Here is a 57,671-nt window from a genome sequence, read left to right on the forward strand (position 1 = left end):
CATTGATTTTCTCCACTTGAACACAGTTTACCGCTGCCGTGCCATTATCCCAGCCAGCAACGCCAAAGAGGACATCACCTAATATAATCATCCTGCTTTGTCAAGCTTTTTCTGCTCTTTCTACCGACAAAAAGATAGGCTGATAACGGGTTGTCGGAAACGCGTTCATCTCTCTGCAACCGGGGGAAACAAATCACGAAAGCTGGCAAAAACAGCAAGAATTTCATCAATTCTCGACCAACTCAGATCACGGGTTATGGTAACCCGCAGGCGCGACTTGCCTGCCTCCACGGTTGGCGGTCGAATTCCCTGGATAAAGATGCCGGCCGCCAGAAATTTTTCACTGAGCTCCATGGTCCTCCCGGCATCACCGACAATAATGGGAATAATCGGTGTCGGATCATCGGGCACCGTAAAACCAAGGTCACGAAGTCTGCTTCGCGTATAGAGTATTTTTTTCCGTAGTTCGGCAACCAGCCCCGGCTCATTCTGCAGCACTCGGACCGCAGCCAGGGACGCACCCAGCACCGCCGGCGGCAGGGCTGTGGTATAGATGAAAGGACGGGACTTATTGGTCAGATAATCAAGATACTCCTGGCGGCCGGCCACAAAAGCTCCGTAGCTGCCCAAAGCTTTGCCCAATGTCCCCATCAGCAGATCGATCGCCGATGCCGGCAGGGAAAAGTGGGAGCCCGACCCACGCCCGTGATCACCCAGGACCCCTGTAGCATGGGCGTCATCAACCAGCAGCAAGGCATCATATTTCTGCGCCAGCGCGACAATCTCCGGCAACGGCGCCAGATCACCGTCCATGCTGAAAACACTGTCGGTGACAATCAGGCGGCGGCGATATGCTGACCCGGCAGCCAACAGATCGGCCAGATGCTGAACATCGCCGTGGCGATAAATATTCACTACAGCCCGGCTCAGCCGGCAACCGTCAACGATGCTGGCATGATTCAGGGCGTCACTGTAAACAGCATCGCCATCGCCGACCACGGTGGCCAGCACCCCCAGATTGGCCATGTAGCCACAATTATAAACCAGCGCCCCTTCCGTTCCCTTGAAAGCCGCCAGTTCCTTTTCCAGTTGGCGATGGAGGCTCATGGTGCCGGAAATCAACCGTGAAGCCCCGGAAGAACAACCATATTCCCGAATCGCCTCAACAGCCAACGCCTGCAGTCGCAGATCATCCGCCAACCCCAGGTAGTTATTGGAACATAAGATGGTCGTCGGCTGACTATCCAAGGTCGTTTCACTTCGCTGTGGCCCGGTGACCGTTCTCAAACGACGGCGTAAACCCTGGGCAGACAGGGAGTCAAGCTCACTCCTGATCTGCTGCAAGGCACTTTTGTTTTCAGCCATCACCACCATTCCCCCATTCGCTCAGCAACCGGTCATCATCCGCCCATTGGCGGCCGGCGGTGGTCAGGTAGTTGCCGACCATCACCCCATTGGCACCGGCGGCAAAAAGCATGGCCTGGGCATCAGGAAAAGTTCGCGCACGGCCGCCGCAGACCCTGATGTCACGGGTGGGGCAGACCAGACGGAACATGGCAATGGTCAACAAACCGGCAAACGCCCCCACACCCGGCTGGTTGCCGAGGGGGGTTCCGGGAACCGGATGCAAAAAATTGAGCGGGATGGAATCAACCTCCAGGTCACGCAAGGTGAGAGCCAGTTCCACCCGCTGCTCCCAGCTTTCTCCCATACCGATTATCCCGCCGCTGCAGACATATAAACCAGCACCCTTGGCCGCGGCAACCGTTTCCACCGCCCGATCATAGGTATGGGTGGTACAGATGTTGGGGAAATAGCTCCTGGCCGTTTCGAGATTATGATGATAATGCCGCAGCCCCGCTTCCTTATATGTGTGTGCAGCCGCCTCATCAAGAAAACCCAGGGAAGCGCACGGGGCCATGCCCAAACCGGCAATACCGACAATCATCTCCCTGACCCTGGCCATCTCATCCCGGCCGGTGACCGCACTGCCGCTGGTAACGATGGAAAAGTGTGCTGCCCCTTGTTTACGGGCTTGGGAAGCCTGCTGCAACAGGAGATCGACGGTTAACAGGGGAAAACTTTCGACCGCCGTTTGGTAGTGAACTGACTGGGCACAGAAGGCGCAGTTTTCCGGACATTTGCCGGATTTGGCATTGGCAATGGCACAGCGGGAAATGGCAGTTCCGCAGAAATGGCGACGCAGGCTGTCGGTCAACGGCAATAACACAAACAGGTCATCGGGGGAAAGGGAACCTAAGGCAACCGCCACCTCCCGGCTGATGCCCTTGCCGGAAATCATTATCTCGGCAAGACCTTCATGAATCAGGGCTATACTCTTTTTCATTTTTTTCACGACAACTCAATGAAAGGTTAATGAACTGGCAACAACTCCTGAAAAGATCGGCACGGTACAAGCTTCAGCTTCGAGACCCGCACAACCTCAGGAACGGGCTGTAGCAATGACCAAAGCTGACGCATAATACAGAAGATGGTCATCAAAAATTACCAGGACAAAATACTAAGGAGCAGCGTTGCTGCTCCAGCCGGAATCAGTGGGAAATGGGGTTTTTACAAAACATGGGCATCAACTGCCCATAAGGTCATCACCCAAGTTTTCATGCAACTACAGCCTGGAGAGTCGTGCCTCGGTGGGCCTCTTAAAGAACTGCCCCCTTGCTCAACACCCCAGCCGGCAGGGCTTTTAAGCCCGGCAGCACGATCAATGATCTATGGCCTGGATACTCCACAGCCGGTCAACCCAAAGATCGCATGGCAGCTCATTTTCTCCTTGTTTTTAGTACCATGCATGGTATTTTGGTGTCAAACTGATAATCGGTCTGCCTGTGCTGCCGTGCTGTTTCGGATTGCAGATGTTTAAACCAGAGAGGGATAGAGTATGGCATTTGAACGAAAAGATGGTTTCTACCGCAAGGCAAAACGGGAGGGGCTGCGCTCCCGGGCGGCTTTTAAAATTGAGCAGCTGCATCAGCGCTATCAACTCTTTAAAAAAAGCGACAGCATCCTCGAGCTTGGGGCCGCTCCAGGGGGCTGGATGCAGATCATTGCCCGGCTGGTTGGCGCTAAAGGATTGGTTCTGGGCATCGATCTGCTGCCCATTGCCGGCTTGCCTTCCCCCCCCTGCCAGACAATCCAGGAAGATATTTTCACCGACACCGTCGGCAAACAGATACAAACCTTCACCAATCAGCTCTTTGACGGGGTCATTTCGGACATCGCCCCCAACCTTTCAGGCATCAAAGCCGCCGATCAGCTGCGTGCTCATGAGCTCAATCGCCGGGCCATGGAGCTGGCATGCACCTTCCTGAAACCGGGGGGATTTTTCCTCTGCAAGGTTTTTCAGCATGAAGGATTGCATGAATTGCGGCTGGAAGCTGGACAATACTTTGAAAAAGTAACGGTCACCAAACCGGAGGCCAGCCGAAAAAGCTCCGCCGAATTGTACCTGGTGGCCTTGAAATACCGCGGTCAAAAGGCGAAAGGTCCTGACACTCCTGGTCTTTAAACCAGCGTTCGCACCCGGCAAACGCCGTCTTGCCATGTCAGCGTCGTTTTACCCTGCCCGTCGCAACCTGCCCCAAGACAGGTTCAAGACCCAGCCATCCAGCCAAAATACCAGCTGATCAATGGCTCTCCCCAAAAAAGGTACACGGCGGCACCAAAAGCCAGGAAGGGACCAAAGGGCACGGCATACTGACTGTTCCTGTGGCTGCGAACCATCAGCATAATACCAATGAGAGAGCCGGCAAGAGAACTTACCAGAATGACCAGCAATAATGATTTGACCCCCAGGAAGGCACCGATCATCGCCAGCAGCTTAACATCTCCGCCACCCATACCTTCCCGCCCGGTAAACCGATAATATCCTTCGGCAATAATCCATAACGTCCCGCCACCAACAACGATCCCCAGCCCGGATTGCTGCCAGCTGACGCCGGAACAACAGAAACTGCTGAGGAAGCCCAACACAATGCCTCCAAGGCTGAACCGATCGGGAATAATCTGATAATCCAGATCGATGAACGTTATGGGAATCAACAGGGCGATGAAAAACAGCTGAGAAATAGTTGCCAGCCGCCAGCCGCCATGAAGAAAGACCGCTAAAAAAAGGCAACCGGTCAGCAGTTCCACCAGCACATATCTGGGAGAGATGGCCTGCTTACAGGAAAAACAACGGCCACGGAGTAGAAGATAACTGAATACCGGGATATTCTGCCACCAGGAAATCGTCTGCCCGCAGGATGGACAATGGGAAGGAGGAGAGACAACCGATTCTTCACGCGGAATCCGGCAGATGCAGACATTAAAAAAGCTGCCGAGAGCCAATCCGAACAAAAAGAGCAGCACAGCGATACATGTTTCCGGTACTTCCAACGGCATATTACCTTGATATCCTCCTAATTTTTATCCGGTTCCGCGGACATCGCCTGAAACAACGGTCAAAACAACCAGCAAGTAAGGCGCCCGCTACCCCCACCATTTCTTTTCTTCCCTGGGGAACAACGGGTTTTCTGGCAGAAAAGTGGAATCATACCAAGGATTAGCGGTTGACTTTTTAACCTGATTTATGATATCAGTGGGAGTTGATTTTTATTAGCTTGGCACCTTCTCCATCAAGCTGCTGACGCAATGGCGGTCAAGCATGCCGACTAGCGTTGGCATTATCATGCCAGACGGCATTTTGCCACCAAAAAAAATCTTGGTTGCATAATTAGTTGCGTATCTGGCAGGGCAGAAGGATTGCAGCTATCGTTGTTCGTTAAATTTGACAGAGGGGGATACATGTTCAAAATCGGTGACAAGGCAGTATATCCCGGTCACGGTGTAGGTGAAATAAAGGCAATCGAAAAAAAGGATATTATGGGCAGCAATCAGGAGTTCTACATCTTCCTGACGAGGGAGAGCGGCATGACCATTATGATCCCCCGGGCAAACACCAAGACTGTCGGCTTGCGAAAGCTGGTCAATGCCGATGAAATCCCCCGAGTTTTTGAAATTTTAAAGAAAAAAAAGATTAAAGTCGTCAACCAGACATGGAATAAACGATACAAGCTGTTTCATGATAAGATTAAAGGCGGTTCGATTTTTGAAATTGCCGAGGTACTGCGGGACCTGATTCTCATCAGCAGCAACAAAGACCTCTCTTTCGGCGAACGGAAGATGATGGATACCGCCAAGAACCTGCTCGTCAACGAACTTGCCTTGGCAACAGCAAAAAAAGAGCAGTCCGTCGAGGAAAAAATCGAAAATATTTTCGTTTAAGCGTAGCGAGCAATTTCAGGGAAATACTGGGCGTCACCATCATTCCTGCCCCCCACCAGGCTTCCTTTCTGCGGAGAACCTCTTTTCAGCAGCCCATGCACCATGGAGGAATAATTGACTTTTTTTCGTTTACTGGTAGTCTTGGTCGGCTCCCTGCTCTCCTACCAGATTATCTATACCCATACCTATCGGGTAGATTTTTCGGTCATCGGTTTTTTTACCTCGCTGTTGCTGGTCTTTTACCTTTTCTACCTTGTCTCGCAGCTGAAGAAGATCCCCCTGAGAACCATTCTCGGGGGGTTAATCGGCCTGCTGGTGGGCTTATTCATCGCCAACCTGCTGTTCCATGGCATCCTTTTCAACCTTTTTGACGATCCTAAAATAAATTTTATTTTCTACATTTTTATCTATTCCCTGTTTGCCTACGGCTCGCTGGAAATCGGCCTGAAAAAAGGCGATGAATTCGATCTCATGCGCTCCCTGGCACTCAAAGGGGTCAAGGGGAGCGAAAAAATTATTGACACATCAGTCATTATCGATGGCCGCATTGCCGACCTGTCGGAAACCGGTTTTCTCGAAGGCGTCCTGGTCGTTCCCCAATTTGTGCTGCAGGAACTGCAGTCAATTGCTGACTCCCCCGACCCACTCCGTCGAACCCGCGGCCGCCGCGGCTTGGATATCCTCAAGCGCATGCAGAATCAGGCCTTTATCGAGATCAAGATTATCGACGAGGATTTCCCCCGCATCAAGGAGGTCGATGCCAAACTGGTTGCCCTGGCGAAAAAAAAGCAGGCAAAAATCATCACCAACGATTTCAACCTCAACAAGGTAGCCGATCTGCAAGGCGTTGCGGTCCTCAACATTAATCAGTTGGCAAATGCCCTAAAACCGGTTGTCCTGCCGGGCGAAACACTCCATATTCTGATTATGAAAGAGGGAAAAGAGCCGTTGCAGGGAATTGGCTATCTTGATGACGGAACCATGGTCGTTGTTGATCATGCCAAAGATCTGGTGGGCGAGACACTGACCGTGGTGGTAACCAGTGTACTGCAGACCACTGCCGGCCGCATGATCTTCGCCAAGAAGGAGCACTGATAGCAGCCTTGGCTCCGCGAATCTTTACCATTATTGTCGCCGCCGGCTCCGGTCAGCGTTGTCCCGGCCAGCAACGGAAACAGCTTACCCCCCTACTGGGGAAACCGCTTTTTCTCTGGTGCCTGGAAACATTTCACCGCATTGATCAAATCACCGACATTATCCTCGTAGGACCGGCAGACAGCGATGATCTGCTGCAAAAAATGGGATCCATAGTCAAACCATTTACTAAAGTCCGCCAGGTTGTTCCCGGAGGAAACAATCGCCAAAAATCTGTACTCGCCGGCCTGACCGCCATACATCCCACCGCTCAACCCGAAGATCTGATTCTTATCCATGATGGCGTACGCCCGCTGGTCAGTACGCAACTGATCACGCAGGTCATTGACCGCTCTGCTCCCGGCACAGTTATTGCACCGGTTATAACGCCGGCAGAAACGGTAAAATCATTGGGGGAGGGGACAACAGTCATCGGCACTTTGCCGAGAAACCGCATAGGTCTAGCCCAGACTCCGCAGGGGGCACCATTTGCCCTTTTGTGGTCCAGTTATCAGTCGCTGAAGAAAACTCTTTCCCCGACAATAACCGATGACGCCCATTTGGTGGAACTGGCCTGCCCGGGAACTCCCATTGACTGGATTGAAGGAGAGCAGCGCAACGTGAAAATCACCTACCCGGAAGACCTGGCACTGGCGGAATACTACCTCCGGGGTTCCGTCAAGGAGTACAGCATGGTGCAAACACGCGTCACCACTGGTCTAGGCTACGATGTCCACCGCCTCGTAACGGGACGTCCACTGATTCTAGGGGGAGTATCTATCCCTCACCAACGTGGTCTGGAAGGTCATTCCGATGCAGATGTGGTTATCCACGCCCTGGTGGATGCCGTTCTGGGTGCGGTTGCCGGCGGAGACATCGGCCAGCACTTTCCCGACTCGGACCAGCGGCATCGCGATGCTGACAGCCGGTATTTTCTCCAGTATGCCGTCAAGCTGGCCACTGACAAGCAGTTTACTCTGCAGGCAGTTGATGTTACCATTGTCGCCCAACAACCAAAACTTGCGCCCTACCTACCTCAGATGTACCAAAGAATAGGGGAGATTCTGGGCCCCACGTGTCAGGTTAATATTAAAGCAACCACCACTGAGGGTCTGGGGTTTACCGGTTCTGGGGAAGGGATTGCAGCCTATGCGGTTGCCACAGCGCACCGGCTCGGGCTGCCATAATCTCGTGTTCCGCTTTCTTCGACTGAATCCGAATGTGATGTGCATGCTGCAGTTTTTTCGGGGCGATCCGATGCGCTCCTTTATACTGCTCTCGGCTGTCGTACACCTGTTGCTGTTGATCGGTTGGCCAGCCCCCCGGCGGCCATTCATCCAGGATGCCGGTCACCTGGCTATCGTCCTGCTGGAGCCTGAAGAACAAGAGCATAAGCCATCGGCACAAAAAACGATTCCCCATAAAAAAGCGACCATCAGTAAGAAGAAGATTCCTCCACCGACAAAAAAAACGGTTACCAAGGAAGCCATTGCCAAAGCAAAACCGCACCCAGCTCCAGACCCGAATGCCCTGGCTCGCATCAAGGAACGCCTGGCTCAAGCTCAACGAGCTGAGGAGCTCAAAGCAATCAGGGAGAAATTAATCCAGCGGCAAACCGGATCAACGACCCCCTCGGTACTGGGACAGCAGCAATATTACGCTGACCAGCTGCGCGCCCGGATAACCAGCCACTGGCATCTACCGGAGCATCTGGCCCGGGAAAAACTTTCAGCGACGGTATCCCTGACCATCAGCGACACCGGGACACTGATTGCCAGCACAACTCAGCAGCTGTCCGGCAACCAGCTGTTTGATGATTCCATTCTCCGGGCTATCAACCAGGCAGCTCCCTTCCCGCCGTTTCCAGCAGCGCTGGAGCAACGCCAGGAAGAGTTCATCATAACCTTTGAACCAAGCGATCTTTATAACTGAGGATATCCAGATGCGGCGTCTTATCATGAGACTTTCCACCTTTTCAACCACGACGGCAACCATGTTTTTGCTGCTGGTCTGCAGCCAACTGTTGCTGGCGAACAGCTGCCATAGCAAAGTTTACCTTGAAATCAACCAGCCAAACATCCGCAAAATTCCGCTGGCGATTGCCCCGCTGCAACCCATGGGTGGCCAGGATAAGATGATAGAGATTGCTGCGCCTTTCCGGGACGTTATGGTGAGTGATCTGGATTTCTCGACTTTTTTTGAAGTCATCGCAGACCCTTCGACGTACCTGGAAGACTCCCAGAAAGCCGGCATATCACTGGGCACCTTCGATTTCAGGGACTGGTCGCTGACCGGGGCCGAACTGCTGATAAAAGGCGGCTATTACCGCACCGCGGAACAACTGGTCTTGGAGTTGCGGCTCTTTAATGTTTTTTCCCAAAATATGATCTTTGGCAAACGCTACCGGGGGCGACCGGAGGATCATCGCCTCATTGCCCATAAATTCTGCAACGAGGTTGTCCAAACCATTACCGGCCTGCCGGGAGAATTTTCTTCAAAGATCGCCTTTGTTGCCACAAAGACGGAACACGGCATAAAGGAAATCTACACCATGGATTACGACGGCAACGGGTTGCAGCAGGTCACCAGCAACGGCGGCATCAACCTGTCACCCACCTGGTCCCACGATGTTACCAAACTGGCCTACACCTCTTACAAGCGCAACAACCCAGATCTCTACATTCTTGATTTCAGCCGGGGCAGAGAGAAGCTGATTGCGGATAAGAAGGGACTGAATACTGCGGCTGAATGGTCGCAGACCAACCAGCAGTTCGTTCTCATGCAAAGCTTTGAAGACAATGCTGAGATTGCCATCATATCCACCACCACCGGCCAGCTGATCAGACGGCTGACCAATAATTGGGCCAGCGATGCATCCCCCTGCTGGGCGCCATCCGGCAAGGAGATTGCCTTTGTTTCAGACCGGGCCGGGAGCCCGCAGATTTATATCATGGACCATAGAGGAAAGGATTTGCGGCGGATTACCCATACAGGGAACTATAATGCCCACCCTGACTGGTCATCCCACACCAATAAAATTGTTTTCTCCTCAATCATTGACAATGCTTTCCAGATTTGTTCAATCGATCCTGATGGCCGCAACCTGCTGCAGCTGAGCTTCCTCAAGGGTGACAATGAAGACCCCTGCTGGTCCCCCAACGGCAGGCATATCGTCTTTACTTCTTCGGCATCAGGGGTAAAACAGCTTATGATTATGGACCTTCATGGCCATAATTTAAAGGAGATAACAAACGGTGTCATGGAAAAACAAAGTCCATCATGGTCTAACAATCAATAAAACATGATTTTCCCAGCTGTGGGAAAATTCACTTTAATGACTTGATTTTTTCTTCAAAAAGCGTTATTGCAGATAAAATTTTCGCCCTAAGCGGAACTGAATCCGTTAGCCTCACAGAAAGGAGCACCATCATCATGAAACACACAAAAATTGCAGCTTTGTGGCTTCTCCTTGCAATCGTAACCATGATGTTTGCCGCCTGCAGCACCTGCAAGACGACATCATTACAGGAAGAAACGGTAGCCCCGCCGGCAGCCATAACCCAGCCCGCCCCAAAACCTGCACCCAAGACCATGGTTAAAGAGGCCGCCCTGCCTGCTGAAAAGATCCTTGGCATTGGGGACAAGCTGGAACCGATATTTTTTGATTTTGACAAGCATGACCTCAAAGACCTGCCCCGTGAAACCCTAGCCAAACATGCCCAGTGGTTGAAAAACAACCCGGGAGCGGTGGTCCGCATTGAAGGAAATTGTGATGAACGGGGTGCCAATGAATACAATCTTGCCCTGGGTGAACGGCGGGCTGCCAGTGCGAAGAAATATCTTATCTACCTGGGCATTTCACCCAAACAGCTGGAAACCATCAGCTATGGTGAGGAGAAACCGGTGTGCAGTGCCCATTATGAGGGTTGCTGGTGGAAAAATCGCCGGGACGATTTTGTCGTTGTCGCCAAGTAGCATTCAACAAGCAGCAGTTTAGATTGCTCCTTTCCAGAGATTCATTATCTTCTGCTGTCAGAGCCGGTCATACCATGCGGATCAACGGTTATCACAAGATTAAAATGCTCCTGCTTATCCTGCTGTTCGGGCTGATAGCAGTGGGTTGTGTCAATGATCAGTATTACGTCCAATTGGATGACTCCGTACGGACATTGCAGCATCGGGTCGATGCTATGGAAACCAAGCAGGCCGAAACCTCCAGGAAAACAGCTGCGGAACTGCAGAAATTAACGGCCGATACCAACGTCAAACTTGACAGTCTTGAGACCGAACTGCAGATCATCGGCGCCAATGTTGAAGAAACCAGGCTTGGCCCGCGGGAACTCCAGGCAGTTGAAACCAAGGAACTGCAGCTTCTTTATGATCGGATCGATAATCGCCTGAAAAAACTGGAAACCGATATTGCCGCTTTACAGCAGCAGGCTGGAACCGGGCCTGCTGCTGTTTCCCCTTCTCCCGCCGCCGACAGTGGCACTGCTGCTCAACCTGCACCGGCACCGCCTGAACAGCCCACCAGTGCCCGGGAAAAAGCTTTTTATGATGATGCCTATGGAGTCTTCAAGCATGGAGACTTCGCCACCGCCAGGAAAAAATTTCAGAAATTCCTGACTGTCTTTCCTGAAAGTCAGTTCAAAGTTAACGCCATGTTCTGGATTGCGGAATGCTCTTACAAACAAAAGCAGTATGAGGAAGCAATCATCAAGTACGATGAAATTATTACGAAAAACCCGCGGCATCAGAAGGTTCCCAGTGCTTTGCTGAAGCAGGGGTTTTCCTTCCTCATGCTTGGCGACCAGACTGATGGCAAAATCATTCTTGAAAAAGTCATCCAGGATTTTCCCGATACCGACCAAGCAGAAATTGCCAAAAGAAAATTAGAACTCCTTGATAATTAGATAGCTTTACCATCTCCTCCATCGTTGTTGCCATAACCAGATAGCACCGGACACACCCGTTCATACATATTTGTACTCAGGATACATAATCCTCCCCCACTGCCCCCTGCAGCACCTGATGTTTTGTCGATTCCCCCCAATCTCCCAAAACCGGAAACGTCTCATTCCGCGCAGGGCTCCCTGGTTGCCATGAGATTGATTTCGGAGGTTGACCTGGCCCATAAGAACATTCAACCTATTGAAAACACTTGATTTTTCAGCAACCATCCAAATGATGACCTTTAACGACATTCCCGATTGCCATCATCGTATCAGCAGTTTATACTATGGACGGACGTGATAAAACATCCCCTTGGTTAACGAGTTGCGTTAGGCCTGCATTGTGCATCAATGAACAGTCGGCAGCAGCATCCATGGCATTTTTTTTGCTAACCAGATAAAAAAATTAAAAAAACTCCTAAAATTGTTGACAAAACCGCCGACAGGTATAATAACTCCAGCAGAACAATAAAACATCTTTTGGCTGGCCGGAAAGAAAATATGAGCGATTACAGGAGCTTTTCAACCCCTTACACGTTTTCAAGGATACCATTGGAGGGCCATGTTTTTCCAACAGTCTAAGACCTTTCTCGGCCTCGATATCGGCTCAAGCTACATCAAAATTGTCGAGCTGAAAGAATCGGGATCCCGCTATACTTTACAAAATTTTGGCATCGCCATTCTCCCAACAGATACCATTGTGGATGGTACCATCATGGACTCAATGGCGATTGTCAACACGATTAAAAATCTCATCGAAAACCTGAAGAGCAGAAAAAAGCAGATCTGCACTTCCATTTCCGGGCATTCGGTTATTATCAAGAAAATTCTCCTGCCGGTCATGGATGAGGCAACGGTGGAAAACACCATTTATGAGGAAGCTGCCCATCACATTCCCTATGACATTTATGATGTCAACCTGGATTTCCAGATTCTGGGACCCAGTTCTGAGGCTGATGATAAGATGGATGTTCTGCTGGTGGCCGTGAAAAAAGATATCATCAGTGATTACCTTGGAGTTATTGAGGAAGCTGGGCTGGTTCCCGTTATCGTTGACGTGGACAATTTTGCCCTGGAAAATATGTATGAGTATAATTACGAGGACGCCGGTGAAGAGGTTGTCGCTCTTGTTGATATCGGTTCCAACATCACCAACATCAACATTATCAAACAGGGAGTCTCAAATTTCACCCGCGACATCACCGTAGGCAGCCGGATGATCACCGAACAGCTGCAAAAACAACTCAACCTTAACTATCAAACAGCCGAACAGTTGAAAATCGGGGTGCCGGTCGAAGGTATAAACCGTAGCGATCTCGAAAAGATAATCGCCGACGCCGCTTTTTCTTTTATTAATGAAATCAACAAAACAATCGACTTTTATCACACGTCGGCCTCCGGCAGCCGGATTGAAAAGATCTACCTTGGCGGTGGAGGTGCCAAACTGGCAGGCATCGTCTCCATGGTTCACGAGATAACCACCATAGAAACTGAAATCATTAATTCTTTCCGCAACCTGATTGTTCCGGAGAAAAAGTTTGACAGTAACTATATCCAGGACATGGCACCTTTGGCTGCTGTTGCTGTAGGTCTGGCACTCAGGAAGGATACTATTAAATGATCAGAATAAATCTACTCCCGGTTCGTGCTGAACGAAAAAAGCAAACCCTGCGGAACCAGATGGCCATCGGTATTGGCATCATTCTCCTGACCCTGGTCGTCTGCGGGGTAGCTCAGGTCATGATCAGCAGCAAAGTCAAGAGCGTCAAAGCTGGTCTGCAGCGGACGCAGAAGCAGATAGCGGCACTACAGCCGGTCATTGATAAAATCGATCAATACAAAAAACAAAAAGAGGAAATCAGTCGGAAAATAGAAGTCATCAACAATCTTGATTCATCCAGGTTGCTGCCGGTTAAAACTCTGCATGATATCAACCAGTATAAACCGGACAAACTATGGCTTACTTCGCTCAGCAGAAAAAATACCCTGCTGGAGATAAAGGGAATAGCCATCGACAATGAAACCATTGTCGAGTTTTTGAACAATGTAAAACAATCTGAGCAGTTGCAGCAATCAGAACTTGTGTATCTGAAATCAAAAGCGCTGCAGGATCTTGAACTTAAGGAGTTCATGATCAAAACCTTACTGCCGTCAACAAAAACAACCACTCCTGAGGAACCCGCCACCAAGCAGGCAAAATCCAAGGGGAAGGGGAAGAGGAAGGGAAAATAGCATGGCCGATCTGAACCTTGACTTTCTCCAAAGACTCTCCAATCCAAAGAAAATCCTGCTGGTGGCAGTTATTGCTATTGGCATTGGCGGACTCTATTATTACTTTCTCTTTGGTCCGCAGCTGAAACAGCTGACAAAACTCAACAAACAATACCAACAGGCACAACTGAAGCTCAGCCAGACCAAGCAGATAGCCAATCAACTGGAAAAATTTGAAAAAGAGATTGCCGGCCTGCAGATGGATTTCAAAATGACCGCCCAGAAGCTTCCCAACTCCAAGGAAATCCCCAGGCTGCTGATGCAGATAACCAAACTCGGGAAAGAGGCCGGGCTTGATTTTGAGCTTTTCCAACCCCAATCGGCAAAACCAGTGGGCTTTTATGCCGAAGTTCCCATCGACATTGCCGTCACTGGCAACTATCATGCCCTGGGGACCTTCTTCACCAACATCTGTACCATGTCCAGGATTGTCAGCATCGACGATTACCAGATGAGTGATTATAAAGTCATCAATGGTCAGGATACCCTCAGCACAAAGTTCAAAGCCATTACCTATACCTTTATTGAACAACCGAAAGGCGGGGAAAACCATGGTAGCTAAGCCACAACAGCTGTCATTGCGATCTGCAGGCCGAATCCTGCTCAGCTGCGCCCTGCTGGCCGTCCTAGTAGCACCCGGCTGGTCAGCAGAGGAACCGGTAAAGGAAAAAGCGGCCACCATCCAGGAACTTCAGAGCCCGACATTTGTCTATGATTCCCTGGGAAAGCGAGATCCTTTCCGGCCCTTCATCAATTTCAGTCAGATTGAACGGCCCATTCCGACCAAGGAACCGAGCACACCTTTGGAAAAATATTCCCTTAACCAATTCAAACTGGTGGGCATTCTCCTAAGCGGCAACCATTACGCCATGGTTGAAGACCCGGAGCATATCAGTTACACGATTTCCGAAGGCGACCATTTAGGCAATCTCAGCGGTATTATAGAAGAGATTAAAGAGAATGAGGTCATCATTGCTGAACCATATCTGGATATCTATGATCAGCAGCAAATTCGAAAAGTTACCCTGAAACTCCATGTAGAAGAAATCAAGGGGGGAGCATTGCAATGAAAGTGAGAACGATAACCTGTTCACTGATGATCATGGTTTTGACTGGCTGGCTGCTCAGCATGCCGATGGCGTCGCCGGCAGCTGCGCGGCAAACGGTCACCGCCAGCAGCAGCACAGCAAAAAATGCGGTACAGGTGGTTTTCACCGGTGAGTTGGAAATGCAGCAACATACAACATTCCACCTGTTTCACGTCGACAACCCCCCCAGGCTCGGCATTGATTTTCCCGATGCCACCTTTAAAGCCAATAATATCGCCGAACACCTACCACAGACCCTCTTTGAAGGGTGCCGCTACCAGACCTATCCTGACAAAACTAGGCTGGTCTTTGACACCAACGAAGCTCAGCTGCCCAACTATACCTTCAGCGCATCAGGAAAGGAGCTGCAGCTTAGTTTTCCAGTTGCGAATAATACGGCGGCAAAGAAGCCGGCAGCAAAACCAGTGGTAAAAACCAGCAGCCGACGGCAGTACCGGCCATCGGCAGGCAAGAATCTGATCACCGCTGATTTCAAAGATGCCGACCTGCAGAATGTTTTTCGTTTTCTGGCTGACATCAAGCACATGAACCTGATCATGGGCGAGGACGTCCAGGGAACGGTAACCATCAAACTGAAAGAAGTACCTTGGCAGCAGGCCTTTAATATCCTCCTGAAAACCAACAAACTGGGGATGGAACGGGATGGCAATGTCATCCGCATCGCCCCGCTCTCCCGCTTCAAGGAGGAAAAGGAAGCCCTGGCGCAAAACAAAAAAGCCAATGAAACCCTTGCAGAAACCGAACTGGCCATTGTCAAGGTTAATTTTGCCCAGGCTGCCGATATCGCTCCCAGACTGACGGCAATACTCAGCGACCGGGGTTCCATCGACACCGATCAACGGACCAACACGTTGATCATCAAGGATCTGCCCCGCTATATTGAGGGCGCAAAAAACCTGTTGCAGCAGCTTGACATGCCCATTAAACAGGTCTTGATCGAGGCTAAGATCGTCAAAATTGAAACTGACGCCGTCAAAGATATCGGCATCCAGTGGGGCGGTGTCTGGGGCGACCGGGACAGTGACCACTACTATGGCGTCACCGGCAATAACGGCACCACCGGCCTACCCAGCATCACCCCTGAACCATCCATTGCCAGCAACTATGTTGTCAATCTGCCGGCATCCGGGGCAACCAGCGGTTTGGGGATGATTTTTGGCAAGGTGGGGGTTTTCAATCTCAATCTGCGCCTAACGGCGTTGAAGAACAACCATTTGGCCAACATCCTCTCAACACCTAAGGTCCTTGCCCTTGACAATCATAAAGCCCGCATCGGGCAGGGAGTGGAGATCCCCTATCAGACGACCTCCCAGGATGGCACGACAACGGAATTCAAAAAAGCCGAGCTGAGCCTTGAGGTTGTCCCCCACATCACCAATAATGATAATGTCTCCATGGAAGTGAAGATCAATAAGGACTCGATCGGGGTACAGACTTCCGATGGCCCGGCAATCAATACCCAGGCCATCGAAACCACTCTGTTGCTTTTCAACGGCGAAACGGCGGTGGTCGGCGGCATCATCGAGAAAGACAAGACCAGCGACGAAAATGAAGTCCCCGGTTTTTCTGAGGTTCCCCTGTTGGGTGACCTGCTGTTCAAGCAAAAGTATAATAAAAATTCGCAAACAGAGCTGCTGATCTTCATTACCCCAACCGTCATTCCCCTCCAGACCAGCAGCAATTTCTGATCAGCAGATCTGAACGGTAGGGAAAAGGCTGATGAATCTGATAATTCATCAGCCTTTTTTATTGCGGTCAGCACTCTATTGCGGTAGATATGGCCTGGATGGTCATTCTATGGTCTATCAGGTGTCATGCAACGAACCGCTCTAGCGCTTATGTTTCTCTCCTTGACGGCAAAAAAAGCTCTTTTTGAGGAGTAACCCTTTATGTTGACCTGCTTGACGGCCGGGGAATCCCACGGCCCCCAACTGACAGCTATCCTCTCCGGCATCCCCGCCGGTGTGCCCGTTTCTGCAGAAAAGATCAATTATGATCTGGCCCGTCGCCAGCAGGGGTACGGCCGGGGAGGTCGGATGGCCATTGAAGCGGATCAGGTAACCTTGCTCTCCGGTGTCCGTTTCGGGACAACGACGGGCAACCCCATCACCATGGCGATCACCAATAAAGACTGGAAAAACTGGCAGCAGCAGATGTCTCCGGCAAAGGCTGATGAAGGGTTTGCCAAAGCGGTGACCAGACCACGGCCCGGGCATGTCGATCTTCCCGGCTGCCTTAAATACAACCAGCGGGATGCCCGCAATATACTTGAACGGGCCAGCGCCCGGGAAACTGCCATCAGGGTGGCGGTGGGAGCCCTTTGCAAAGCATTGCTGGAACAATGTACCATCCAGATTTTTTCCTATGTCACCGCTATTGGCACGGAAAGGGTAGATCAGGAAACCCTGCAGCAGGATGATGCTCAGTTGGCCATGGCTGCGGAACAATCATCGCTCCGTCTGCCGGACCCGACCCTGGAAGAACAACTGAAAAAGGTTATCGATCTGGCAAAAAAGCAAGGGGATACCCTGGGAGGCATTTTCCGAGTGATTATCAGGGGCTTGCCACCGGGGATCGGCAGTCATATCCAGTATGACAGCAAACTGGATGGCCGCCTGGCCCAGGCGATCATGAGTATTCAGGCAGTTAAAGGAGTGGAAATCGGCCTCGGTTTTCAGGCTGCAGAACTTCGCGGTTCACTGGTGCATGATGAAATTGCCCATAACCATAACCGGGGGTTTTACCATCTGAGCAACAATGCCGGTGGTATCGAAGGAGGAATCAGCAATGGCGAAGATATTATCATAACTGCCGCCATGAAACCCATTCCCACCCTCTATCAACCATTGAAATCGGTGGACATGATCACTAAACAGCCTTTTGAGGCTTCTGTTGAACGCTCAGACACCTGTGCGGTCCCGGCGGCTGCAGTGGTCGGCGAAGCGGCGGCAGCCTTTGAAATCACCCGACTCCTACTGGAAAAGTTCGGCGGTGATCACCTGGATGAATTCAGCCGCAATTATCATGGTTATTGTGACTACCTCACATCGTTCTGATGACTTACCCGCATCCTGCGGCGTCCCGCCAGGGCATCTTATCCTCACCGGTTTCATGGGCGCAGGGAAATCATCGGTGGGCAAAAAGCTCAGCGCTATGCTGCAACGACCCTTTATCGATCTGGACGAGTTCATTGAAAAGCGTGAGCAAAAAAGCATTGTGTTGATCTTCCAGGACGAAGGAGAAGCCTATTTTCGGCGGGTGGAGGAGCAAGCTCTGGCAGATATTTTAAACTGTCCCCCCTTGGTCCTGGCCACCGGCGGCGGTACGGTACTCAGCCCGCAGAATCGTGCCCTCATGCAGACAAAAGGAACCGTCATTTTCCTGGATGCAAGTCTGGAAACTATTGCGGCGCGTACCGCCGGTTGCCAGTCACGACCACTGCTGCAAAACAGCGGCACATTCAGGATAGAAAAAATAAAGGGCCTTCTGCAAAACAGAAAGCCCTTATATGAAACAGCTGCACTAAAAATAAAAACCGACAATCTGTCACTCGAGCAGATCGCCCGGCTGATTGTGAAAAAAATCTCCCCCACCAACAGGTAACGTCATTAATATCGGTACAGCTTTATTTCGGCGTATTTTCCGGCTGTTCAACCCCGGCAGGTTGAGCCGCCGGCGACGGCGCGGCATTTTGCTGCTCGCCCGCCTGGGAAGTTACGGGCTGGACCTGTTCGCTCTGGACCGGTTGGGCGGCATCAAAACCCTCCATTACCGTCCCTTTGACCCGATGGGCGGAAACCACCGTCAGGGAAAGGGAGGTCAGCATAAAAACCGCTGCCGCGACAGCAGTCAAGCGGGTAAAAAACTTGCTGGAGCCACTACTGCCAAACAGGGTCTGGCTGCTGCCGGCACCAAAAGCAGCCCCCATCCCGGCACCTGTACCCGCCTGCAGCAGAATAATAAAAATAAGTGCCAATGACACGACGACATGCAAAACAATAATAAAGGTGGTCAAGGTCAAACTCCTCCCCGAAAAGACATTAAAGGCTTGATTTCCTACCAGCAAACGGCAGGAAAGTCAAGCCCAAAGCAATTTCTGCGTACCATCAACACAAGAGCGTCGTCGATCAGCGGGCACCTGCCGCGGCAACTATCCGAGCGAAGTCAGCAGCAACCAGGGATGCACCGCCCACCAGTACCCCATCAACATCCGGCTGACTCATGAGCTGGGCGGCATTGTCCGGCTTTACGCTGCCTCCATAAAGAATCGGGATTCGGCCGGAACCCTCAAAGCAGGAATCCAGCACCCGGCGGATAAAAGAGTGCATCTCCTGGGCATCGCCAACAGTGGCTGTCTTGCCGGTGCCGATGGCCCAGACCGGCTCATAGGCCACCAAAAGCCGATGACCGGCAAGGCCGGCAAGGCCGCACTGCAATTGCCGCTCAACAACCGCCTGATGCTGCTGTTCCTGGCGCTCAGCCAAGGTTTCACCAACACAGAAGATCGGCACCAGGCCGGCTTCCATCACCGTCTGCACCTTGCGATGCAGCAGAGCATCATCTTCAGCAAACAGGGCACGGCGCTCTGAATGGCCCACCAGGACATGGGTCACACCGATGGCAGTCAGCATCCCCACTGATGTTTCACCGGTAAAAGCACCTGCTGTCTCGGTATGGCAATTTTGGGCCGCCAGACCGATGCCGACATCCTGGCAGCGGCTGGCAAACGCTGACAGCAGGGTAAAATTCGGCGCCAGGATAATGGCAGCGTCTCCTTCACCACAACCCCCGATCAAGGGCAGAAACTCATCAAGAAAAGACTGCCCTTCGACAAGGGTCTTATGCATCTTCCAGTTGCCGGCAATAATTTTTGGTTCACCAGTCATAGATTTGCCATCCTGCCCACTACGTTTCGCCCCTTGCGGTGACCACCCCTAATGTACGACTTGTTTGGCAAGAATCAGGAGCCACAGGACTGCTCCAAAGCGGCAATTGCCGGCAGTTTTTTCCCCTCCAGCAGTTCCAAAAACGCACCGCCGCCGGTGGAAATATAGGAAATCCGATCAACCTCACCGGCTTTATGTACCGCCACATCCGTATCGCCGCCGCCGACAATGGTCAAGGCATAGGTATTGGCGACGTTATGTACCATCGCCAGGGTTCCACGACTGAAGGCATCCAGCTCAAAAGCACCCATGGGGCCATTCCAGATAATCGTCTTGGCATCCTGGATAACCTCGTTGAACAGGGTGGTGGTTGCCGGTCCGATGTCCAGTCCCATCCATTTTTTCGGGATCTCCTGCACCGGCAGAACCCGGGTATCGGCATCAGGCGCCATCCGGTCGCCGGCAACACAATCCACCGGCAGGTAGAACCGCACCCCCTTGGCAATCGCTTTTTTAAAAATCTCGCGGGCCTGATCAACCATGTCGGCCTCGACCAATGATTCACCCAGACCAAAGCCCATGGACTTCAGAAAGGTGAAGGCCATGGCACCACCGACAATCACTTTATCCACCCGGTTGATGAGGTTTTCCAGGGCGCCCAGCTTACTGGAGACCTTGGCGCCGCCAATGATTGCCACCACCGGCCGCATGGGGTTTTCCAACGCCCGATGAAAATAGTTAAGCTCCTCCTTCATGAGAAAGCCGGCATAACAACGAGGGACATGGGCGACAATGCCGACCACCGACGCATGGGAACGGTGCGCGGTGGCAAAAGCATCGTTCACATAGATATCAATCCCCCTGGCAAGTGCTTTGGCAAAATCCGGATCATTACTCGACTCTCCCGGATAAAAGCGCAGGTTCTCCAGCAGGATAACCGTGCCGGGGAGTGCTTCCGCCAATGTCTGTGCCACAATAGATCCAACACAGTCCGACAGAAAAACAACATCTTTTTTCAGCAGTCGGCCAAGCCGTTTGGCAACCGGAGCCAGAGAAAATTTCGGCACCACCGTCCCTTTCGGCCGGCCCATATGGGAAGCAAGAACCACCACCATCCCCTCATCGAGAAGCTTATTGATCGTCGGCAGAACCCGGCGAATGCGAGTATCGTCGGTTATATTACCGCTATCATCCAGGGGGACGTTGAAGTCAACTCTGACAAACGCTTTTTTTCCCCTCACTGAACCATTTTCCAACTGATCAATATACTGTACCATGGTTGAGTTCTCCTCCAACAACGCTATCATGCCCATGCTGCCGGCCGCTGTTTCTCTGGTTGCCGTTTCAGGCCTTTTCTCCTGCTCTGCTGTTCAATCTTACATCAGGTCGGCCAGTTTGGCCACATAGGCGGTCAAATCATTGAGCCGACAGGCGTAACCCCATTCATTGTCATACCAACTCATCACCTTCAGCAACGTCCCGTCCATAACATTAGTCAATTCAGCATCAACGATGGATGAATGGGGATTATGGTTGTAATCGACGGAAACCAGGGGCTCATCAGAAACCATCAGAATCCCTTTCAGCTCCTTGTCAGCCGCCTGGCGGAAACAGTCATTGACTACATCAGCCGACGTCTCCTTCTCCACTTCCACCACCAAGTCAACAAGGGAAACATTTGGGGTCGGCACCCTGATCGCCAGACCATCAAGTTTCCCTTTCAGCTGGGGAAGAACCAAACCGACCGCGGCCGCCGCGCCAGTGGTGGTGGGAATCATCGACATGGCTGCGGCCCGCGCCCGGCGCAGATCCTTATGTCGGGAATCGAGAATCTGCTGATCTCGGGTATAGGAGTGTACGGTGGTCATCATCCCCCGCTTAATACCGAAATTTTCCAACAGCACTTTGGCAACCGGAGCCAGGCAGTTGGTGGTACAGGAAGCATTGGAAATAACAAAATCGCGATCAACCGTAAAATCATCCTGGTTGACCCCCATAACAATGGTGGCATCAGCTTTCTTCACCGGTGCCGAAACCACTACTCGCTGAACCCCGGCATCAAGGAAAACCGCCGCCTTATCCCGGTCCCGGTAAAGCCCGGAACACTCCATAACGATATCAACCCCCAGGTCCTGCCAGGGAACGCTTTTGGGATCTTTGCCGGCAATCAGCTGAATCTGCTTGCCATTCATGGTCAGCGATTTATCCCCTGGAATGATTTCCGCATCGAGGGTTCCGGAAACAGAATCATATTTCAGCAAATGAGCCATGGTTTTCGCATCATCGATAGTACTGACAATAGCTCGAAAATCAAAACGATCATCATTTACAGCGGCTCTCAGGCAATCTCTGCCAATCCGCCCAAACCCGTTTACTGCCACGCGTACTGCTGCCATGTTTCCCTCCCTTTATGCAATGAGTGCGTTGAACACACCTATTATAATTTTTTTCACAGACGCCTAAAGTATACCCAAAAAAAACCCAGAGTCAACATTTTATCCACTGCATAGAGGATATTTTCGACTCTGGGTCAGGAAAACTGAACAACAAATCACCGTCGAGGTGATAATTCAACCAGCACCATAACTGTGCAACCCTGAAAGGAGCAAATTAACGCCAAGATAGGTAAACAATACCGCGACAAAACCAACGATGGACAACATTGCAGCCTTGACTCCACGCCATCCGCGGGTAAACCGGGCATGGAGAAAAGCGGCATAGATAAACCACGTAATCAGGGACCAGGTCTCCTTGGGATCCCAACTCCAATAGGTTCCCCAGGCATAGTTGGCCCAGGCGGCCCCGGTGACAATCCCGATGGTCAGCAGGGGAAAACCGATGGCAATCGTCTTGTAGACCAGATCATCAAGAATCAGCGATGAAGGGAAACTGGCCAGCAACCCAGTTTTTCCAGCACCCTCTTCATGACGCTTTTTCATGATGTAGGTAATGCTCACCCCGCAGGAGACGGCAAAAGCTGCGTAACCGAGGAAGCAGGTCACCACGTGGGAGATCAGCCAGTTGCTCTGCAGTGCCGGCACCAGCGGCTGGATGGTTTCATTTACGTTTGGGGAGATGGATGCATAGGCCATCCCCATGGCGGCAAAGGGGGTCACAAAGGCTCCCAGCAGGTAGAGATGATATTTATATTCGATCACCAGATAGATAAGAATAATCGTCCAGGAAAAGAAAACCAGCGATTCATAGAGGTTGGACATGGGCGCATGACCGATCCCCAGCTGGTAGGACTCATACCAGCGCAGACCAAGGGCAAACGTCTGCACCAGCCAACCGCCCAGGGTAATCGCCGTGGCCGCCCGTCTCACCCATGGATTTCTGAATGCCAGGTAACCGATATAGACCACCATGCCGGCCAGATAGATAAAGGTCACGATCGTAAAAATATAGGTATTCATTTTTTCCCCTTCAACTGCTGCTCAAGCTCACTGGTGAGCCGGTTAAACTCCGCATCAAAACCCGGCTGGTTTTTGTTGGCGCTGCCGCCAACCGCCAGCTGATAGCGACCCGGCTTTTCAGGATCGGGACGCAGGCGCACCCAGAGTCGCCGGTGAGCCATAAAAAAAGCGATGAACAAACCGCCGATCATCATGGAACATCCCAACCAGACAACCCAGACTCCCGGATCCTTGGCCACCTGCAGGCCGGTATAATTGCGCTGGTTCACCTCCTGCACGACAAATGAACGTTCGCTTTTACGGTTCTGCTTATCAAAACCGGGAAACTTCTTAAAAACCCAGAACTGGATCATCTTGCCGTCGGCTGTGGGCATCACCAGCCGAACCGAAGGCCCGAGATTCATGTAGTTGGGTTCATACTGGGCCGCCTGCACCCAGCCGTCGCCAGTGGGCAGTTGTACCCTACTCCCCAGGGCAACGGTCAACGGGTAGGTCTTGCCGGTCTGGTCGTCATGCATCTCCAGTTTCACTGCCCCGCCGGCAGAGCCATAACTGGACTGATAAAAGGTATAACCGCCATAACTGAGGGGATGGTTCACCTCAATGCGCTTGGCAAGCTTTTCTTCGCCATTTTCATAGATCACCAGGTCACTGGTGTACTCCTTGGGGGCGCCGCTGTCATACAACTCAACTGTAAAAGAGCGGCACTCCACCGCAAAATCAAGCTCCACCGGCGTCTTATCATCATTCCAGGTATAGACAATCGACGTTTTATCGCCTTCGGGTATATTGACAAAAGCTTTCAGGCCGAAAACCGAGCCGATGATCCCGCCGATAAAGATAATGATGATGCTCACATGAACCAGATAGACTCCCATCCGGGACCAAAGGCTCCGCTGGGCAAAAAAGTGCAGTTCTTCACCATGCTCTCCGGCTACGGTGGTCCGCTGCCAGTTTCCCGCCCAGAAGGAATGCAGGCTGGCAGCCACCGATTCCCCCACCGTTTCCAGGGAATTTTTACCGCCGAGCCCGGTCCGCCAGTCATTACCCACGGTAGCCAGAAAGCTATCGGACAACTGGGTAACCGGGCTTTTGAAAAATTTCCAGGTTCGGGGGAAATTTTTCAGCGAACAGGCAACCAGGTTGATGGTAAACAACAGCAGGATGCCGGTAAACCACCAGGAATGGTACATGTCGAGAAAACCCACCATCTTCAAGATGCCGTAGGTGGACTCCTCATACATCCGCAGATACTGCTCCTGGAACTGGTTCTGGGGAATAACCGTACCGATAATTGACACCAGCGCCAGGGTAATGAGCAGAAAGATCGTCAGTTTCAGGGAACAAAAGAAGGCAGTAACAGCGGAGGTACCGGCTTTTTGTTTATTCTTCACTTTCCACACCTTTTTAATCATGTTTGTTATCCCCCTACCATTTGCCCCTTTCCCTTGTCAAGGAAAAAGGGGGAGTTGGCAACGGTGGCATAGCAATATAAAATATACCAAAAAAAGGACGCCTGAAAAGGCGTCCTTTCTGGAAAGATCTGAAACAGGCACTGCTATTTTTTGTGGCAGCCGGTACAAGGCGTCGGACCCGTCTTCTCGCCGGCTTTTTTCATATCCCGATGGCAACCGCAGCAGGTCTGGTGGGCAGCTTCCTTGATATCCAGCTTTTTGCCGTCTTTGGCATCCTTATGGCAGGCAGTACACTTCTGGATGGCGCCCTCACCTTTGTAAGTGTGGTGGCACTTAGTGCAATCATAGGCGGCATGTTTGGCATGCTCAAAGGGAACCGGTGGTTTTTTCATCGTATCCGCTTTGATCACCAGAACATCGGTCGGTGCTTTACAGTCAGCGGCAACGGCAAAACCAGCCACCATCAGAAACGCAACAGCAATCACTAACGCTACAACCTTTTTCATCTCTACACCTCCTTAAATCAAGTTAAAAACCCGATGGTAAACCTGCACTCATATAGTAAAAAAGCATTTTCTTGTCAAGCGCAATATCTAACAAGATCGCGATTTCAATCGATCCATGCCCCTCATCACCTTAGACGGCGGCAGGCGACAAACAGTTTACCCTCAACCGAAAAAAAATATCTTCACCCTTGTGACGGCATGGGGCGCTGCAAGGATTCAGGTTTTAAGCGCCTGCCAGCCTCACCACCTCATTAACCAGCTTTTCAATCCCCACGGCCACCTCCTTGATCCCGGGACCAAGCATGTATGCCGGCGTGGTGACGATCTTATGCAGCCTATCAACATGGATCATGTCCACCGAACAAATCTGATGTTTCCCCCCCATGGCTTCAATGGCCGCTGCGGTGCCCATATCGGAGCCAATGGTCACCTCCGGCTGTTGGTCGGCAAGCGCTTTGGTCAGGGTAGCCGGGGCAATGCAGATGGCCCCTATCGGCTTGCCGGCAGCAAGCATTTCCCGGAGCAAACGCTCAACCTCCGGGTGCACCGTGGCATTCGCCCCCTGTAAGGCAAAATCACTTAAATTTTTGGCCGCCCCGAATCCGCCAGGCATAATCAACCCGTCAAGATCACCGGCACCTATATTCTTGATATCGCGAATATTCCCACGGGCAATCCGTGCCGATTCCACCAGGACATTACGGCTTTCGCCGGTCACCGCACCGGTCTGATGATTGACCACTTCCCGCTGGTCCATATTCGGAGCCAGGCACTGGACAGCAACCCCGGCCCGGTCGAGAGCCAGCAGGGTCAGTACTGCTTCGTGAATTTCACTACCGTCATAAACGCCACAACCGGAAAGCAGAACGCCAATGTTTGTCATCTGTTCCTCCTTTGACCAACTCACCTGCAAAAGATTTAGGGTTCAATCACCTACCAGCTGTTTGACTGCGTCGCGGTGCTCCGCCGTATCGGTCAACAAAGCCAATTGGGAGGAAAGGTAGTCAAGGTGGCTGCGCAGATCGCACTTTTCCCCCTGGGCCACCGCCCGTTTGATGGCCCTGATCGAGCTCAGCGGCCATTGGGCAATGTCACGGGCATAGCTTGTTGCCACCGCCATCAGCTGGTCAGGGGGAACCACCCGGTCCACCAACCCGAGGGACAACGCCTCCTCCATCCTGACCACCCTGCCGGTCAGCAGGATATCAAGGGCTTTACCGCGACCAACCAGCCGGGGCAGAAAATATGCCCCGCCGTTACCAGGCGCCAGCCCGATTCTGACAAACGTCGAACAAAAGGTTGCCTGGTCGCTGGCAAAACGAAAATCACACGCCAAAGCAAGGTCAAAACCGCCGCCGTAGGCCGGCCCGTCAATCACCGCCAGCACCGGCTTGTCGACCTCAGCCAACCCCTGAGGCACCCGCTGCACATGATCCCACAAATAGTTTTTCATCTCCCATAAACGGAGATCTCCAGCAGCCATATCCTTGACATTGCCGCCAGCTGAAAAGGCATTGCCTTCACCGGTCAGGAGGATTACTTTTATCTGGGGATCAGCTGTTGCCAACCGCAATGCCCGGCAGATACTGTCCAGCATCGGCAGCGTAAAGGCATTTTTCATCTCAGGCCTGTTCAGCGAAAGAACCGCCAGCGGGCCGTCGGTCCGGTAAAGGAGATCGGTAAATTCCATGGTCACATCCTCGTTATAATTTCGCCATTTTTTCGCAAGCATCACTCCTGCACCAGGGAAAACGGCCGGGTTTCCGCCAGGGTCAGGGTTTTTCAGCCAGATAGACGGTAACGATGCCAAAGGTGAGGGAATGATAGCGGCACCGGCTGAAACCGGCCTCTTTCAGCATCAGCGAGAACTCATTCCGACCAGGAAAATTGACCACTGATTCAGGAAGATACTGGTAAGCGCTTTTGCGGGCGAACAGACCACCGATCAACGGCAACACTTTGAGGAAGTACCATTGGTACAACCTGTTGAGCACTGCCTGCTCAGGCATGGAAAATTCCAGCACCACAACCATCGTTCCGGACTTCAGAACCCGGTAAAACTCCATGAGGGCTTTATGCCGATCAATCACGTTCCTGATGCCAAAGGCAATACTCAGGGCATCAAAGGAGTTATCAGGAAAAGGCAGATCTTCAGCAGAAGCGGCCAACAGCGTTATCCGGTCACCCATGGCCAGCCGTTCAACCTTCTGCTGACCCAGCACCAGCATCTGCTCACTGAAATCCAAACCAACAACCTCAGCTCCGGGATTTGCCTGCTGGATAGCAAGGCTTAAATCCGCCGTCCCGCAAGCTACATCCAGCACCCGGGGACAGTTCAAGTGTGCCAGCCGTCGGCCGACAAACCGCCGCCACTGCTGGTCTATCCCCAGACTGAGGAGGCGGTTTAAAAAATCATAGCGGGGGGCAATGGCGGTGAACATCTCCTGGACAGCCTGTGCCTGCTGCTGCTGCCGACCATCAGACATCATCGTCTCCCGAATCCTGCTCATCACCGGCAACAACATCAATAATCCGCGGCTGGTCGTCAGCAGCAGAAGGTGCTTCTGTCGGTTGTTCATCCGGTTCTGACTGCGGTTCCGAAGAACTGCCTTCGGCCAGGGTAGCCACAGCCACCAGTTTTTCCTGGCTGGGATCAATGCGGAACAGCGTCACCCCCTGGGTGTTGCGGCCAATAACTGAAATCTCCGCCACCCGGGTGCGGGTAATCTTGCCGGCGTCGGTGATCATCATGATTTGATCAGCATCCACCACTTTCATAACACCCACCACCTTGCCATTGCGCTCAGTGGTTTTGATGGTGATCACCCCCTTGCCGCCCCGGGAGCGGAGGGGATAGTCTTCAATACTGGTCCGTTTGCCAAAACCATTTTCGGTCACGGTCAGCACGCTGCCGCCGTTATGACCAAACACTTCCATGGAAACGACAAAATCATCTTCATTCATGCGGCAGCCAATCACCCCGCGGGCCAGGCGGCCCATGCTGCGCACCTGGGAAGCGGCAAATCGGATCGCCTGGCCGTGGTTCGTACCGACGAAAATCTCTTCATCGGCCTTGCAGACCTTGGCGGCAATCATTGAGTCACCTTCCTCCAGGGTAATACAGCGGATACCGTTGCTGCGGATATGGTCCAAGGCGCTCATTTCCAGCTTTTTCACATAACCGCTCCGGGTGGCCATCATGACATGGCAGTCTTCCTGGAATTCCCGCGTTGAAAGGACGGTGGTAACCTGCTCTTCCTTCTCCAGTTTCAGCAGATTGACCAGCGCCTTGCCCCGGGCCGCCGGGCCGCTTTCCGGAATTTCATAGGTTTTCAGCCTGAATGCCCGCCCCTGATTGGTAAAAAAGAGCATCTGATCATGGGTTGAAGAAACAAACATCTGGTTGACAAAGTCACCCTCCTTGGTCTCCATCCCGAGGCGTCCACCAGCCCCCCGATGATAACTGCGGTAGATGGAAATGGGGGTTCGCTTAACATAGCCATGACGGGAAATGGTAATCACCATATCCTCTTCAACAATCAGATCTTCCACATTCAGGTCACCAATCTGATCAACAATCTCACTGCGGCGTTCATCACCATAGGATTTTCTGATTTCCAGCAGCTCATCAACAATAATATCCAGTACCAGCTGCTCACTGGCAAGAATCGCTTCCAAGCGTTCAATGAGAGCCACGGTTTCGGCGTATTCATCGAGAATTTTCTGCCGTTCCAGCCCCGTAAGACGCTGCAGTTTCATGTCAAGAATCGCCTGGGCCTGGCGGCTGGAAAACTGGAATTGCTCAATCAATTGCTCACGGGCCTCGACGGGAGCTTTTGCTTTGCGGATCAGGGCAATAATCTCGTCCAGATGTTCAAGGGCGATCTTCAGGCCGGCGAGAATATGCTGCCGTTCCTGGGCTTTTTTGAGTTCAAAACTGGTCCGCCGCCGAATGACCTCCTTCCGGTGATCAACAAAGTGAGCCAGCATGGTTTTCAAGGTCAGGGTTATCGGCTGTCGATTAACAATCGCCAGCAGGATGATGCCAAAAGAAACCTGCATCTGGGTATGCTTATACAGCTGATTGAGGACAACCTGAGCCTGGGCATCGCGTTTCAGCTCAAAGACCACCCGCATTCCCTGGCGATCTGACTCGTCGCGGATATCACTGATCCCCTCGAACTTTTTCTGGCGGATCAACTGGGCCACTTTTTCCAGCAGACGGGCCTTGTTCACCTGGTAGGGAATCTCGGTGACAATAATGCTTTCCCGATTGTTTTTCTTCTGGGTCTCCACATGCGCCCGGGCCCGGAGGCGAATAATTCCTCGACCGGTTTTATAGGCCGAAATAATTCCTTCCCGACCATTGATGGTTCCACCAGTGGGGAAATCGGGTCCAGGAATATGGACCATCAACTGATCCACGGTCATCCCCGGGTTGCGGATGAAAGCCACCAGGCCGTCAACCACTTCACGGAGGTTATGGGGCGGGATGTTGGTTGCCATACCCACCGCAATCCCTGATGAACCGTTGATCATCAGATTGGGAAAACGGGCTGGCAGCACCACCGGTTCCCTTAATGACTCGTCATAGTTGGCAACAAAATCGACCGTATCTTTATCAATGTCAGCGAGGATCTCTGAGGACAGCTTTGCCATCCGCACCTCGGTATAACGCATGGCTGCCGGCGCGTCGCCATCAACAGAACCAAAGTTACCCTGGCCATCCACCAGGGGATAACGGAGGGAAAAATCCTGCGCCAGGCGAACGATGGTATCATAGACTGCTGTATCACCATGGGGATGATATTTACCGATTACATCACCAACCACCCTGGCAGACTTTTTATAGGATTTATTCCAGGCATTGCCAAGATCATGCATGGCGAACAGGACCCGACGATGAACCGGTTTAAGTCCATCTCTCACATCAGGCAGCGCCCGACCGATGATGACACTCATGGCATAATCGAGGTACGATTTTTTCATCTCGTCCTCGATATTGATCGGTACCGGCAGCTGCCGGAAAAACTCCATCTGCTCCATAATGATTCTATCCTCAGCCGGCCGCCGGGCGGGGAAACTGTCTCGCCACGTTCAGCCTGCAGTTAAAATTATTTCTCCCGTGTCGAGACACCATACCAACACGTCCCGGTTAAACCCGGGAAATGGACTCTTAGTCCTTCAACCCCAGGACATCCTGCATATCATAAAGCCCCGGCGCCTGACTGCTTACCCACAGAGCCGCCCTTACGGCACCACGGGCAAAGGTATCCCGTGAATGAGCCCGATGAACAATTTCCAGCCGTTCACCCAAACCACCAAAAAGCACCAGGTGATCGCCGACAATATCCCCGGCTCTAAGCGTCTGCATACCGATCTCTTCCCTGGTGCGCTCGCCGGTAAATCCCAGGCGCTCATACACCGCCACTTTTTCAATATCACGTCCTAATGATTCAGCAACAATTTCTCCCAACCGCACGGCCGTCCCACTGGGAGCATCCTTTTTCAACCGGTGGTGGGCCTCAAGAATTTCCACATCGAAATCATCCCCAAGAATGCGGGCTACGTCGGCAACCACCTTAAAGAGGACATTAACCCCAACGCTCATATTGGGAGCCACAACCAGGGGAACCTGCCGGGCAAACGCCGCAATCTGCTGCCGTTCGGCTGCTGTGATGCCGGTGGTCCCGATAACCATCGGCACCCCATAGCCGGCGGCCAGCTCCAGGTGAGCCAAGGTAGCCTCGGGAGAGGTAAATTCGATCAGCACGTCAGCATCGGCAAACGGCAGTTTTTCCACCTCCCCGACAATTGCTACTCCCAATGCGCCAACCCCCGCCACCTCCCCGGCATCACGACCGACAAGGGGGTTGCCGGCAAATTCCAATGCCCCGGCAAGGGTTGCCTGCTCATGTTCGTCTATCACTGAAATAATCCGACGGCCCATGCGGCCCGTCGCTCCGGAAACCATAATCTTTGTCATTCCATCTCCTTTATCGGGAAAACGGCAAAGCCGCTGCAAACTTCTGAAAAACCCAATAGTTATAACGAAAAAAGCACCTTTTAGTCAATCAAAAAAGGGGGACAACGCCAACCGCCGGCAACTTCTTTTCCCATTGACAGACAGATTCCCGCACCGTATGATAACTGGATTATCATGGATCAGCAGCCAAGGAGCAACCCATGCTGGAAACCAGACATCTGCAAGTTTTTCTGGCAATCTGCAAACTGCATAGTTTCAGCCGGGCGGCAGAAGAGGTGAACCTGACCCAGCCAACGGTGAGCGGCCATATCCGAACCCTGGAAACCCTGCTTGGCACCCAGCTTTTCAACCGGGCAGGCCGGGAGATCACCCCCACCAAGGCCGGGAAACTGCTCCTTCCCTACGCCCGTAAAATACTCAATCTGCAGGAACAGGCAGAATGGGAAATGGAACTGTATGTCGGCAAGAAAAAAGGAACCCTGGAAATTGGCGGCAGCAACATCCCCGGAGAGTACATTCTGCCGCTGGCCATCGGCATCTTCAAGCATGATCGACCGATCATTCGGATCACTCTGAAAATCGGCAGTACAGCGGAAATCATTGAGGCAGTTGGCGACGGCCGGCTGGAACTTGGCATGGTTGGCGCCGTTCTGGATCAGCCAGACATTATCTACCAGCCATGCCTTGTTGACGAACTGGTACTGGTGGCGCCCCCCGACAGCCCACTAACCAGCGATCAACAACTGGATGTCAGCCAGTTGACCAAGTATCCTTTCGTCATGCGTGAACCGGGTTCCGGCACCAGGGATACTATTGAAGAAGCGCTGCTCCGCGCTGCCGGTCCTCAGTACAGTGACTTGCCGGTTATCGCGGAAATGGGCAGCACCGAAGCTATCCGGCAGGCAGTAAAAGCCGGGGTGGGATATTCGATCATTTCCAGACGGGCCGTCAGCGACGATATCGCCCAGGGACTCATCCAGGCACCTGAACTGACCGGCATTAATCTCAAACGGCAGTTCTACCTGATTTTCTATACACTCTCACCCTTGGCTGCCGATTTTCATCAATTCCTCAAACGGCATTTCATCCCCCCGGTCGGTTCTGATCAATAAAAGGAGTGGCAGATCTCGCACATCGAGCTATCAGTACAACACTTCCGGCAACCCCAACATATCCAGCATATCATACACCCCGGGGGGCCGGTTGATAATCCAGCGGAGGGCCTTAACCGCTCCCCGGGCATAGCTTTCAAGGGAATGGGCCCGATGGGCGATTTCAAGCCGCTCACCAAGACCGGCAAACATGATGGAGTGCTCACTGAAGATATCACCGCCACGAATACACTGGATACCAATTTCCTGTTCCTGCCGCCCGCCGATCATCCCCCAGCGGCTATGGCGGACAGCCTCGGGAAATGGCCAATGCCGTTTTTCAGCAACGATCTGGGCTAATTTCAGGGCGGTGTCGCTGGGGGCATTCCGTTTCCCTCGATGGTGTCCCTCGCTAATCTCCACATCCACATTGTAATCGGCCAACACCAACGTCGCATTGCCAACCATGCGAAACATAACATTCATCATCAGGCTCATGTTGGGACTGACCAAGCATGGAACCCCCGCCAGCACATCAGCCAGTTCATCAAGCTGGGCCGTGCTGAAGCCGGTGGTTCCCATGACCATGGGGATCCTCCTTTCCCCGGCAAAACGGGCATAATCCATGGCCGCCTCGGGAACCGAAAAATCGAGAATAACATCAATGGTCCCCGGAACAGACTGGGTAAAAGATTCAGCCACAGAAACACCGGCCAACGACTGCTGACTATCCTCATCACCTGCACCTTCCCGCAACCGATGAGAAACAGCCAAGACCAGCTCAAAGTCAGGCTGGGTTTTTAAATGCTGGCGCATCACCGAACCCATCCGGCCCAAAGCACCGGTTATCGCAACCTTAATCATGAAAAAAAACCTTCCTTTTTATTCTGCCAACAACCTCACAGGGTCATCGTCCCCCGGAAGGAGCTGATATTTTTTATCAAGCGTTCCAGGGGACAGCAGACGACACGTATTCAACCTTGATTTCCCCTAGAGTAAAGCAGCTACAGTCACATGATTAAGAAACTTCCGGTTTCGGTTCCCGGGCCAGAAGTTCGGCAACCGCCGCCTGCGGGTCTTTCTGCTCATAGAGGATATTATACATCTGCTCGATGATCGGCACCTCAACGCCATGTTTTGCCGCTAGCTGATAGGCCGAAAGCGTTGTTTTCACCCCCTCGGCAACCATCTTCATGCCCGCCAGAATTTCATCCAGGGTTTTTCCCTGCCCCAAAGCCATGCCTACCGAACGATTGCGGGAAAGATCTCCGGTACAGGTAAGCACCAGATCCCCCATGCCGGCCAGACCGGCAAACGTTGTCGCCTCAGCTCCCAGCGCCATCCCCAGGCGGGTCATTTCCGCCAATCCGCGGGTTATCAAAGCCGCCCGGGTATTATAACCAAAGCCCAGGCCATCCGATACCCCGGCAGCCAAAGCCATGACATTTTTCAGGGCGCCGCACAACTCCACGCCGAGAACATCGTTGTTGCTGTAGACACGAAAAGTTGCGGTAGAAAATGCCTGCTGCACCCCAACGGCCACCTCGTGATCGGCAGCAGCGGCAACAACCGCAGTCGGCATGCCCGCAGCCACCTCTTTGGCAAAGGACGGACCTGAAAGTACGGCCAGGTGACTGTGGCAGGCAGCCGGCAGTACTTCCCGCAAAACCTGTGACATGGTCAGCAACGTATTGTTTTCAATCCCTTTGGCAGCCGAAACGATAATAGTATCAGAAGGGATACCACCACGGATCTGCTGCACCACTGAGCGCATCACCTGTGATGGTGAAACCAACAACAGGAGATCCTTATCCACCACCACAGCCCTAAGATCAGTGGTAAATTCCAAGGTCGGCGACAAAAAAAACCCCGGCAGAAAAAGATCGTTCTCCCCGGTTGTCCGCATACGCTCAACCAGATCCGGCTCATACGCCCAGAGGGTAACCGCATGGACCCCCTGGCTGGCAAGCAGATTGGCCAGCGCGGTTCCCCAACTACCAGCCCCGATCACGCCAATATTCATCATTCATTCCTCCGACACCGTCTGTTCACCGTTCGTTGAAATGTGCTCTCATCCGAAAGCTTTCCAGCTTGGCAGCCACACATAATGCTCTTAACCATACGAAACAGGATCAGGGTCCGCAGAATGCGCGGCACCTGACACCCATTGTAGCGGGTTCTCGGCAGGCACTCTGGAACCGACCGGACATGGCCGCCAAAAGGAACCCCTGAATGACCATAGCGGCAGGCAGATGAAAGAAATCGCCGCGCCGGGAAACAATAAATACGGGTATCATGTTTCCCCGCAGATGGCAAGAAAACGGTCGAAAGCAACGCCGCAGAGCCGAAATCAGGACACCAGCCACACTCCTCACTTATTGAACATAAAAAAGCTGCCGCAGCAGCTTTTTTAGAGGGAATCCTTTCAACGTATCCTTGCTCAAAAACAGCCATCTGAGCAGCTGATTTCAGGAAAGCAAACCATATTCCTCCAGAACTGTCCGCAACGTCTTCCGGTTGGCATCACCCAAGGGGCAGAGCGGCAGCCGCAAGCCAGCCTGAACCTTGCCCATCATCACCAGGGACTCTTTGACCGGCACGGGATTGGTTTCAATGAACATGGTTTTGATCAGTTTCTGCAGTCGATAGTGGAGGTCACGGGCGGCAACGATATCACCACCGACAAAGCTATCATACAATGATGCCATGAGGTCGGGAACAATATTAGCGGTTACGGAGATCACCCCCTTGCCACCGACGCACAGGAGTGGGAAAAAGGTCCCATCATCACCGGAAATAAGGAAAAAGTCAGGGCCGCAGGAAGCGATGATGTCGCTGGCTCGACTCATACAGCCGGTGGCTTCTTTGATACCGACAATATGGGGAATCTTCGCCAGGCGGGCCACCGTTTCCGGCAGCATATCGGTGCTCGTTCGGCTGGGAACATTATAGAGAACCATGGGAATCTCCACCTTGCTGGCAACGGTGGAAAAATGCTGATAAAGACCTTCCTGGGTCGGCTTATTGTAGTAGGGGGTGATCAACAGTGCCCCGTCAGCCCCGGCATCCTTCGCATGACGGGTTAAACGAACAGCCTCACTGGTGTTGTTGGAACCGGCTCCGGCAATAACCGGCACCCGACCGTTAACCGCCTCGACCACCAGCTCCACCACCATGTCATGTTCGGCATGGGAAAGGGTGGCTGACTCGCCGGTGGTTCCACAGGGAACAATGGCATCCGTCCCATGCTGCAGATGAAATTCCACCAGTCCCCTGAGGGCCTCCTTATCAACCGTCCCATCAACAAACGGGGTCACAATAGCAACCATCGAACCAGCAAACATAGTCACACCCTCCTCTATCCCTGGCTTTTTACTTTATCAGGAAACTTTCAATGCCAGCGTTGGCAATCGACTCTCGGGGATCACACCCCGCCACCTAGGTGAGCCGCCATTATTTTTCTTGCATGTTGATAGCGGCACCGGCTCTTTGCCGAAAGCAATACCGGACAAGCGCTAACCTATTGTAAAAACTCCCTGATTATCGATCCTTCATATACTATTTTAGCATCCCCTTCAAGAAAAACTTCTGTGAAGCCGGCACGTTCCCGCTGATAATAGACGGTCAGCACCTCTCCGGACCGGGTGACAACCCGGGTTGGTGGAACAACCAGCCCGCGGGCACTGGCAGCAAGGGAGGCAGCAACCGACCCAGTGCCGCAGGCCAAGGTTTCATCCTCAACCCCCCGTTCATAGGTTCGAATGCTCAGTTCATGGGGAGTGACAACCGAGATGAAGTTGACGTTGGTACCGGCCGGCTGAAACTCATCATGGAAACGAATCCGGCGGCCCTTTTCCCTGACCTCACAGAGAGACAGGTCATCCACCGGTATTACCACGTGGGGAACACCGGTATTAATAAAATCAACGACAACCTCTTCATCACCAATCAAGAGGCAAATATCCTGGCGAATATCACCCGGCGAAGACAGCTGGAGCTTGACCTGCGACCCATGAATTTCCGCTTTAATAAGACCGGCAAGGGTGCGAAATACCATCCGTTCAGGGGCAATGCCATGGAGAAAAGCAAATCTGGCAGCACAACGGCCGCCATTGCCACACATTTCCGCTTCGGAACCATCAGCGTTATAAAATCGCCAGCTGAAGTCAACCTGGGAGTCGTCTTCCAACAGGATCAGACCATCACTGCCGACACCGGTTTGCCGCTGACAGAGGCGGCGGATCAGCAGGGGACGATCATCTTCAGGGAAAATCTGCGACCGATTATCGACAATAATGAAATCATTGCCACTACCATTCATTTTCCAAAAAGAGAGTACTGCCTCCACTCTTTGCGCTTCCGTAACCACAACAATTTCCTCCTCAGATCACCGAAAAAACTGACATAATCAGCACTGGCATAATCAGGGTAGGTCCAGGCCAGCGCCTGATAACTGCCGTGCTGATAGATAAGGGTCAAATCGGCATAAATGCCTGCACCAAGGTAGGGCCGATGATAGGAACTCTTGGTCGTTGCCAGCACCAGATGCTCAATGGCAAGATAGCCAGGATCGATATTAACCCGGCGCCGGCCCGCGCCATCGGCAAACTCTTTTTCCAGCTCATTCGTCATGTTTTTTATTGCCGGTAGCCGCTGACGATGAAACGGCCCGGCAAACACCACTAAGCGACGCCACAGCGGACTACCCATTTCCCGTTCATAATAGGAACTGAAATCAAAAGGCAGGGGCGCTGTCAGGCAATCCATCGGTCCACAGAGGACCACGAGACGGGAAAGTGCTGCCCGGATCAGTTGCTCATCAGCAGCGAGAACACTGGCCAACAGCAAAACAGGTTCAGGAAGGGTTTTGCTGCTCATACCTGCATCGTGTGGTTGCAACACATAAAGTTCTATACATTCAGGAGTGCCAAACAGTTCAGGCAGTCCACAAACCACCCGCATGATGGTTTGTGACTGCTGCAATACCTGCCCAGCAATGATCTACAAAGACCGACAGCAATCTGTCCTCTGTCAGCCTGCACAACAATATCGCTCGCCGGCTATCATCATCTCACTGGAGAACCTTCTGGAAATAAGCAAAAATTTCCGGTGGGGTTACCTGAGCGGTACCCACTTTGCCGACCACAACGCCGGCGGCCAGATTGGCGACCGCAGCGGCTTCTCCCAGGGTTACTCCGGGAACCAGGGCACCCAAAGTCATCAGCGCAATAACTGTATCACCGGCACCGGTAACATCAAACACTTCCTTGGCCATGGTGGGCAGCCGCAGGACATCCCCATGCTCAGGAAAGACAGCCATACCTTCCTCGCCACGGGTAATAATGACCGACCTGCTGTGAAATCGCTGTTTAATAAACATCCCCGCCCTTTCAACCGCCACCGGTGAATCAAGGGCAAATCCACAGGCCTGCGAAGCCTCGAAAGTATTGGGGGTAATCAGATCAATATGATGATAGAGGGGGAAGTTTTTCACTTTGGGGTCGACAGCCAGATAAACTCCTGCCTGACGGCAGCCGACAACCAGATCATCAAACAGCAGCGGGTTGATCACTCCCTTGCCATAATCTGAAACAATCACCCCCTCCACCTCAGCAAGCAGTTGTGTTACATGCTTCTGCAGCTGGCCGGCCGTCCCCGAATTCAGGGGATTAAGCGTCTCACGGTCAAAGCGGACCACCTGTTGATGGTGAGCGACCACCCTGGTTTTCACCGATGTCTGCCGCTGATCATCCCTGACAATATATGCCCCGGAGCAGCCAATCCCGGCAAGCAGAGAAAGCAGGAGATCTCCATTGCTGTCTGCGCCCACCACTGAAACAATCTCCGGCTTAGCCCCCATGGCCAACAGATTGCGCACCACATTGGCGGCGCCGCCCGGCAGGCTCTGTTCGCGTTGCACCTGCACCACTGGCACCGGAGCCTCGGGAGAAATACGGCCGACCGTCCCCGTGATAAACTGATCAACCATTACATCACCAATAACCATCACCCGCTTGCCGGCCATACCGGCAACAATATCGCTCAGCCGTTTGCGGGAAAACATTATGCTTGTCATGGCATCAGTCATGGCAACTCCGTTAACGGTAGCCAAATCGCTTGAGAGCGGCGGGATTGCTGGTCCATTTTTTTTCCACCGCAACCCGCAGTTCCAGAAAAACGGGAATCCCCACCAACGATTCAACCTCCCGGCGGGCGGCTGTCCCAATCGCCTTCACCATCTGCCCCTGCCGGCCGACAATAATCCCTTTCTGGGATGAATGCTCAACATAAATCGTCGCACCGATGACCAGGCGGCTTTCCTTATCATGGAAATAATCAATCAGCGCCGTGGCCCCGTAGGGCACTTCCTGACGGGTTAATTGAAAAATTTTCTCCCGGATAATCTCCTGGACCCAGAAGCGTTCGGACATATCGGTATGCACATCGGGAGGAAAAAAGGCCGGCGACTCAGGTAGTTTCTGGACTACCGCCTGCAACACTCCCCCGATGCCGGTTCCCTTCAACGCCGAAATACCCAGCATTGGCACCTGCTTATCAGGAAGATACTCAGCAAGCAATCCATAAAGCGGCAATTCCCTCTGCCGGCGATCAACCAGATCGATTTTATTAAAAACCGGCAAAAAGGAACGCTTCTCACTGACCAGCAAGGCCAGCAGATCTTCCTCTCCCGGTGTCAGTGAGCTGGCATCCGCAGCGAAAAAAAAGAGGCTGACATCAACATCTCTGAGGACTGCCAGGGTACAGTCAACCAGTGCCTGGTTCAAGGCACCACGGGGACGGTGAATCCCTGGAGTATCAATCAGGATCAATTGGGCATCGGTCAGATTTTTGATGCCGACAATACGATTTCTCGTGGTCTGGGGTTTATCGGTAACGATGGCAACTTTCTCACCCAGCACCTGATTGAGAAAGGTTGATTTGCCGACATTAGGCCGACCGAAAATGCCGATATAGCCACATCGAAAAGCGGTCATTGATCACCTAGCGCCGTCATCAGGTACCCATCTCCCAGGAATTGAGATATTTTTCCTGCTCCGGAGTCAGGACATCAATAGTAACTCCCATGGCCTTCAGTTTTAACGCTGCAATCTCCATATCGAGATCGGCCGGCACCGGGTAGACCCGGGTTTCCAGCGCCTTGGCTTGTTTGACCATATACTCAGCTGCCAACGCCTGGTTGGCAAAGCTCATATCCATCACACTGGCCGGATGCCCTTCAGCCGCCGCCAGATTGATGAGCCGCCCTTCGCCAAGCACATTAATCCGCCGGCCATCGTCAAGGGTAAACTCCTCGACAAATTCCCGGATATAGCGTCTGTTCACCGCCATGTCGGCCAGGCACTCAAGATTGATTTCCACATCAAAATGACCAGAATTGGAAACGATGGCTCCATCTTTCATCACGGCAAAATGGTCCCGGTCGATGACATGCATATTACCGGTAACTGTGCAGAAGAAATCCCCCACTGTGGCCGCCTCCACCAGCGGCATCACCCGGAAGCCGTCCATCACCGCCTCAAGCGCCGCCAGGGGATCAACCTCGGTGACCACCACCTTGGCTCCCATACCTTTGGCCCGCATGGCCAAGCCCTTGCCGCACCAGCCATAACCACAGACTACAAAGGTGGTCCCGGCCAACAGCCGGTTGGTGGCCCTGATGATGCCATCAAGGGTACTCTGCCCCGTACCATAGCGGTTGTCAAAGAAATGTTTGGTGCTGGCATCATTGACCGCAATAACGGGAAAACGCAAAACCCCGTCCCGCTCCATGCTTTTCAGCCGGATGACCCCGGTTGTGGTTTCCTCGGTTCCGCCAACCACACCGGCAACCAGCTGCTGCCTTTGGTCGGCACTGAGCTGTTCAGCCCATCTTCTGACCACCGGATTAACCTCAACCATCTTATCCAGCGCAATAAAGTGGAGTGATGAAACCAGGTCTGCACCGTCATCCATGGTAATTGCCGGAAAGTGCTGCAGGGCCGCCCGGATATGCTCGTAGTAGGTATGGTTGTCTTCACCTTTAATGGCATAGACCGGGATAGCATGATCTTCCACCAGTGCAGCGGCCACATCATCCTGGGTGCTCAAAGGATTGGAAGCGCACAACACCACATCAGCACCGCCATCTTTCAGGGTGATCACCAGATTGGCGGTTTCCGTCGTCACATGAAGACAGGCGGAAAGACGAACTCCGGCCAACGGCTGTTCCTTTTTAAACCGTTCCTTGATCAGCTCCAGGACCGGCATATTCTGGGCGGCCCACTCAATCCGCAATCGTCCTTCAGCCGCCAATCCCACGTCTTTAATGTCATAGTTCTGGATATCTGCCATCGGTATCACTGCCTTTCTTTTGTTGTTTTTTCGTCACCCGTAAAAGTTGAAAAAATTGCTGCAGCAGAGTTCGCGACTGATCGGCCAGCACGCCGCTGCAAACGAGAATCTGATGATTAAGTCGCCGGTCATTGGCCAGGGTATAGAGCGACTCAATGGCCCCTGCTTTCGGATCGGCACAGCCATACACCAAGCGCTGCAGCCGGGCCTGCAGCATGGCGCCGGCACACATGATGCAGGGTTCCAAGGTAACATAGAGGCTGACATCCGACAAGCGCCAGTCGCCGACTTTCCCGCTGGCCAACGTCAAGACCTCCATTTCCGCATGGGAGAGAGCAATCCCCTTTTCCTCTTTGCGATTCGCCCCCCGGGCAATAACCCGGCCCCGGTGGACAGCCACTGCGCCAACCGGCGTTTCGCCAGCCACAAAAGCCCGGCGGGCCTCATCGAGAGCCAGCGACATATAAAATCTATCCAGCAAAATCTGATTCATGTAGCAAATCAACTATCCACTGTCAAGCAACACCGACTACAATTGAGCTATTCCTGGAGGATCTGCCGGGGGCGGACGCCAACCTGTTCTCGCCGGTCACACCTCGGTTAGGGGAAAACCCCAAGCTACGCCCTGATGGCGCAAAAAACATGGCCGCTGTTCTCAGCGGCCTGATCACCATGAAGATGGCCGATACAATCTCCCAGACGGCACCAGCCGACACCGGCTTCTTGCCCCCCCCCCCTCAAACCATCAGGCCTTAACCAGATAAACACTGCAGGGGGCATGGTTCAAGACTTCGGAAGAAACACTGCCGAGCAGGGTTCTGGCCACCATCCCTTTGCCGGTACTGCCAATCACAATCACATCAACATCCAAATCCTTGGCCACCTTGACAATGCTGGTTGCCGGATCACCGAACATCACTTTGGTTTCCAGCAGGACATTATTTTCACTGGCCAGCTTTTTGGCAACCAGAAAAATCTGTTCCACAACCTCCTGCCAGCGATCGTCATTTTCGGCAATCACTGGATTGCTGCCAGTTGGCAATTTATCAAAGTAGTCGGTGGCGTAGGCTACCTTGGTAAAGACGGCAACCACTCTATTGGGAAAAGCTCCCTGACCGCAACCGGCCATCCACACCGCTTCATAGACAGCCTTATCTGAAACCGCCGAGCCATCGACCGCCACCAAAATTTTTTTCCGGTAATTCAGCATCTTCAGCACCTCCAGGCGTCATGAACTCTACCACCAACATCCCCGACCGGAGAGATCAGGCCAGGGGAACTATGCTTACGATTCCCGCTCCTGATGATCAGACAACCAGACATAAAGAAAGATTACCATGATGGAGCAAAACCAGCCGACCATCAGACAGAGATAAAATGCCGGATAGCCAAGCACCTGAAAATCTTTATTAAAAATATGAATGATCGGGTAATTAATCATGAAGAAACCGAGGATAAAAAATATTACCCACCACTCCTTCTTATACATAACCCGCTGGACGCTTTTCATTCTTCGACCGTATCAAAGTAGGCAAAGTCATCAGCGCCGTCCACTTCACTGGCCATCACATCATCAAAACGCTGATCCATATTTTTAAAGGCGGTAAATTCATGGAAAAACCGCATTTTGACCGTACCGACCGGTCCATTACGCTGTTTGCCGACAATAATTTCCGCAACGCCCTTGTTCTCGGTATTATCCTTATCATAGACTTCATCGCGATAGACAAAAAGAATAACGTCCGCATCCTGCTCAATCGCCCCGGACTCACGTAAATCGGAAAGCTGCGGTCGCTTATCCTGGCGGCTTTCCAGGCTTCTGTTGAGCTGCGAAAGAGCAATCACCGGCACATCAAGTTCTTTCGCCAGCGCCTTGAGGGAACGGGATATCTCTGAAATTTCCCGCTCACGGCTCTCCGATCCCTTGTGCCCTCGCATGAGCTGCAGGTAGTCAACGATAACCAGCCCCAGATTGTGCTCTGCTTTCAGTCGCCGGGATTTGGCCCTCATCTCCAGAACCGAGATTGCCGGCGAGTCATCAATGAAAATCGGTGCTTCGGACAATGACCCCGCCGCCCTGGTGAGTTTAGGCCAGTCACTACGAGCCAGAAAGCCACTCCTCAGCTTATGGGCATCAACTTCAGCCTCGGAGCAGAGCATCCTGACCACCAATTGTTCTTTCGCCATCTCCAGCGAAAAAACGGCAACCGGCAAACCCGCAATGACGGCAGCATTCTGGGCAATATTGAGGGCAAAGGCCGTTTTGCCCATGCTTGGGCGGCCGGCAATGATAATCAAATCGGAACGCTGGAACCCGGAGGTCAGCTTGTCAAGATCGGTAAATCCCGAAGGTGTGCCGGCAATCAGGTCAGGACTGTCATACAGCCGCTCAATTGCCCTGAAACTGTCCTTAACAATCGCTTCAATGGGGGAAAAAGCGGGGTTAACTTTTTTCTCCGCCACGTTAAAAATAATTGTTTCCGCCTGGTCAACCAGTTCTTCCACATCAGCAACCTCACCATAGCAGGAACCGACTATGGTGGTGGCAGCACCAATCATCTGGCGCAAAATTGATTTTTCCTTGATTATTTTCGCATAGGACAGGATATTGGCCGCCGTCGGAATGCTGTCCACCAGCATAGACAGATAGGTCACACCGCCCACCTGTTCCAGCATCTTTTTAGCCTTCAAGCGCTCGGTAACGGTTACCAGATCTATGGCTTCACCTTTGAGCGACAGATCAATCATCACCTGGTAAATCTTTCGATTGCTCTCCCGATAAAAATCAGCCGGTTCGATGAGATCCATAATTTTGTTGATTGCCAGGTTATCCAGCATGACGCCACCAAGCACCGCCTGCTCAGCCATCATATTCTGGGGCGGAACCCGGGGAGTGAAATCATTTTTTCCAGTATCGTCAACCATCACGCACACATAGATCCATTATCAAAAAAAGCTTGCACAATCCGCCTCACAACAGAAGAACATGCTCAAACCGACAGGCCAGAGCATTTCCGGAAAGGTGAAAAAGGCACTGAAAAGACAGCCGTCGACCAACACAATTCCTGATTGAGAGCGTAACATAACCGGGTGGGGTTGTCAAAAAGATAGGAGGTAAAACAGGCCGGGAAACCTTTGACAGAGGTTTCCCGGCCGACATGGAAAGAATTCCGCACACAATGGCTGCACCCTTGCGGTGCAAGGAGTTATGGCGCGACAATCACCGACACAATGTCAGCCCTGCAACAGCCGGCTCACTCGGCTGGAGTTTCTGCCGCAGGCTCTTCGGCCACTACCGGATCCTGAACCTGCACATCCTCCTCCGACTCACCCACCACGCTAAAGGATATTTCAGCGGCAATCCCCGGCTGCAGGGCAACAATCGCAGTAAAAGTCCCTGCACCCTTTACCGTTTCCGGCAGGTCGATTTTCCGGCGGTCAAGCTCAATGCCCCGGGCCGCCAGTTCATCCGCAACATCCTTGCCGGTCACCGAGCCGAAAAGCTTCCCTTTTTCACCAATTTTACGTTCAAACTTGAGGGACAACGCTTCAAGACGTGCTTTCAGCTCCTCCCCTTTGGCCTGCAACCGGGCCCGTTTCTTATCCAGCACCCGCCGGTGATGCCCCAGATATTTGACATTACCTTCGTTAGCTTCAATCGCCAGGCCGGTGGGGATCAGGTAGTTCCTGCCATAGCCGTTGGCGACCGTTACAATATCTCCAACATTTCCCAGCCGGTCAACCGGCTCCTGCAAAATAACCTTCATCGTTTTATTCCTCCAACTATAAAAAGCTGTACTGTTTTCTCTTCAATCCAGATCACCATCCCATGGTGGGGGTCACTTCACAATCAGCAAACGACCATGACCGGACAAACCGTCTATTGAAAGAGCGACGAATTCTTCAGGCAGCAAGCCTGTAGAGATGCCGCGCTGAGATGAGCCGCCCACCCGACAACCTCTCCTTGCGGGGCAACAACTAGCAATGTCCCTGATCAGAGTCCCGGCGGCGGGCAATTCTGCGAAAATCAACCCATAAGTCAAAAAGACCTGCCATGGCCACCGCAACCAGCAAAAAATGGAACGCAAAGAGCAGAAAATAGATGAAAAACCGCCCCCCGGTGCGCACCTGAAAGGCCTGCAAGCAACAATGGATAATTGCCATTCCCTGGAGAAAATAAAAAAACCCCAGTATAGCTATACCGTTCCAGAGGAAGAAACGCCCGAACTCCGGCACACCAGGAACCAGCAACAGCACCCAGCAGCCGATAAACAGCCAAACCACCTGCTGATAGACAGCAAAATGCTCAAACGTGGACCCGGTTTTCCAACTGCTGGTCGTCTTTCGCCAGCGACTCAGCAAAACCACCGCCGTAACAGTCAATCCGCTGAGCAGAAAATAGGCGCCGAACAGCAAGGATGGAAACAACATCCCGGCCCAATACCCCATTGCCGATGATGAATTCTGCAGAAACAACAGCTGCTCTTCGGCCATGCCCATGTCACGGTAAACACTCTGGACCATCTCCAGGTTCGTCTGGAAGGCCTGCTGCAACAGGACCATGGGAGTCAGAGAGTGCTGGGCAGCATAGAAGGAAACCGCCAGCACCATGACACAGGTACTGCCAGCCGCCGCCAGCACCATGCTGTGCAGCCGGCTGTAGCCTTTCAAGGTTATGTAACTGAGCACCACTGCCGGCAGGCCATATTCAATCAGAAACCCCAGCACGGGAGCGGTACCCTGGAATAAAAGGTACAGCAGGATGGAAGCCAGCAGCACCATCAGAAACGCCAACCACCAATGCCGGCCGAGCGCAGCCACATAGACCACCGGCACCATAGTCAGCAATCCAGGGATAAAACCAAAGAACGGAACCACAACGGCGGCACTGAAGCAGACAACAGCCACCACCACTCCCAGGGCAACAGCCCTGGTGGATAAAGGGTATTCAGATCCCACAGCGTGGCAACATTACACGTTAACCATCTCTTTGCCCGGAACCGCTAAACCGTTGCCTGGGCAAAAGGCAGCAGAGCAATATTCCGCGCCCTCTTAATGGCAATAGTCAGTTCCCGCTGATGGCTGGAACAGGTACCAGAAATCCGCTTGGGAACAATTTTGCCCTTTTCTGAAATATAGTAGCGGAGCAGGCGAACATCCTTGTAATCTATGACAATGGAACTATCAGCGCAAAAACGACAATATTTTCTTCGGCTCACAAAGGTCCGGCGGCGCCGGGGTCGGCCATCTGATTTTTCTCGACGTTGAAAACTCATGGTTGCCTCTCTATCATCTCAACGATAAACGGTCATTATTCGGAAGCAGGTATCTAGTCTTCCTGCTCAGCATCCTCTTCTTCATTCACATCAGCATCAGACTGCGCTGTTTCTTCAGCAGCCGACTCATCAGCTGCACCCTGGGCAGTGGGGCGCCGACCTGTGCTTTCATCAAAGTCATCATCCAGACGAACGGTAATGAACTTGATCACCTCATCCATGATTTTGATGCGCCGCTCCAACTCCCGCAGGCAGTCCACCGTCCCGGAAAAACGCAGCAGAATATAGCGCCCTTCCTCATGCTTTTTTACCCGGTAGGCCAGTTTCTGCACCCCCCAGTCCTCACGGTAGAAAATCCGGGCGCCATACTGCTCGATGATCTCCGCCAGCCGATCCTCAACCTTTTTGACTCCTTCTTCATCCAAAGCTCCCGGATGAATATAGAGGAGTTCATACTTTCTCACTTCCTGAACCATTGTTTTCCTCCTTATGAGTTTGAGTAGCCCCGCATGGGGCAAGGGGAAGTAAAGCGTGGTTAGATACACCACTCCGATAAAAAAATCAAGGATTATTCAGGCGATGGTGGTGGACTTTCCGGTCCGGCGACAGAAATCGCAGCCGGCCTACAACGGCTGGCAAAAAAACTGAAAAGCCAGTCTTGCCCGACCGATCACAGCAGCAGCCTGACCAGCACAGTGAACGACAGATTACAGGCGCTCCAGAACATACGCCCTGGTTCCCAGACCAATGGTTTCGGCATACTGGAGTTGAGCCTGCCAGTCCACCTCGGGATAAAGAACCTTGAACTTGTCAGTTCCAGCAGCGGTGTGCTCACCCAAGGCAGACCCCTGCATCCCGGGGGCTTCGTTCACCAGATCAGCACACGCCTGATCCAACGCCACCGGATCGCGTGATGCCAGAATACCGATATCTGGCACAATGGGTTGATCATTATGAGCATAACAGTCGCAAGCTGGGCTTACCTGGATGACAAAATTGAGAAACAGCACCTTGTCCCGCTTGCCTTCACAGGCAGCATAGGCATATTCGACCATTTTTTCCTGGAATACCGGAATGGTCTCATTCCATCGGATAGCAATCGCCTGCTGCGGACAAACGACAATACATTCCCCACAACCGATACAGCGAGCAGGGTCGATCCCGGCCTTGTCATCACTGAGGCTGATGGCCGCAGCTGGGCAAAAACGGACACATTCCCCACAACCGACACATTTGCGTCGGGCAACCTTGGGGCTGATATTGGAATGCTGCTGCAGTTTGCCCTCCCGGCTGGAGCACCCCATACCAAGGTTCTTCAAAGCACCGCCGAAACCTGGAAGTTCGTGCCCTTTGAAATGACTCATGACCACCATCGCCTCGGCATGGGCAATTTCAAGAGCGATCTTTGCCGTCTTACAATGCCGCTGACCAATAGCTACCGTTGCGGCACTGTTGCCACGCAATCCATCGGCGATAATAACCGGGGCATCCAGAACCGTTGGCGTAAATCCATGTCGGGCAGCAGTCTGGAGATGGGAAACCGCATCACTACGGGAGCCCACATAGAGGGTATTACTGTCGGTAACAAACGGCTTCCCCCCCAATTCCCTGACCATCTCGACGACCGGACGGACAAAAATCGGCCGGATAAAAGCGGCATTCCCCTCCTCGCCAAAATGAATTTTGACCGCAGTCATGGTATTTTTTTTGACGCTGCTGGCCAGCTCCAACTTTTCCAGCAGCCGCCTTATTTTAGCAAAAAGGTTTTCCCGCACCGTTGTCCGAAGATCAGCAATATATACCGTTGCAGCCATTATTTTTTCTCCCCCACCACACGAAGCACACATTGAAATCTGCAACAACCTCGTTAGTCATAAACTGTTTTTCCAGCCGGCGGCAGCAATGCCAAAAACTACCCTTTCGGCTACCTCCAACATGTGATAGTGCCCTATACAAAGCCAGAAATCAATTGAAATCTGACCATTCAGCAAGCGGTTGGTCGGCAACTAATATCTTGACTTTTGAAAACAAAAAAAGTAGGGAACCAGTATTGATGGCCGTATAACAACTGTCAAAATGCCTCGAAAAACCGGATGCCATAAGTACCGGACCCGGATTTGAGATCTGTTTGTGTCTTTCAGGGTGCGAAACCTGGAGAATGGGGCGTTCAGAAACCAACAACCCAGTGACACAGGTTGCAAGACAACCAATGAAGATGGAGTTGGCTCGAGGCCATCGGTGTTCTGTTGGTATTTTGCTGATCATAAGGAGCTTGAGGACGAAAGATGAAAGCCTATCAATCTGAGGACATCCGAAACGTAGCCATCGTTGCCCACGGCGGAGCCGGAAAAACCACCCTGGCCGAAGCCATGCTGTTCACTGCCAAAACCACCGACCGATTGGGAAGTGTGGACCAGGGAACCTCGGTCCTTGATTATGATCCTGAAGAGATCAAGCGCAACATTACCATTTCCTCTGCTTTCCACCACTGTGACTGGCAGGGGAAGCATATCAATATCATCGACACCCCCGGTTATGCCAATTTTATCGTTGACACCAGATCCTGCATGCGCATCGCCGGCGGTGCCATTCTGATCGTCAGCGCCATTTCCGGCGTCAAAGTCCAAACGGAAGCGGTCTGGAAATATGCCGAGGAATTTGAACTGCCAAAATTGGCATTCATCAGCAAACTTGACCGGGAAAGGGCAAATTTTTTCCGCGCTATTGACGAAATGGAAAACACGTTCAAATGCAACACGGCGGTTCTTCAGCTGCCCATCGGCATTGAAGATTCATTCTCTGGAGTTGTTGACCTGATCAAGCTCAAAGCATATCGTTATGCGGCTGACCAGAGCGGTTCTTTCGAAGTTATCGACATCCCGGGAGAAATGCAGGATGAAGTGATGGCTGAACGGGAAAAGATGATTGAACGGGTGGTGGAAGCCGATGATGACCTGATTGAGAAATATCTTGGCGGTGAGGAGATCACTGAAGAAGATATTTTTGCCGCTCTCCATGAAGGGACCCAGACCGGCAAGTTTGTTCCGGTCGTCTGTGGCTCAGCCCTGAAAAACATCGGCATTTCCCAGCTGCTGGACATTCTTCCGGTCTGTCTCCCCTCGCCGGTGGAACGGGGTGAAGTCCGGGGTAGCGATCCCAAGACCGGCGAGGACCTAATCCGCCAGGCAGCTGCCGACCAACCTTTTTCAGGGTTGGTCTTCAAAACCATTTCCGATCCTTTTACAGGAAAACTTTCTCTTTTCAGGGTCTATTCGGGAACACTCACCTCAGACTCCACCTGTCTGAACATCAACAAACAGAAGAAGGAACGCATCGGTCAGCTCCTGATGATGGAAGGTGCTAAACAACGGCCCATAGAAAAGTGCATCCCCGGGGACATTGTTGCGGTTGCCAAGCTCAAGGAAACCATTACCTGGGACACCCTGTGCGATGAAAAAGCCACCATCCAATATGCCGGGGTGGAGATCCCTGCCCCGGTCATCTCGTTTTCGCTGCAGCCCAAGTCGAAGGGGGATGAAGAGAAGCTGACCACCGCTCTCCACCGGCTGCAGGATGAGGATCCCACCATTCAGATCAACCGTGACGCCCAAACCAAAGAACTGGTCATCTCGGGCATGGGCCAGGTCCATGTGGAAGTGACCGTTGCCAAGCTAAAACGGAAGTTTGGCGTCGAGGTGGAAATGAAGGAACCAAAAGTTCCCTACAAGGAAACCATCCGCACTTCCATCAAAGTCCAAGGTAAATACAAGAAACAATCCGGCGGCAAGGGACAATATGGCGACACCTGGCTGGAGATAAGCCCCCTGCCACGGGGCGGCGGTTTTGAGTTCGCCGATAATATTGTCGGCGGTGTTGTTCCCCGCCAGTACATTCCGGCGGTGGAAAAGGGCATTCTGGAAGCCATGGCCGAAGGGGTAGTGGCCGGATACCCGGTTCAGGACATCAAAGTATCACTCTATGACGGCTCCTACCATTCGGTTGATTCCTCCGAAATGGCCTTCAAAATTGCTGGCTCCATGGGTTTCAAGAAGGGGGTCAAGGATGCCAAGCCGGTCCTGCTGGAACCGATCATGGAGATGGAAATAACCGCTCCGAACGACTATATGGGTGATATCATTGGTGATCTTAACAGCCGACGCGGCAAGGTCAACGGTGTTGAACCAATGGCCAACAGCCAGCTGATCAAGGCCAGCGTACCCATGGCAGAAGTTCTTAAATACGCCCCTGATCTGCGTTCCTTAACCGGCGGTCGAGGTATGTTTACCATGGAGTTTTCCCACTACGAAGAAGTTCCGGCTCACCTGGCGGAAAAAATCATCCAGGAAGCAGCGGCGGAACGGGAAAACGGTTGATACCGAAACTGCATGAGGTACCAAACAGGCCGGAGGAATGATCTTCTGGCCTGCCCCGTACCATCCCGGTTACCTGCATATGGCAAAAAAGCGAAAGGGGAACTTCCTCGAATCGGTGCTCCGGTATGAGATCATTCTCGCCCTGTTCACCTTGATCGGGGTCTATTATTTCCTGTCCTTTTCCCCCATTCGCATGCCCAGGCACACCATCAGTTCAGCAACCCACCAGTTACAACTGGAACCGGCGACACCCACACCCGGAAACACCACCTCTACGGATCTCCCTACGACAGCAACCAATTCCACTCCTCCCACCGATGATGGGTTGGAGCAACCGGAAACAGCAGCCGCTGACTTGCCCGACGTGCCGCCATTGCCCGCCGGACAGGTCGCCGCCAGCACCATGCTTTCACCGCCTCCGGCGGCAGGAAAAGACCAGCTGCCACCAGCAGAAAATTCTGGTTCTACACCCACAGCAACAACACCACCACCGGCTGAAATAGTTGCAGAAAAACTGCCGCCGGCAGTGGCAGCCAAGCCGACAACCCCGAGACAACCGCCGGCAGTTGTCCCGACGGACAGCAAACTCCTGCCAACCCTGACGACATCATACGTCATTCAAGCCGGTATTTTTATTTTTCAGGACAGTCTCGACCACTGCCGGCAGATTCTGGACAGTCATGGTTACACAACCTTTGTGACCACCGGGAAAAAAGCCGTTCCCATGCACCGGGTTTTTCTTGGCCCATTCACCGACCGGGAAAAAGCCCGGAAGATGGCCAGCTTGGTAAAGCAATGGGGTGACAACCCCTTTATCAGCCAGCGGGGCAAGGCCCTGTATGTTAATATTGGTTCCTTCTATTACCGTTCAGCAGCCGATGCCCGGATAGCACAATACCATGACAGGGGACTGACCCCCCAGGTATTCAGGGAACCGGTACCAATTCCTCACCACACTCTGCTGGTTAACGGATTTCGCTTTGGCCATTTCCCCCATGATACGCTGCAGGCTATTCGCCAGCTTGGCATCCCCGACGCCTTTGTCCGCAACTGGCAGCCGTAGTACCACCCGATGATCCGTCTTAATGACATTCTGGATAAGGTAAGCGCCTACAATCCTACAGCTGACCTCAACACCATTCGCAAAGCCTATGTTTATACCGCTCTGGCTCACAAGGGACAGGTACGCCTCTCCGGTGAGCCCTATTTGATCCACCCCCTCGAAGTTGCCGATATCATTGCTGACCTTAAAATGGACGTGGCCAGCATTACTGCCGGCCTGCTCCATGACACCCTGGAAGACACTCTCACCTCCGTTGAAGAACTGTCAGCACGATTTGGCGAGGAAATTACCACCCTGGTGGCCGGCCTGACTAAAATCAGCAAGATCAGCTTTAAAACCTCCGAAGAACACCAAGCGGAAAATTTCCGTAAAATGATCCTGGCGATGGTCAAGGATATCAGGGTGCTGATTATCAAACTTGCGGACCGGTTGCACAATATGCGGACCCTGGAGTTTCAGAAACCGGAAAGACAGCAGCATATCGCCCAGGAGACCTTGGACATCTATGCGCCGCTGGCAAACCGGCTGGGTATCGCCTGGATCAAACAGGAGCTTGAAGACCTGTCGCTGCGCTATCTGAAGCCGGTAATTTATGCTGAGCTGGAAAAGAAGATCGCTGCCAAAAAGGAAGAAAGCCGGGAATACATCCACAAGGTTATCACCATCATCGAGCGGAACCTGCACCATCACAAGATCGATGGCAAGGTCAGCGGCCGTTTGAAACATCTCTACAGCATCTACCAGAAAATGGTTCACCAGAACATCGGTTTTGACCAGATCTACGATATTCTCGCTTTCCGGATCACGGTCACCTCGGTACGGGACTGTTATGCCGTCCTCGGCATTATCCATTCGCTCTGGGTTCCGGTTCCCGGCCGCTTCAAAGACTATATCGCTATGCCGAAAACCAATATGTACCAATCACTGCACACCACGGTTATCGGCCCTGATGGCGAACATATTGAGTTTCAAACCCGGACTGAAGAGATGCACCGGATTGCTGAAATGGGGATTGCCGCCCATTGGCAGTATAAGGAAGGATATAAGCTGGCTGAGCAGGAAAGGGCACAGCTGGACTGGCTGCGCCAGATGATTGAATGGCAGGGGGAGGTCAGCAGCGCGGGAGAATTTCTTGAGTCGGTCAAGGTGGATCTGTTCTCCGATTCAGTCTATGTATTCACCCCTCAGGGAGAGGTGATAGAGCTGGCTAAAGGCTCAACCCCGGTGGATTTCGCCTACAGCATCCATAGCAATATTGGTGATCACTGTACCGGCGCCAAGGTGTCGGGAAAGATGGTAACGCTCAAATATGAGCTTAAAACCGGCCAGGTGGTGGAGATCATCACCTCAAAGAAGCAGCATCCCAATAAAGACTGGCTGCACTTTGTTAAAACAAGTAAGGCGCGCACCAAGATTCGCCACTGGATCAAAAAAGAGGAAGAGCGCCGCAGCATTGAACTGGGCAAGGAGTTGTGCGAGCGGGAGTTTTCACGCCACAAACTCTCCTTTTCCAAAGAATTAAAACAGGGGAACCTTCAAGAAATACCAGCCAAGTTTTCCCTTAACACCACCGATACGCTTATCGCCGCGGTTGGCCGCGGGAAAATATCAGCCCTGCAGCTCCTCTACAAACTCTACCCGGAACTGAGAAAAAAACCCCAGCAGGAAAAGAAAAAAGAAACGGCTGGAAGTTCAGCAAAGAAAAAGCGGCGCAGCAGCCAGGGCATCGTTATCAAAGATATTGACGACGTTCTGGTTCGTTTTGCCAAATGCTGCAACCCCCTGCCGGGAGACAGGGTCATTGGTTTCATCACCAGAGGACGAGGCGTAACGATTCACCGCCCCGACTGCAAGCACGTCCTGAAAAGCGACCCCGAACGCCAGATTGAGGTGAGTTGGGACCTGAAACAACAGGCAACCCACCGGATCAAAATTAGAGTTTTGTGCGAGGATCGAAAGGGAATGCTGGCGGAACTGAGTGCCGCCATCAGCAGTGAAGAAGCCAATATCACCGATGTCAGGGTAACCACCAACATCGATCGGCATGCAGTCATTGTTTTTGAAACCGGGGTCACCGACTTAAAACACTTGCGGAAAGTTATCGGCAGCGTGGAACAGGTGAAAGGGGTTATTGAAGTTCACCGCCTCAATTAACCCTGCCGCGGCAAAGGCCGCCGGAGTGGGATAACTCAGCCGCCCGCCCATCCCTTGGCAGGTAGGACACGGCGGCCTAACAGAACGGCGCTGGTCTGAAAACGGCCGCTTCCTGGCCAACACCGTAGGTCAACCTTTCTTGACCGCCCCGGAGCGGATACAGCGGGTACAGACGGTAACTTTTTTATGCTGTCCCTTGATAACCGCGTTGACACTCTGCAAGTTCGGGTACCAGGTTTTCTTGCTTCTGTTGTTAGCATGGCTGACATTGTTGCCAACCTGAGGTTTTTTACCGCAAATATCACAAACCTTGGACATAATGGCTGCCTCCAAAAATTTTCATTCGCATAGCGTCAGCCGGATTCAGGAATTTTGAACGGATCTGCCGGCACCAGCTTTTCAGTTTCGCATCGAGCGGTGTTCACTACCATAACAGCACAGGAAAAGCAAGGGTAAAATCATTTGTCGACCAAGAATCAGAACACCCGCATGCTCTGCATGTTGCTCTCATTATTTCTCTTTTTTCTGGCTGCAGACCTGCTGCTCTGGCCCTTTCTGCGCTACAGTCAGGTCACCCCTCCCCAGCTTTCACTGTCAACCGGCAGTCACAATGATGCCATTGTCGTCCTAGCCGGCCGGGGGGGGAGACTGAAAACAGGATTTTCTCTCTGGCAACAGGGCATAGCACCTTATCTGTTGATCATTGGCGCCAATCCCCGCACCACAGCCAAGGACATCCTCACCCTCTATGCTCATGAACTGGAAGGGCACACTACTCCGCAAACAGATTATTTACTCCTTGAGAGTCAATCCCATAACACCCTCACCAATATTGTTGCTCTGCGGGAGATCATTAATGACAAAAACTTTCATTCCCTGATCATCGTCACCTCACCCTTTCATCTGAAAAGGGTCTATCATCTGTGCCGCAAACTACTCCCCAAACATATAGAGATTGTTTTTCACCCTGCCCCCACCACCGCTCCGGAGCTGGGTGACAACAGCAGAGCCACACCACTCCCGCTGGCCATTAAAGAATTCATCAAATATATAAACGCCCTGCTTCAGCTACCGCGAACCTGAGTCATGGGCTACCGCAGCACCAGACATCATCGCGATTCATCCGCTCCCACAAAAGATTAACGTTACTTGCAATTTCGCCGATGAGTAGTATTATACGATAGACATATCATCCAGGCGGCATTATCACTGAGGAATGAGGAGGCAAACATAATGGGCACCACCGTAAAACCGGAAAAAAGATTTATCTTTCTTGGGGGAATTCCGGTCTTTGACTATCTGATCAACGTGGAAATGGAAGAAATTTTCCGGGCCACGGGCAGACAAGTGATTATAATTGATAAAAAAATCCTCTTGCCGGTGGGCACAATTTTCAAGTGTATGGTAAAAGATCTGCCCAGGCCAATCTATATCAATCCACTGGCCAATGTGGAGGTGCAGAATTTCAATGATGAACTCTATTATGCCATGGAATTGGGAGGCAAACACCCGGAACAACATGAAAGTCTCCTGTGCACTGAAGATCTTTCTCGCGTCGTTGCCGACTTGAAAAGAATGTTTCCCGATCTTATCCACGGCACAGAGGACCTTAAAATTGTCACCGTTGAAAGCCAAAGCGAGATTAAGCTGGGGGGCAACAATCGCAATATTATTGAAGCAATTAAGACATTGTATGAATCACCGGAACTGGCTGGAAAAACCCGGGCAATCACTTTCGAGCATCTCTTTTTCTTCGATGTCAAAAATCGCAAGTTCAAAATCGTCAAGGAATTTTATCACAACCTCAACATTGATATCGGCGATATAACGGAGCTGCACGTGGACAACCTGATTCCAAGGACCAGCTATGTCCTGACGATAAGCACCGACGACCAGGTATTGGACCGAATCGTCCTTTCCAACCGGACCAATGAAGAGATCATCCCCCCCAAGCGGCTTACCGACCGCTACTTCAAACTGGAATACAAGCTGCGTAAAGACAGACACTATATCAGTACCCACTTGGTCATCAATTCGCTCACCAACCATGAGGAGCTGCGGCTCATCACCCGGATCTTAAGAACTGCCTACGCCAGTGAAACAACCACCTACCTGTGCCCCACCGGCACTTTTTTCAAGTGTATCGACACCCTAATCGATTCCCGCTATTACACCACTGAAAAAGAGAAGTTCTTCACCTCCCGCAAAGAATTCCTCTTCACGTCCATTATCCCGTTTATCCAGTACTTAATCCTGAACACGGATGAATTGGCCATTCTGGACAAAGTTGCCGAAAAGAAAGGCATTGATTTCACCGCCAGTATGATTGCACGACGCATGAATCAGGGGCAAAAGGGGGAAAATACCAAGGGAGGAAGGATGTTGCTGACCAGTGGCAACAAAGGCGCCCGGTTTACCGAGCGCCTGACTCCGGAACGGGCCCGTCTCTACTGGAAAAAAGCCAATATGCCGGAAAACAAGCTGTTCAGGTTCCGCTTTGCCGACCGACGGATTCTCTGCGGCGATGACCACATCATCGACCTGTTAAGCACTCTTGGGGCCGGTGATACCTTCAGCGGCATCTTCATCGGCCTGAAAGCGATCCGCTGGGATGCCGGGCATGCCATGCGCGGAGCAACCCTGGGAGCCCAGCATTTCATCCAGACCAGGAAACGGCCAAAAATTCAGGACATCATTGCCACCGATGAGAGTCACATCCGGAGCGGCACCGCCACGTACCTGCGGGATATCATCTCCCACCATATCAGCGAAAGCGGCGACCCGACCCGCTATGGAACCATCACCGACACCATCATCACCATTGACACCTCCCAGATTCAACATCCGTTCAGGGAGGTTCTTGCCCTGGCTGAAACGGTGGCCAGCAGCAAAAAGAATACGGTTACCTCTTTGCCGCTATAACAACCTTTGCCACAAACTTTTCTACTAACCAGAAAAAGAAAAAGGGGGGCTAGCGCCCCCCTTGGTTTTCTATAGTTGCCAGGGAACACTATCCCCGGCAGCAAACTTTTGCGGCAGCTTGAAATCACCGGCCGCCACGGAAACATTCACCAACCGTTGCGCTTCCGCCATCCCCAGGTCATTCATCATGGCAAAGGGACCTTTGGGCCAGGCCAGAGAGGTGGTAATCCCCAGCTCCAGATCAGCCAGACTGACCACTTCTTTCTCCACCAGATGGGTGGAGATGGCAAAGATCGCCCCCAGCAGGCGGTCAATAACCTGGCGGCGGGCAGTCTCATCGGCCAACACCTCACCCTGCTCCAGATCCCAGAGTTCATTGGCTTCAAATTTGGCTTTCAATGACTGCGGCACCTGGGGATAACCGATATCGGAATCGCCCAGATAATCAACCATGGAGGCACCGGCATGATAACAGGTCCCCAGGCCGGTACCGTTCTGCACCCACATGATACCGAATTTGACCCCCAGGGCTTCCTGGGACAGCTGCTCCAGGGTCACGGCATTGTACTGGTCACCATAAAAGGAATCGAGCACCAGATAAACGGCGATAAAGACCGGGTTGATGGCAAAACCGGGGAAATCCCTGACCGTAATCGGAACTTTCCGGTTCTGTCGGGCAAACGCCATCAGTGCCTCATAGGTTTCATCACTGGTCTGCGGATGGCGAATAACTTCCACCAGGCGGTTAACATTTGCCGGAAAAAAGTAATGCAGACCGGCGGCTCGACTGGGATTGGAGACCTTCTCCATCAATTTTTCAATCAGAAACGTGGAGGTATTACTCACCAGAATGGTATCTTCCGGACAGGCAGCCGCCAGGTCGGCAAAAACCTGAATTTTCAGATCCATTTTCTCTACTGCCGCCTCAATCACCAGATCACACACGGCCAGATCATCATAACTGCTGGTTCCGGTGATCCTGCCGGCAATCTGATCCATCTCTTCCTGGCTCATCTTCCCTTTGGCAACTCTCTTGCTCAAAGGCTTTGCAACCCCTTTTTCATACATGGCCTTAACCAGTTCATCGTTCAACTCTTTGAACAATACCCGGTAACCGGCCATCGCCGCGTTCAAACCAATGGCCGCCCCCATGACACCGAACCCGACAACTCCGACTGTAGCAATCTCTTTCATGAACTCCTCCTTGTCATAAAAATCACCCATGCCATACCATCCCGGTAACGAAAAAACAAGTGGTCAATGGCACAAACATCATTTTAAAATTTTTCAAAATTTTCTTTGTTTTCCCCTTTGTGTATGCTAGATTAATGCCAAACAGCAAACAAAAGACTGAAAAAACAAGCAATCGGCAGGAGGCAACAATCATGGCAGGCGTGAATAAAGTTATTCTGGTAGGCCGCTTGGGAGGCGACCCGGAAATGAAATATGGCAGCAGTGGTTCACCATTCACCACCTTCACCC

At 52.3% G+C, this 57,671-nt stretch carries 58 protein-coding genes (2 of these 58 cut by a window edge); 23 read left to right on the forward strand and 35 right to left on the reverse strand.

All coding sequences use genetic code 11. From position 1 onward, the window contains the following. The 3 genes from rplM to bioB all read right to left on the reverse strand — a co-directional run. Positions 1-3: the 5' end (the start) of a 50S ribosomal protein L13 gene (gene rplM, locus JXO50_07045; GenBank protein MBN2332845.1), read on the reverse strand. Its footprint begins 426 nt before the window's first position; the window shows 3 of its 429 coding nt (coding positions 1-3); the start codon lies at positions 1-3; its stop codon lies beyond the left edge, outside the window. 162 nt (positions 4-165) lie between these two features. Next, complete coding sequence (bioF, locus tag JXO50_07050) at positions 166-1,365, reverse strand: 8-amino-7-oxononanoate synthase (GenBank protein ID MBN2332846.1); 1,200 nt, start codon at positions 1,363-1,365, stop codon at positions 166-168. Then, a complete protein-coding gene (bioB, locus tag JXO50_07055; GenBank protein MBN2332847.1) occupies positions 1,358-2,347 on the reverse strand; it encodes a biotin synthase BioB in 990 nt (329 codons plus the stop codon). The genes bioF and bioB overlap by 8 nt, the downstream gene beginning before the upstream one ends. 552 nt (positions 2,348-2,899) lie before the next feature. Here bioB and JXO50_07060 point away from each other — a divergent pair. Further along, positions 2,900-3,526, forward strand: a complete 627-nt coding sequence (locus JXO50_07060) for an RlmE family RNA methyltransferase (protein MBN2332848.1) — start codon at positions 2,900-2,902, stop codon at positions 3,524-3,526. 83 nt (positions 3,527-3,609) lie between these two features. Here the strand turns inward: JXO50_07060 and JXO50_07065 are convergent, their stop codons facing one another. Further along, on the reverse strand, positions 3,610-4,401 hold the full coding sequence (locus tag JXO50_07065) for a prepilin peptidase (GenBank protein ID MBN2332849.1): 792 nt from the start codon (positions 4,399-4,401) through the stop codon (positions 3,610-3,612). 402 nt (positions 4,402-4,803) lie between these two features. Here JXO50_07065 and JXO50_07070 point away from each other — a divergent pair, with 402 nt between their 5' ends. The 14 genes from JXO50_07070 (at position 4,804) to JXO50_07135 (ending at position 18,352) form a co-directional block, all read left to right on the forward strand. Further along, a complete protein-coding gene (locus JXO50_07070) occupies positions 4,804-5,283 on the forward strand; it encodes a CarD family transcriptional regulator (protein ID MBN2332850.1) in 480 nt (159 codons plus the stop codon). A gap of 471 nt (positions 5,284-5,754) precedes the next feature. Further along, entirely contained in the window at positions 5,755-6,378 is a 624-nt protein-coding gene (locus JXO50_07075) for a TRAM domain-containing protein (GenBank protein MBN2332851.1), read from the forward strand. 8 nt (positions 6,379-6,386) lie between these two features. Next, positions 6,387-7,604, forward strand: a complete 1,218-nt coding sequence (locus JXO50_07080; protein ID MBN2332852.1) for a 2-C-methyl-D-erythritol 2,4-cyclodiphosphate synthase — start codon at positions 6,387-6,389, stop codon at positions 7,602-7,604. A 43-nt stretch (positions 7,605-7,647) separates the two neighbouring features. Next, positions 7,648-8,349, forward strand: coding sequence for a cell envelope integrity protein TolA (locus tag JXO50_07085; GenBank protein MBN2332853.1), 702 nt, complete (start codon positions 7,648-7,650; stop codon positions 8,347-8,349). A 10-nt stretch (positions 8,350-8,359) separates the two neighbouring features. Beyond that, positions 8,360-9,715, forward strand: a complete 1,356-nt coding sequence (locus JXO50_07090) for a PD40 domain-containing protein (GenBank protein MBN2332854.1) — start codon at positions 8,360-8,362, stop codon at positions 9,713-9,715. Between the two features lie 134 nt (positions 9,716-9,849). After that, a complete protein-coding gene (gene pal / locus JXO50_07095) occupies positions 9,850-10,392 on the forward strand; it encodes a peptidoglycan-associated lipoprotein Pal (GenBank protein MBN2332855.1) in 543 nt (180 codons plus the stop codon). 23 nt (positions 10,393-10,415) lie between these two features. After that, positions 10,416-11,330 (forward strand): tol-pal system protein YbgF, encoded by a 915-nt coding sequence (ybgF, locus tag JXO50_07100; GenBank protein MBN2332856.1) that lies wholly within the window; start codon positions 10,416-10,418, stop codon positions 11,328-11,330. 601 nt (positions 11,331-11,931) lie between these two features. Then, complete coding sequence (gene pilM / locus JXO50_07105; GenBank protein MBN2332857.1) at positions 11,932-12,990, forward strand: type IV pilus assembly protein PilM; 1,059 nt, start codon at positions 11,932-11,934, stop codon at positions 12,988-12,990. Beyond that, complete coding sequence (locus JXO50_07110; protein MBN2332858.1) at positions 12,987-13,601, forward strand: PilN domain-containing protein; 615 nt, start codon at positions 12,987-12,989, stop codon at positions 13,599-13,601. Before pilM ends, JXO50_07110 begins: the two co-directional genes overlap by 4 nt. 1 nt (position 13,602) lies before the next feature. Then, positions 13,603-14,202, forward strand: coding sequence for a type 4a pilus biogenesis protein PilO (gene pilO / locus JXO50_07115; protein MBN2332859.1), 600 nt, complete (start codon positions 13,603-13,605; stop codon positions 14,200-14,202). Beyond that, positions 14,192-14,710: a pilus assembly protein PilP gene (locus tag JXO50_07120; GenBank protein ID MBN2332860.1), complete on the forward strand. Its 519-nt coding sequence runs from the start codon at positions 14,192-14,194 to the stop codon at positions 14,708-14,710. Before pilO ends, JXO50_07120 begins: the two co-directional genes overlap by 11 nt. Continuing rightward, positions 14,707-16,437, forward strand: a complete 1,731-nt coding sequence (gene pilQ, locus JXO50_07125; GenBank protein MBN2332861.1) for a type IV pilus secretin PilQ — start codon at positions 14,707-14,709, stop codon at positions 16,435-16,437. Before JXO50_07120 ends, pilQ begins: the two co-directional genes overlap by 4 nt. Positions 16,438-16,638: 201 nt before the next feature. Beyond that, the gene (gene aroC, locus JXO50_07130) at positions 16,639-17,805 is read left to right on the forward strand and encodes a chorismate synthase (protein ID MBN2332862.1); all 1,167 of its coding nucleotides are present in this window, start codon (positions 16,639-16,641) and stop codon (positions 17,803-17,805) included. 76 nt (positions 17,806-17,881) lie between these two features. Beyond that, positions 17,882-18,352 carry a shikimate kinase gene (locus JXO50_07135; GenBank protein MBN2332863.1) on the forward strand — a complete coding sequence of 157 codons (471 nt, stop codon included), beginning with the start codon at positions 17,882-17,884 and terminating at the stop codon, positions 18,350-18,352. A gap of 22 nt (positions 18,353-18,374) precedes the next feature. Here JXO50_07135 and secG read toward each other — a convergent pair whose 3' ends face one another. The 12 genes from secG to dapB form a co-directional block, all read right to left on the reverse strand. Next, entirely contained in the window at positions 18,375-18,764 is a 390-nt protein-coding gene (gene secG, locus JXO50_07140; GenBank protein MBN2332864.1) for a preprotein translocase subunit SecG, read from the reverse strand. Positions 18,765-18,876: 112 nt separating this feature from the next. Next, positions 18,877-19,635 (reverse strand): triose-phosphate isomerase, encoded by a 759-nt coding sequence (locus JXO50_07145; GenBank protein ID MBN2332865.1) that lies wholly within the window; start codon positions 19,633-19,635, stop codon positions 18,877-18,879. A 74-nt stretch (positions 19,636-19,709) separates the two neighbouring features. Next, positions 19,710-20,912: a phosphoglycerate kinase gene (locus tag JXO50_07150; protein MBN2332866.1), complete on the reverse strand. Its 1,203-nt coding sequence runs from the start codon at positions 20,910-20,912 to the stop codon at positions 19,710-19,712. Positions 20,913-21,011: 99 nt separating this feature from the next. Continuing rightward, positions 21,012-22,031, reverse strand: coding sequence for a type I glyceraldehyde-3-phosphate dehydrogenase (gene gap, locus JXO50_07155; GenBank protein MBN2332867.1), 1,020 nt, complete (start codon positions 22,029-22,031; stop codon positions 21,012-21,014). Between the two features lie 174 nt (positions 22,032-22,205). Then, positions 22,206-23,051: a c-type cytochrome biogenesis protein CcsB gene (ccsB, locus tag JXO50_07160; protein MBN2332868.1), complete on the reverse strand. Its 846-nt coding sequence runs from the start codon at positions 23,049-23,051 to the stop codon at positions 22,206-22,208. Next, positions 23,048-24,445, reverse strand: a complete 1,398-nt coding sequence (locus JXO50_07165; GenBank protein MBN2332869.1) for a cytochrome c biogenesis protein ResB — start codon at positions 24,443-24,445, stop codon at positions 23,048-23,050. Before JXO50_07165 ends, ccsB begins: the two co-directional genes overlap by 4 nt. Positions 24,446-24,609: 164 nt before the next feature. Continuing rightward, entirely contained in the window at positions 24,610-24,972 is a 363-nt protein-coding gene (locus JXO50_07170; GenBank protein MBN2332870.1) for a cytochrome c3 family protein, read from the reverse strand. A gap of 223 nt (positions 24,973-25,195) precedes the next feature. Further along, on the reverse strand, positions 25,196-25,855 hold the full coding sequence (elbB, locus tag JXO50_07175) for an isoprenoid biosynthesis glyoxalase ElbB (GenBank protein MBN2332871.1): 660 nt from the start codon (positions 25,853-25,855) through the stop codon (positions 25,196-25,198). A 42-nt stretch (positions 25,856-25,897) separates the two neighbouring features. After that, complete coding sequence (locus JXO50_07180) at positions 25,898-26,704, reverse strand: enoyl-CoA hydratase/isomerase family protein (protein ID MBN2332872.1); 807 nt, start codon at positions 26,702-26,704, stop codon at positions 25,898-25,900. Between the two features lie 40 nt (positions 26,705-26,744). Next, entirely contained in the window at positions 26,745-27,458 is a 714-nt protein-coding gene (ubiE, locus tag JXO50_07185; GenBank protein MBN2332873.1) for a bifunctional demethylmenaquinone methyltransferase/2-methoxy-6-polyprenyl-1,4-benzoquinol methylase UbiE, read from the reverse strand. Then, positions 27,451-30,009 (reverse strand): DNA gyrase subunit A, encoded by a 2,559-nt coding sequence (gene gyrA / locus JXO50_07190; GenBank protein ID MBN2332874.1) that lies wholly within the window; start codon positions 30,007-30,009, stop codon positions 27,451-27,453. The genes ubiE and gyrA overlap by 8 nt, the downstream gene beginning before the upstream one ends. A gap of 139 nt (positions 30,010-30,148) precedes the next feature. Then, the gene (gene dapB / locus JXO50_07195) at positions 30,149-30,958 is read right to left on the reverse strand and encodes a 4-hydroxy-tetrahydrodipicolinate reductase (GenBank protein ID MBN2332875.1); all 810 of its coding nucleotides are present in this window, start codon (positions 30,956-30,958) and stop codon (positions 30,149-30,151) included. 200 nt (positions 30,959-31,158) lie between these two features. On the opposite strand from dapB, the gene JXO50_07200 reads away from it, so the two are divergent. Then, positions 31,159-32,070 (forward strand): LysR family transcriptional regulator, encoded by a 912-nt coding sequence (locus JXO50_07200; protein MBN2332876.1) that lies wholly within the window; start codon positions 31,159-31,161, stop codon positions 32,068-32,070. Between the two features lie 30 nt (positions 32,071-32,100). On the opposite strand, the gene JXO50_07205 is transcribed toward JXO50_07200, so the two are convergent. Further along, positions 32,101-32,913 (reverse strand): 4-hydroxy-tetrahydrodipicolinate reductase, encoded by an 813-nt coding sequence (locus JXO50_07205; GenBank protein MBN2332877.1) that lies wholly within the window; start codon positions 32,911-32,913, stop codon positions 32,101-32,103. A gap of 154 nt (positions 32,914-33,067) precedes the next feature. Next, positions 33,068-34,072, reverse strand: a complete 1,005-nt coding sequence (locus tag JXO50_07210) for an NAD(P)-dependent glycerol-3-phosphate dehydrogenase (protein ID MBN2332878.1) — start codon at positions 34,070-34,072, stop codon at positions 33,068-33,070. Between the two features lie 229 nt (positions 34,073-34,301). Here JXO50_07210 and JXO50_07215 point away from each other — a divergent pair, with 229 nt between their 5' ends. Beyond that, positions 34,302-34,463: a hypothetical protein gene (locus JXO50_07215; protein MBN2332879.1), complete on the forward strand. Its 162-nt coding sequence runs from the start codon at positions 34,302-34,304 to the stop codon at positions 34,461-34,463. Positions 34,464-34,517: 54 nt separating this feature from the next. Here the strand turns inward: JXO50_07215 and JXO50_07220 are convergent, their stop codons facing one another. The 15 genes from JXO50_07220 to JXO50_07290 form a co-directional block, all read right to left on the reverse strand. Further along, positions 34,518-35,393, reverse strand: a complete 876-nt coding sequence (locus JXO50_07220) for a 4-hydroxy-tetrahydrodipicolinate synthase (protein MBN2332880.1) — start codon at positions 35,391-35,393, stop codon at positions 34,518-34,520. Between the two features lie 176 nt (positions 35,394-35,569). Then, the gene (locus tag JXO50_07225) at positions 35,570-36,370 is read right to left on the reverse strand and encodes a diaminopimelate epimerase (protein ID MBN2332881.1); all 801 of its coding nucleotides are present in this window, start codon (positions 36,368-36,370) and stop codon (positions 35,570-35,572) included. Then, complete coding sequence (locus JXO50_07230) at positions 36,367-36,927, reverse strand: DUF4416 family protein (protein ID MBN2332882.1); 561 nt, start codon at positions 36,925-36,927, stop codon at positions 36,367-36,369. The genes JXO50_07225 and JXO50_07230 overlap by 4 nt, the downstream gene beginning before the upstream one ends. Positions 36,928-37,120: 193 nt before the next feature. Continuing rightward, positions 37,121-38,125, reverse strand: coding sequence for a D-glycero-beta-D-manno-heptose-7-phosphate kinase (gene rfaE1 / locus JXO50_07235; protein ID MBN2332883.1), 1,005 nt, complete (start codon positions 38,123-38,125; stop codon positions 37,121-37,123). Positions 38,126-38,147: 22 nt separating this feature from the next. Next, complete coding sequence (gene era, locus JXO50_07240) at positions 38,148-39,044, reverse strand: GTPase Era (protein ID MBN2332884.1); 897 nt, start codon at positions 39,042-39,044, stop codon at positions 38,148-38,150. Between the two features lie 19 nt (positions 39,045-39,063). Then, the gene (ahcY, locus tag JXO50_07245; GenBank protein ID MBN2332885.1) at positions 39,064-40,401 is read right to left on the reverse strand and encodes an adenosylhomocysteinase; all 1,338 of its coding nucleotides are present in this window, start codon (positions 40,399-40,401) and stop codon (positions 39,064-39,066) included. Then, complete coding sequence (locus tag JXO50_07250; GenBank protein ID MBN2332886.1) at positions 40,379-40,894, reverse strand: nucleoside deaminase; 516 nt, start codon at positions 40,892-40,894, stop codon at positions 40,379-40,381. Before JXO50_07250 ends, ahcY begins: the two co-directional genes overlap by 23 nt. Before the next feature lie 252 nt (positions 40,895-41,146). After that, positions 41,147-41,611 (reverse strand): universal stress protein, encoded by a 465-nt coding sequence (locus tag JXO50_07255; protein MBN2332887.1) that lies wholly within the window; start codon positions 41,609-41,611, stop codon positions 41,147-41,149. Between the two features lie 75 nt (positions 41,612-41,686). Next, positions 41,687-41,911, reverse strand: coding sequence for a hypothetical protein (locus tag JXO50_07260; GenBank protein MBN2332888.1), 225 nt, complete (start codon positions 41,909-41,911; stop codon positions 41,687-41,689). Further along, positions 41,908-43,326: a replicative DNA helicase gene (gene dnaB / locus JXO50_07265; protein ID MBN2332889.1), complete on the reverse strand. Its 1,419-nt coding sequence runs from the start codon at positions 43,324-43,326 to the stop codon at positions 41,908-41,910. The genes JXO50_07260 and dnaB overlap by 4 nt, the downstream gene beginning before the upstream one ends. Before the next feature lie 329 nt (positions 43,327-43,655). After that, a complete protein-coding gene (locus tag JXO50_07270) occupies positions 43,656-44,168 on the reverse strand; it encodes a 50S ribosomal protein L9 (GenBank protein MBN2332890.1) in 513 nt (170 codons plus the stop codon). A gap of 211 nt (positions 44,169-44,379) precedes the next feature. Beyond that, positions 44,380-45,360 (reverse strand): DUF2232 domain-containing protein, encoded by a 981-nt coding sequence (locus JXO50_07275; GenBank protein MBN2332891.1) that lies wholly within the window; start codon positions 45,358-45,360, stop codon positions 44,380-44,382. Between the two features lie 44 nt (positions 45,361-45,404). Further along, the gene (locus tag JXO50_07280; protein MBN2332892.1) at positions 45,405-45,677 is read right to left on the reverse strand and encodes a 30S ribosomal protein S18; all 273 of its coding nucleotides are present in this window, start codon (positions 45,675-45,677) and stop codon (positions 45,405-45,407) included. 53 nt (positions 45,678-45,730) lie between these two features. Then, on the reverse strand, positions 45,731-46,153 hold the full coding sequence (gene rpsF / locus JXO50_07285) for a 30S ribosomal protein S6 (GenBank protein MBN2332893.1): 423 nt from the start codon (positions 46,151-46,153) through the stop codon (positions 45,731-45,733). Between the two features lie 231 nt (positions 46,154-46,384). Further along, positions 46,385-47,491: a DUF362 domain-containing protein gene (locus JXO50_07290; protein MBN2332894.1), complete on the reverse strand. Its 1,107-nt coding sequence runs from the start codon at positions 47,489-47,491 to the stop codon at positions 46,385-46,387. A gap of 471 nt (positions 47,492-47,962) precedes the next feature. Between JXO50_07290 and fusA the strand changes: the two genes are divergently transcribed. The 3 genes from fusA (at position 47,963) to JXO50_07305 (ending at position 53,267) form a co-directional block, all read left to right on the forward strand. Further along, positions 47,963-50,050, forward strand: a complete 2,088-nt coding sequence (fusA, locus tag JXO50_07295) for an elongation factor G (protein MBN2332895.1) — start codon at positions 47,963-47,965, stop codon at positions 50,048-50,050. A gap of 79 nt (positions 50,051-50,129) precedes the next feature. After that, positions 50,130-51,113, forward strand: a complete 984-nt coding sequence (locus tag JXO50_07300) for an SPOR domain-containing protein (protein ID MBN2332896.1) — start codon at positions 50,130-50,132, stop codon at positions 51,111-51,113. Between the two features lie 9 nt (positions 51,114-51,122). Beyond that, the gene (locus JXO50_07305) at positions 51,123-53,267 is read left to right on the forward strand and encodes a bifunctional (p)ppGpp synthetase/guanosine-3',5'-bis(diphosphate) 3'-pyrophosphohydrolase (GenBank protein ID MBN2332897.1); all 2,145 of its coding nucleotides are present in this window, start codon (positions 51,123-51,125) and stop codon (positions 53,265-53,267) included. 129 nt (positions 53,268-53,396) lie between these two features. Here JXO50_07305 and JXO50_07310 read toward each other — a convergent pair whose 3' ends face one another. Further along, positions 53,397-53,585, reverse strand: a complete 189-nt coding sequence (locus tag JXO50_07310; GenBank protein MBN2332898.1) for a 50S ribosomal protein L28 — start codon at positions 53,583-53,585, stop codon at positions 53,397-53,399. A gap of 144 nt (positions 53,586-53,729) precedes the next feature. Here JXO50_07310 and JXO50_07315 point away from each other — a divergent pair, with 144 nt between their 5' ends. Together JXO50_07315 and JXO50_07320 are read left to right on the forward strand one after the other, a co-directional pair. Further along, a complete protein-coding gene (locus JXO50_07315; GenBank protein ID MBN2332899.1) occupies positions 53,730-54,350 on the forward strand; it encodes a YdcF family protein in 621 nt (206 codons plus the stop codon). Positions 54,351-54,500: 150 nt separating this feature from the next. Further along, positions 54,501-56,189 (forward strand): hypothetical protein, encoded by a 1,689-nt coding sequence (locus tag JXO50_07320; GenBank protein MBN2332900.1) that lies wholly within the window; start codon positions 54,501-54,503, stop codon positions 56,187-56,189. A gap of 69 nt (positions 56,190-56,258) precedes the next feature. Here the strand turns inward: JXO50_07320 and JXO50_07325 are convergent, their stop codons facing one another. Next, positions 56,259-57,413 carry a 3-hydroxyacyl-CoA dehydrogenase family protein gene (locus JXO50_07325; GenBank protein MBN2332901.1) on the reverse strand — a complete coding sequence of 385 codons (1,155 nt, stop codon included), beginning with the start codon at positions 57,411-57,413 and terminating at the stop codon, positions 56,259-56,261. 161 nt (positions 57,414-57,574) lie between these two features. On the opposite strand from JXO50_07325, the gene JXO50_07330 reads away from it, so the two are divergent. Next, positions 57,575-57,671 carry the 5' end (the start) of a single-stranded DNA-binding protein gene (locus JXO50_07330; protein MBN2332902.1) on the forward strand. 329 nt of this gene lie beyond the right edge of the window, so 97 of the gene's 426 nt are visible here — the first part of the coding sequence; the start codon lies at positions 57,575-57,577; its stop codon lies off the right edge, out of view.

Source organism: Candidatus Anaeroferrophillus wilburensis, assembly GCA_016934315.1.
GTDB classification, from domain to species: domain Bacteria; phylum Desulfobacterota; class Anaeroferrophillalia; order Anaeroferrophillales; family Anaeroferrophillaceae; genus Anaeroferrophillus; species Anaeroferrophillus wilburensis.

Coding starts and splice junctions, on each gene's coding strand:
- ahcY (MBN2332885.1), bottom strand. CDS start 40,401: ATGGCAGATATCCAGAACTATGACATTAAAGACGTGGGATTGGCGGCT.
- JXO50_07170 (MBN2332870.1), bottom strand. CDS start 24,972: ATGAAAAAGGTTGTAGCGTTAGTGATTGCTGTTGCGTTTCTGATGGTG.
- JXO50_07270 (MBN2332890.1), bottom strand. CDS start 44,168: ATGAAGGTTATTTTGCAGGAGCCGGTTGACCGGCTGGGAAATGTTGGA.
- JXO50_07210 (MBN2332878.1), bottom strand. CDS start 34,072: ATGAATATTGGCGTGATCGGGGCTGGTAGTTGGGGAACCGCGCTGGCC.
- pilO (MBN2332859.1), top strand. CDS start 13,603: ATGGCCGATCTGAACCTTGACTTTCTCCAAAGACTCTCCAATCCAAAG.
- JXO50_07075 (MBN2332851.1), top strand. CDS start 5,755: ATGCGCTCCCTGGCACTCAAAGGGGTCAAGGGGAGCGAAAAAATTATT.
- JXO50_07310 (MBN2332898.1), bottom strand. CDS start 53,585: ATGTCCAAGGTTTGTGATATTTGCGGTAAAAAACCTCAGGTTGGCAAC.
- ccsB (MBN2332868.1), bottom strand. CDS start 23,051: ATGAATACCTATATTTTTACGATCGTGACCTTTATCTATCTGGCCGGC.
- bioB (MBN2332847.1), bottom strand. CDS start 2,347: ATGAAAAAGAGTATAGCCCTGATTCATGAAGGTCTTGCCGAGATAATG.
- aroC (MBN2332862.1), top strand. CDS start 16,639: ATGTTGACCTGCTTGACGGCCGGGGAATCCCACGGCCCCCAACTGACA.
- JXO50_07120 (MBN2332860.1), top strand. CDS start 14,192: ATGGTAGCTAAGCCACAACAGCTGTCATTGCGATCTGCAGGCCGAATC.
- gap (MBN2332867.1), bottom strand. CDS start 22,031: ATGGCAGCAGTACGCGTGGCAGTAAACGGGTTTGGGCGGATTGGCAGA.
- JXO50_07255 (MBN2332887.1), bottom strand. CDS start 41,611: ATGCTGAATTACCGGAAAAAAATTTTGGTGGCGGTCGATGGCTCGGCG.
- JXO50_07220 (MBN2332880.1), bottom strand. CDS start 35,393: ATGTTTGCTGGTTCGATGGTTGCTATTGTGACCCCGTTTGTTGATGGG.
- era (MBN2332884.1), bottom strand. CDS start 39,044: ATGACCGCTTTTCGATGTGGCTATATCGGCATTTTCGGTCGGCCTAAT.
- JXO50_07280 (MBN2332892.1), bottom strand. CDS start 45,677: ATGAGTTTTCAACGTCGAGAAAAATCAGATGGCCGACCCCGGCGCCGC.
- bioF (MBN2332846.1), bottom strand. CDS start 1,365: ATGGCTGAAAACAAAAGTGCCTTGCAGCAGATCAGGAGTGAGCTTGAC.
- rfaE1 (MBN2332883.1), bottom strand. CDS start 38,125: ATGACAAGCATAATGTTTTCCCGCAAACGGCTGAGCGATATTGTTGCC.
- pilM (MBN2332857.1), top strand. CDS start 11,932: ATGTTTTTCCAACAGTCTAAGACCTTTCTCGGCCTCGATATCGGCTCA.
- JXO50_07090 (MBN2332854.1), top strand. CDS start 8,360: ATGCGGCGTCTTATCATGAGACTTTCCACCTTTTCAACCACGACGGCA.
- JXO50_07250 (MBN2332886.1), bottom strand. CDS start 40,894: ATGAATCAGATTTTGCTGGATAGATTTTATATGTCGCTGGCTCTCGAT.
- JXO50_07085 (MBN2332853.1), top strand. CDS start 7,648: ATGCTGCAGTTTTTTCGGGGCGATCCGATGCGCTCCTTTATACTGCTC.
- gyrA (MBN2332874.1), bottom strand. CDS start 30,009: ATGGAGTTTTTCCGGCAGCTGCCGGTACCGATCAATATCGAGGACGAG.
- elbB (MBN2332871.1), bottom strand. CDS start 25,855: ATGACAAACATTGGCGTTCTGCTTTCCGGTTGTGGCGTTTATGACGGT.
- JXO50_07225 (MBN2332881.1), bottom strand. CDS start 36,370: ATGAATGGTAGTGGCAATGATTTCATTATTGTCGATAATCGGTCGCAG.
- JXO50_07325 (MBN2332901.1), bottom strand. CDS start 57,413: ATGGGTGATTTTTATGACAAGGAGGAGTTCATGAAAGAGATTGCTACA.
- ubiE (MBN2332873.1), bottom strand. CDS start 27,458: ATGTCTGATGGTCGGCAGCAGCAGCAGGCACAGGCTGTCCAGGAGATG.
- JXO50_07305 (MBN2332897.1), top strand. CDS start 51,123: ATGATCCGTCTTAATGACATTCTGGATAAGGTAAGCGCCTACAATCCT.
- JXO50_07110 (MBN2332858.1), top strand. CDS start 12,987: ATGATCAGAATAAATCTACTCCCGGTTCGTGCTGAACGAAAAAAGCAA.
- JXO50_07145 (MBN2332865.1), bottom strand. CDS start 19,635: ATGACTGGTGAACCAAAAATTATTGCCGGCAACTGGAAGATGCATAAG.
- JXO50_07200 (MBN2332876.1), top strand. CDS start 31,159: ATGCTGGAAACCAGACATCTGCAAGTTTTTCTGGCAATCTGCAAACTG.
- JXO50_07180 (MBN2332872.1), bottom strand. CDS start 26,704: ATGCTTGCGAAAAAATGGCGAAATTATAACGAGGATGTGACCATGGAA.
- JXO50_07260 (MBN2332888.1), bottom strand. CDS start 41,911: ATGAAAAGCGTCCAGCGGGTTATGTATAAGAAGGAGTGGTGGGTAATA.
- pilQ (MBN2332861.1), top strand. CDS start 14,707: ATGAAAGTGAGAACGATAACCTGTTCACTGATGATCATGGTTTTGACT.
- rpsF (MBN2332893.1), bottom strand. CDS start 46,153: ATGGTTCAGGAAGTGAGAAAGTATGAACTCCTCTATATTCATCCGGGA.
- pal (MBN2332855.1), top strand. CDS start 9,850: ATGAAACACACAAAAATTGCAGCTTTGTGGCTTCTCCTTGCAATCGTA.
- JXO50_07230 (MBN2332882.1), bottom strand. CDS start 36,927: ATGAGCAGCAAAACCCTTCCTGAACCTGTTTTGCTGTTGGCCAGTGTT.
- dapB (MBN2332875.1), bottom strand. CDS start 30,958: ATGACAAAGATTATGGTTTCCGGAGCGACGGGCCGCATGGGCCGTCGG.
- JXO50_07290 (MBN2332894.1), bottom strand. CDS start 47,491: ATGGCTGCAACGGTATATATTGCTGATCTTCGGACAACGGTGCGGGAA.
- JXO50_07060 (MBN2332848.1), top strand. CDS start 2,900: ATGGCATTTGAACGAAAAGATGGTTTCTACCGCAAGGCAAAACGGGAG.
- JXO50_07205 (MBN2332877.1), bottom strand. CDS start 32,913: ATGATTAAGGTTGCGATAACCGGTGCTTTGGGCCGGATGGGTTCGGTG.
- JXO50_07300 (MBN2332896.1), top strand. CDS start 50,130: ATGGCAAAAAAGCGAAAGGGGAACTTCCTCGAATCGGTGCTCCGGTAT.
- JXO50_07320 (MBN2332900.1), top strand. CDS start 54,501: ATGGGCACCACCGTAAAACCGGAAAAAAGATTTATCTTTCTTGGGGGA.
- JXO50_07065 (MBN2332849.1), bottom strand. CDS start 4,401: ATGCCGTTGGAAGTACCGGAAACATGTATCGCTGTGCTGCTCTTTTTG.
- JXO50_07215 (MBN2332879.1), top strand. CDS start 34,302: ATGAAAGAAATCGCCGCGCCGGGAAACAATAAATACGGGTATCATGTT.
- JXO50_07070 (MBN2332850.1), top strand. CDS start 4,804: ATGTTCAAAATCGGTGACAAGGCAGTATATCCCGGTCACGGTGTAGGT.
- JXO50_07150 (MBN2332866.1), bottom strand. CDS start 20,912: ATGGTACAGTATATTGATCAGTTGGAAAATGGTTCAGTGAGGGGAAAA.
- dnaB (MBN2332889.1), bottom strand. CDS start 43,326: ATGGTTGACGATACTGGAAAAAATGATTTCACTCCCCGGGTTCCGCCC.
- fusA (MBN2332895.1), top strand. CDS start 47,963: ATGAAAGCCTATCAATCTGAGGACATCCGAAACGTAGCCATCGTTGCC.